This window comes from Streptomyces sichuanensis, assembly GCF_020328095.1.
GTDB lineage: Bacteria > Actinomycetota > Actinomycetes > Streptomycetales > Streptomycetaceae > Streptomyces > Streptomyces cinnamoneus.
Genome location: NZ_JAIXMK010000001.1, coordinates 57672 through 114071, shown reverse-complemented (window position 1 = coordinate 114071; position 56400 = coordinate 57672). Strand labels below are relative to the sequence as shown.

Below are 56400 nucleotides of genomic sequence, written 5' to 3'. Positions count from 1 at the left end.
GAAGAAGGACTCGAAACGGTTGTAGACGATCTTCACGGGGCGGCGGGTGCGCAGGGCGAGCAGGCAGGCGTGGGCCTGCATCGACAGGTCCTCGCGGCCACCGAAGGCGCCGCCGACGCCGGAGAGCGTCATGCGCACCTTGTCCTCGGGCAGGCCGAGGACCGGGGCGATCTGGCGGAGGTCGGCGTGGAGCCACTGCGTGGCGATGTAGAGGTCGACGCCGCCGTCCTCGGCGGGGACGGCGAGGCCGGACTCGGGGCCGAGGAACGCCTGGTCCTGCATGCCCACTTCGTACTCGCCGGTGACGATCACGTCCGCGCGGGCCCGGGCGGCGGTGACGTCGCCACGGACGACGGGCTGGCGGTGGACGACGTTGGGGTGCGGGACGTGGGCCGCGTGGGGGTCGGTGCGGCCCGGATGGAGCACGGGGGCGCCGGGTGCCGTGGCCGTCCTCTCGTCGGTGACGACGGGCAGGTGCTCGTAGTCGACCACGATCTTCGCGGCGGCGCGGCGGGCGGTCTCGGGGTGGTCGGCGGCGACGAGGGCCACCGGCTCGCCGTGGTGGCGCACGACGCCGTCGGCGAGGACCGGGGTGTCCTGGATCTCCAGCCCGTAGCGGGTCGCGGCGGGCAGGTCGTCGTGGGTCATGACGGCGTGCACGCCCGCCGTGGCGAGGGCCGCGGAGACGTCGACGGAGCGGATGCGGGCGTGGGCGTGGGGGCTGCGCAGGGTGAAGCCCCAGAGCATGTCCTCGTGCCACAGGTCGGAGGCGTAGGCGAACTCGCCGGTCACCTTGAGGGTGCCGTCGGGCCGGAGGGTGGAGGCGCCGATGCCGCCCTGCGTGCCGCTGTGCTGGGTGAGACCGGTGGGTGTGCGCGTCACGTCGTTCACGGGCGGGCCGCCTCTCCCCCGCGGGCCGTCTCCGCGCCGCGGGCCGCGGCGAGGCGGACGGCGTCGAGGATCTTCTCGTAGCCGCTGCACCGGCACAGGTTGCCCGAAAGGGCTTCGCGGATGTCGGCGTCGGAGGGGTCGGGGTGGCGCTCCAGCAGGTCGTCGGTGGCCACGAGCAGGCCGGGGGTGCAGAAGCCGCACTGGACGGCTCCCGCGTCGACGAACGCCTGCTGCACGGGCGAGAGGCGGCCCCCGGGGACGCCGGAGCGCTCCGCGAGCCCCTCGACGGTGACCACCTCGCGGCCCTCGGCCTGGCCCGCGGCCACCAGGCAGGCGCAGACCGGGACGCCGTCGAGGCGGACCGTGCAGGAGCCGCACTCGCCCTGCTCGCAGGCGTTCTTGGAGCCGGGCAGGCCGAGGCGCTCGCGCAGCACGTACAGCAGGCTCTCGCCCTCCCAGACGTCGTCGGCCTCGTGGACGCGGCCGTTGACGGTGAAGGTCACGCGCACGCCGCTCCCCTCCCTTCGTTCCGGCGGTAGGCGTCCCAGACCCAGCCGAGCGTGCGGCGGGCCATGACGCCGACCGCCCTCCTGCGGTAGGCGGCGCTGCCGCGCACGTCGTCGATGGGGTTGCAGGCTCCGGCCGCCAGCTCGGCGAACTCCCCCACGACGGTGGGGTCGAGGGGGCCGCGGGTGTCCCAGAGGCGGCTCTCGTCCAGTGCGGCGGCGAGGAACTCCTCGGCGGCGCGGGCGCGTACGGGCGTGGGGGCGGCGGAACCGATGCCGGTGCGCACCGTGCGGCCGGCGGGGTGCAGGGCGATGCCGAGGGCGCACACGGCGATGACCATGGCGTTGCGGGTGCCGACCTTGGAGAACTGCTGCGGGCCGGTGGCCTTGCGGATGCGCACGGCCCGGATCAGTTCGTCGGGCGCGAGGGCGTTGCGCTTGACGCCCGTGTAGAACTCCTCGACCGGTATGAGGCGGGTGCCGCGCACCGATTCCGCCTCGACCTCCGCGCCCGCGGCCAGCAGGGCGGGGTGGCTGTCGCCGGCCGGGGAGGCGGCGCCGAGGTTGCCGCCGACGCTGCCGCGGTTGCGGATCTGCGGGGAGCCGACGGTGCGGGCGGCGAGGGCGAGGCCGGGCAGCTCGCCGCCCAGGTGGTCGATGATGCGGGTGTAGGGGACGGCGGCGCCGAGCCGGACGTCGGGCCCGTCCGCGTCCCAGGTGTGGAGTTCGCCGATGCGCTGGAGGTCGAGCAGGTGCTCCGGCCGGCGGTGGTCGAAGTTGATCTCGACCATCACGTCCGTGCCGCCCGCGAGGGGCACGGCCGAGGGGTGCTCGGCCTTGGCGGCCAGAGCCTCCGCCCAGCTGGCGGGGCGCAGGAAGTCCATGGAAGGTCTCTTCTCAGGGGGGCTGCGGCGGGGTCGTCATGGCGGTTCCGATGCCGTTCCGGGGGGCGTGGGCCCAGTACAGCGACGCCCGGAGGCGGCGGTGCAGTCACCGAAAACATGAAGCGGTTGGCTGGCCAGTGCCCCTGTCTTGTAGATTCGAACGAAAGACGGGGTTCCGGAACCTCACGGCATTCCACTGGTTACAAGAAGACAGATCGGCGGCGACGACGATGCGGCTGCGCGCACTGCTGGAGACCGATGCGCTGGGCCTGCGGCTGCTCGGTGGCGAGGACGAGCTGGACCGCACCGTGCGCGGCGTGATGACCACCGACCTGCGCGACCCCAGCCGCTACCTCTCCGGTGGCGAGCTGGTGCTCACCGGCCTGGCCTGGCGGCGGGAGCCGGAGGACTCCGAGCGGTTCGTCCGCATCCTCACGGCGGCGGGCGTGGCCGGGCTGGCGGCGGGCGAGGCGGAGATCGCCTCGACGCCCGACGACCTGATCGAGGCGTGCGCCCGGCACCGGATGCCGCTGTTCTCGGTGAACGAGAAGGTCTCCTTCGCGTCCATCACCGAGCACGTCGTGCGGCAGGTCTCCAGCGAGCGGGCCGGGGACCTGGCGGCCGTCGTCGACCGGCACCGCCGGCTGATGACGGGCGGCCCGGCGGGCGGCGGCCCCGAGGTCGTCCTCGACCTGCTGGGCTCCGACCTCGACCTGCGCGCCTGGGTGCTGTCCCCCACGGGCCGGCAGATCGCCGGCTCCTCGCTGGCCGACGCGGGCCCGGGGCTGCCCGCCGCGGTCGGCGCCGGCCTCGCGGGCGAGCACCTGGCCGCCTCGCGCTCGGGCCGCCGCGGCCCGCACCGGGTGACGGCCGCCGGCAGCACGTACTCCCTCTTCCCCGTCCGCAGCAGCGGCCGCGCCGCGTCCGCGCGGGACGTGCGCGAGACGGTGCTGTCGGACTGGCTGCTGGCCGTCGAGGCGGACGCCGGGGACTGGCCGGAGGAGCGGCTCGACCTGCTGCACGGCGTCACTCAGCTGATCGCCGTGGAGCGCGACCGCCGCGACGCGGCCCGCACGGTGCGGCGCCGCCTCGCCCAGGAGGTCCTGGAGCTGGTCCAGGCGGGCGCCGCGCCCGCCGAGATCGCGGCCCGGCTGCGGGTGGCCGCGCCGGTGCTGCTGCCCGGCCTGGGCACCGCCCCGCACTGGCAGGTCGTCGTGGCCCGCGTGGAGTGGGAGGGCGGCGACATCCCCGGCGGGCCGGTGGCGCAGGCGCTGCTGGAGGAGGTGCTGGTCGACCCGGACGCGGCCGGCCCCGAGCCCTCCGACCGGATCGCCGTCGCCCATACGGGCGACGAGGCGGTGGCGCTCGTGCCGCTGCCGGCCGTGCCCGCGGAGGCGGAGGCCGCCCCGGCCGCGCCCGGCCTGCACGCCGACGCCCTGCTGGCGGCCGTCCGCGACCCGCTGGCCCGGGGCCTCGCCGACGACGGGCGCCTGACCTTCGGCGTCAGCGCCGCCGTCCACTCGGCGGAGGGCCTGCGCGGCGCCCTGGAGGAGGCGCGGCACGCCCGTCGTGTGGCCGCCGCCCGCCCGGGCCGCGTCTGCGCGGCCGGCCACCAGGAGCTGGCCTCGCACGTCCTGCTGCTGCCGTTCGTCCCCGACGACGTCCGGCGGGCCTTCACCGCCCGGCTGCTGGACCCGCTGCGCGACTACGACCGCCGCCACCGCGCCGAGCTGATCCCGACGCTGGAGGCGTTCCTGGACTGCGACGGCTCCTGGACCCGCTGCGCGACACGGCTGCACCTGCACGTGAACACCCTGCGGTACCGCGTGGGGCGCATCGAGCAGCTGACGGGGCGCGACCTGTCCCGGCTGGAGGACAAGCTCGACTTCTTCCTTGCCCTGCGCATGAGTTGAGGGGCCGGGCCGGGTGACGGTCCGCTCGGCGGACGAGCGGATCATCACCCGTGGAGCGGTGCGCTCTTCGGTACGCTGCGCCCACCAGCAGGAGTCACGGGCCGCACGGTGGCCACCCCTTTCCCACACGGACGGTCCGGCCCCGGGCCATGGGTCCCGCGTTTGTGAATTGGTTCACACCTGACCCTTGGCCGCGCCCGTGTCCTCGTGCTGTGATCGGAGCAGGCTTCCAGCTCGACGGCGCGCTTGGGGAGGGCACTGTGGCGGACACCGCCATGCGGAATGCAGGGTTGCCGGAGCCATCAGGACCACAGGGGAGCGGACAGGGCCCGCTCGGGGGCGATCCGCTCGACCGGGACGTGTGGCGGCTGCGTTCCCGGGCCTGCTGGGACGACGCCGCCGCGCTGCTCGCCCCGCGCGCCGCGGCCGAGCCGGGCCCGGCCCTGCGCCGGACGGCGGTGCTGGTCGAACGCTGCATGTTCACCGGCGACGGCTGGGGCGCGGCCGAGGACTCGCTGCGGGCGGCGGAGGCGCTGGCCACGGACGACGAGGAGCGCGGCGCGGCCGCCTGCGAACGGGGTCACCTCGCGTACGCGTCCACTCTTTTGGGCGTACGGGACCGGGCCGACGAGGCGCGGGCCGCCCTGGGGCGCGCGGCCGCCCTGCTCACCCCGCGCTCGCCGACGCGGCCGCTGCTGGACTTCCGGCGGGGCCTGATCGCCCAGCACCTCTCCGACAACCCCTCCGACGCCACCGCCGCCTTCCAGCGCGCCCACGCGGGCGCCGCCGCGCACGGACACCGGCTGCTGCTCTCCTTCACCTGGCGCCACGTCGCGGCGATGGCCGAGCACGACGGCAAGCTCGCCGAGGCCCGGTACGGGTTCGCGGAGTCGCTGCGCATCCGGGAGGAGCTGGGTTACCTGGTCGGCATCGCGCCGGCCCTGGCGTCGCTCGCCGCGGTGGTGGGCGAGGAGGCGGAGGCCGTGCGTCTGCGCGCGGAGGCGGCCCGCCTGGTCCGTCTGCTGGGCGGCGTGCCGGGGTGGCTGGCGGAGCGGCTCGGCCTGGGCGTCCGGGGCCAGGTGGCCGGGGCCTGACCGGCGGCTCTACGCCGGTCCCGCGCAGTGCCGGGTGGCCACCGCCTCGACGGCCGGCAGGTCCTGCGCCGCCAGGGCGTCCAGCAGCGTCAGGTGCTCGGCCGCGTCGGCCAGGAGGCATCCGGCGTGCGGCGCGGCCCACTGCGCGCGCCGGTGGAGGTCGTCCACGACGAGCATCAGCTGGCGGTTGCCGGAGAGCTCGAAGACCGCCCGGTGGAACGCCCGGTCCAGCTCCGCGTAGGAGGCCCGGTCGCCGCCGGCCGCCGCCACGGCGGCCCGTTCGGCCAGCGGGCGCAGCTCGCCCCAGCGCGCCGCCGGGACGGTGCGGGCCAGCCGCAGCAGGGCGGGCACCTCCAGGAGGACGCGGACCTCGGCGAGCTCGGTCAGGTCGCGCGGGGTCCGGCTGGTGACGCGGAAGCCGCGGTTGGGAACGACCTCGACCGCGCCTTCGAGGGCCAGCTGCTGCATGGCCTCCCGCACGGGCGTGGCCGAGACCCCGAACCGCTCGCCGAGCGCCGGGCCGGAGTAGACCTCGCCCGGTACGAGCTCGCCGCTCACCAGCGCCCTGCGCAGCGCGTCGAGCACCTGGCCGCGCACGGAGTACCGCTGCGGCGTCCGGCGCAGGTGCTGGCTCTCGTCGTGGGTGTGCTCGCCCCGCGCGGACGGCGCGGCCTGCGCGGGCACGGCGGCGCCCGGCCCGGGTGCCGTGCCGTGGGGTCTGCCCTGCTCCATGGGGGTCCTCCTGGTGTCCATTCGGAACCATAGGCGGCCTATCCGCCAGTTCAAACCCCGGGCAGGGCGAATTAGGCAAGCCTTACCTATTAACGATCTCGCTGCGGCGACCCCTGCGCACCCGCCACCCCGGCCACCCCTCCCCCGCCCGGGCCATGACGACCGCATCACCCGGCTGTCAGCCGAGCGAAACACCTAAGCCACTCGATCGAGTGAATTGAATAGAACTCAACTCGCCTGGCGCTGGGGGACGTTCGAAATGCTTCGTAGCTCTCCGTATATCCTTGCCGTCCATTCGCGGAAAGTTGCTGCGAAACCCCTTGGCGTCCGGTCCGACTCCGTCAGGATGGCGCGCGAATCCGTACTGCACGCAAGGGACGCAAGATGAGAGTGACCGACATACCGCTGAATTGGGTGCTCCCCAGTGCCGTGGCACTCATCGGGGCAGTGGTGGCGGTGACGGTGTACGCGCGCGGCCGGCAATCCGGCTCGGAGGACACGGCGACCGGCACGGACTCCTGGGAGCGCAACGAGGAGCGCAGACGCCGCAAGGAAGCCATCTACGGCAGCGCCTCCTACGTACTTCTCTTCTGCTGCGCCGCGGTCGCCGCGGCCCTGTCCTTCCACGGCCTGGTCGGCTTCGGCCAGCAGAACCTGGGGCTCACGGACGGCTGGGAGTACCTGGTGCCCTTCGGCCTCGACGGGGCCGCGATGTTCTGTTCGGTGCTGGCGGTGCGCGAGGCGAGCCACGGCGACGCCGCGCTCGGCTCCCGGCTGCTGGTGTGGACGTTCGCGGGCGCCGCGGCCTGGTTCAACTGGGTCCACGCGCCCCGGGGGATGGACCACGCGGGGGCCCCGCAGTTCTTCGCCGGCATGTCGCTGTCGGCGGCGGTGCTCTTCGACCGGGCGCTCAAGCAGACGCGCCGGGCCGCCCTGCGCGAGCAGGGGCTGGTGCCCCGCCCACTGCCGCAGATCCGGATAGTGCGCTGGCTGCGTGCGCCGCGCGAGACCTTCGGCGCCTGGTCGCTCATGCTCCTGGAGGGCGTGCGCACCCTGGACGAGGCCGTCGAGGAGGTCCGCGAGGACAAGCGCCAGCAGGCGCAGCACCGGCTGCGCCGCCGCGAGGCGGGCAAGCTGGAGCGGGCCCGGATCAAGGCGTACAACCGGCAGCACCGCGTCTGGGGCCGCAACCGCGGCGGCCGGCAGGTCGAGGTGAGCGGACCGGCCATGCCGGCGGTCCAGCAGCCCGCCCAGATCGGCTCGCAAGCGGGGCCGGAACCCTCCATAGTCGAGCAGGGGCAGCTTCCGGTACGCTCCCGCCCGCTGCAGGCGGTGGGCAAGCCAGACCCCATCGACCTCACCGCCGAGGACGACACCCAGGCCATCCCGCGGCTCGACTCGCTGGAGGCCAAACTCGCCCAGATCGAGCGTCAGTTCGGCTGACGGTCACGGAGCCCTGAACCCGTCGTACGCGACCGGTTCAGGGCTCCTGCGCGTCCAGCTCGAACCACACGGCCTTGCCGACGCCGTGGGCGCGCACGCCCCAGCAGTCGGCCAGGGTGTGGACGAGCAGCAGGCCGCGTCCGGACGTGGCGGCCGCCTCGGGACGGCCGGCGGGCGCCGCGCCGTCGTCCCGGTCGCTCGCGACGGGGGACGGGCGCAGCGTGGGGGGCCGGGAGAGGAAGTCCCGCACCTCCACGCGCAGCCGCCCCGTGACAGGCGCGGCGGCGCCGCCGGTGAGCCGGGCCGTGACCACGGCCCCGCCGTCGGTGTGCACCAGGGCGTTGGTGACCAGCTCGCTCGCCAGGAGCACGGCGGTGTCGGCCCGCCCGGGAGCGCCCCATGACCCGAGCAGTGCGCGCAGGCCCGCGCGTACGTCCGCGACGGCCGTCAGCTCCCCGCGCCGGAGCCGTCTCTCCCAGGAACGGCCCGCGGCCGGGGAATCGGCTTCCCCCGCCCCCTCCTGCATCGTGCTCTCCGCGGACCCTCCCCTGCCCTCGCGCCGTTCCGCGCCCGCCCAGTGTGCAGTCCGCCGTTTCATCCCTCGCCGCCCCGACCCCTCCCCGGCGCCCCGGCATCGAACAGGCTCACGGCACATGCATGCCCCCTGCCCGGCGATTCGACGCCTGTTGACGTATCAACATGGTTATATGACCGGCATGGGCGCACCTCTTGTGCGGTTCCCGAAAAGGTGTCAGGCCGACGGGGCCGAACCGTGGACACCCGGCCGTGAGGACCGATTGTCAGTGCCCTCTGCGAGACTCGCCGCATGACCGAGATCCCTGCGGAGAACTACGCCCCGGCCTGGGCCGGCGACACCCGTCCCGCCCTGCCCACCACCGGCGGCGAGCGCGAGGTCCTGACGGCCTTCCTCGACTGGCACCGCGAGACGTTCGCCCTCAAATGCTCGGGCGTTCCGCTGGAGCGCCTGTCCGACAAGGGCGTTGCACCCTCCGGACTGAGCCTGCACGGGCTCGTCCGGCACCTCGCGGCGGTGGAACGCTGGTGGTTCCGCCTGCAGTTCGCGGGCGAGGACGTGCCGGAGCTGTACTACACCGACGACGATCCCGACCAGGACTTCGGGCGGCTGGACGGTGACCCCGCCGAGGCCCTCGCCGTCTGGCGGGCGGAGTGCGAGCGGGCGCGCGAGATCGTCGCCGCCACCGCCTCGCTGGACGACACCGGCCGGGTCTTCGCCACCGGGGAGCCGATCTCCCTGCGGGTGGTGCTGGTCAAGCTCATAGCCGAGTACGCGCGGCACAACGGCCACGCCGACCTGCTGCGCGAGCGCATCGACGGCGCCACCGGGTACTGACCGCGGGCCGGTCCGGCCGGCTGCCCGGCGGGGCGGCCGGGTCAGACCTCCCAGACGGTGCAGGCGCTGCGGTCGTCCGCGTACCCCTTCACCCGCAGCTGGACGTCGGCGAGGTACTCCGCCAGCCCCGGCGGCTCCTCCCGCGACCACCGCTCCGCGAGCCGGACGCCGAGCTCCGGCTCGCCGCGCACCGGGTCGGCGAGGCCCGCCGTGCACAGCAGCAGGGCGTCGCCGGGGCGGGCGATCGACGCCCGGAAGCGGAAGGGCTCGCTGGGCACGTCGGCGGGGTCGATGACGGGTGTGGTCCCCGGCGTGGGGATGCCGAGGTCGACGGTGATGCGGTCGCCGGGGCCGTAGCCCGCCACGGGCTCCCCCGTGGGGTCGGGCTCGCGCGGCTCGGGGTCCAGGTCCTGCCAGGCGCCCTGGCGCAGCCGGAAGAGCCCGCCCGCGCCGACGCCGAAGAAGACGCGGGTGCGGCAGCGGACGTCGGCGGGCAGCAGCAGGCAGCGCAGCCCCGCGGTGTACTCGGCGGGGGGCAGGCCCAGTTCGGCCGCGCGGGCGCGCAGCCGCCCGTAGGTGCGGTCGGTGAGCCGGTGCAGTCCGGACTTCAGCTCGTCACGGCGGCCGGCGTGCATGTCCTCGGCCAGCCGGGCGTGGCTGCGGCCCACGGCGCCGCCGATCCACGCACAGATCTCGCGGGCCGCGCGGTGGGCGCTCTCCGCGGCGCGGACGCCGCTGGCGAGGGCGACCAGCAGCAGGGCGTCCTCGCCGGTGCCGAAGCGGGCGGTGAGCAGGGCGTCCCGGCGGGGTTCGCCGCGGTAGCGGGCGGAGTCGCCGCGCAGCGAGACGGCCCGCAGGACCATGGCGCCGTAGCGGGCGCCGTCCAGCACGGTGTCGGGCACGAGGTCCTCCAGCCCGCCGGGGTCGGCGGGCGGCCAGGCGGTCGGCTCGGCCTCGTAGGTGGGCGGCCGCCGGCCGACGAAGTCGACCGCACGCAGCGTGCCGTTCCGCCGCGCGGGCGAGGGGCCGGGGGCGGATCCCGTCGGGGGCACCTCGGACATCTCACCGGCGGCCAGGGGGCCGGTCGCCTCGGAGACGTCGGTGAACTCCGCGAGCCCGGTGAAGTCCACGAGGTCAGTGAAGTCGGTGACATCCGTGACGTCGCGGACCTCCTCGACGCCACCGTCCGGCCGGGCGGCCGCGCCGCCCGGCACGCCCGTCCGGCCCGTCAGGCCGGTGCCGGCCGGGGATCCGGGCACCTCCCGGGCCTCGCGGACGTCGGGCGGCGCGGGCGGGCCGACGCGGGTGCGCGGGTCGGGGGGCGGCGGGCTCTCGGGCCTGCGCTCCGGGCCGACGGGCGGGCGCAGTCCGGGTGCGGCACCGGGCGGCGGGGGCTGGGCGCCGTCGGGCTCCGCGGGGACGGGCAGGGATCCGCCCGCGGGCGCGACCCAGCGCTTGGTCTGCCGCGGCACCCCGCGCGAGAGGGCGGGCGAGAGGCCCGACGGAGAGGCGGTCGGCGGGCCGGGCAGCACGCACGGGTCGGGCCGCCCGGGCGGCTCGGCGGCTCTCGGCCGCCTCGGCTCCGGCCTCGACCGCGGCTCCGGGCCGACGACCGCCGAGGCGGAGGAGAACCTCTCGTCCAGGCTGTCGCCGCCGGTGGCGGCTCCCGCGTCGGGTTCACTCCTGCCGTACAACTCGCGCCACCAGGCGTCCTCTTGTTCGGCGTACTGGTCCCCCTGCTGACTCATGCCCTTATTGTCCACACTGCGGGGCATACGGGAAGAGTGCACGGCGAACACCACCCCAGGGATGATGTCCGCAGGCGCAACGCGGTTGCGGGGACGGGGAGGGGAGTCGCGCGTGCTGGGTTCCATGGGTGTGGAGGCCATCCGGCAGACGGCACACGGGGAAAGACGGGTGGAGCGGCCCGCCGGGGAGAGCCCGGTGGAGGTGGTGACGGGTGCCGATGCGGTCGCCCGGCGGCTGTTGCGGCTGCGACTGAGCGCGGCGGAAGAAGTGTGCGCCATGTTGACGGGCGGGCCCGGGGTGTTGACGCGCGGGCCGTGGAGCGCCGCCCCCGACAAGGGGGGCGCGGTGCGGCACCGCACCGTCGTCGAGCGCCTCGGCCGGCCCGGGCCGGCCGCCGGGGCCCGGTCGGACGGCGGCGTCGGGCTGATACGGGTGGTCGAACGCATACCCGCCGAACTGGTCATGGCCGACCGCAGGGTGGCGTTGCTGCCCCTGGCCTCCGCCGACGGGTGCGCCGCCCTCGTCGTGCACTCCGGCCGGCTGCTGGACCGCCTGGTCGACCTGTTCGAGGACGTCTGGCACGAGGGACGTCCGCCCGGGCCCGTGCCCGCCGCCGTGGACGGGCCCGACGCCACCGACCTGGACGTGCTGACCCTGCTGCTGGCGGGGCTGACGGACGCGAGCGTCGCCAAGCAGCTCGGTCTGGGCCTGCGGACCGTGCAGCGCCGCGTCAAGCGGCTGATGGAGCTCGCCGGGGTGACCACCCGGCTGCAACTGGGCTGGCACGCCGCCGAGCGCGGCTGGACCACCACCCGGCGCTGACGCGCCGCCCCGTGCCGCACGGTGCGGCATGCGGGGCGAGCGCAGGTCACACCGGGACGTTCTCCAGGGCGAGCAGCAGTCGCTTGCGCTCCAGGCCGCCCGCGTATCCGGTGAGGGAGCCGTCCGCGCCGATCACGCGGTGGCAGGGCCGCAGCACGAGCAGCGGGTTGGCGCCGACCGCGCCGCCCACCGCGCGCACGGCCGCCCGCGGGGCGCCGATACGGGCGGCCAGCGCGCCGTAGCTGGTGGTGGCGCCGTAGGGCACGGCGTCCAGGGCGTCCCAGACCCTGCGGCGGAACTCCGTGCCCTGGACCGCGTAGGCGAGGGAGAAATCCGACCGCTCCCCCGCGAAGTAGGCGGCGAGCTGCCGTGCGGCCTCGGCGAACGCGGCGGGCTCGCGCCGCCAGTCCGGCTGCACGGCCGGGGCGTTGCGCTGGCCGGGCACGGACAGGGAGGCGATGGCCGTGCCGCCGGGCGCGTCCGCCGAGGGGAGGCCGGTGAGGAGCAGCCGTCCGAGGGGGCTGTCGGTCTCGGTGTAGAGCATGTCAGATGTCCTTCGGGGTGTCCGGCGCGTGGCCGGGGGCGTTCCACAGGTGGTGCAGGGCGTACGAGCGCCAGGGCCGCCAGGACTCGGCGTCCGCGGGGCCCGCGCCCAGGGCCGCGAGGCCGTGGCGGACGCCGGCGTCGCCCGGCAGGAAGACGTCGGGGTCGCCGAGCGCGCGCATGCGGATGTAGCCGGCCGTCCACGGGCCGATGCCGCGCAGGGCGAGCAGGGCGTGCTCGGCGTGTTCGCGGTCGGCGCCCGCGTCGAGGCGCACGCGGCCGTCGGCCAGGGCGGCGGCGACGGTGCGCAGGGCGGTGCGGCGGCTGTCCGGCATGCCCAGTTCGGTGAGGGCGGCGTCGGCCAGCGTGCCGGGGTCGGGGAAGAGGTGGGTCAGCGTGCCGTCGGGTGCGGGCAGAGGCTTTCCGTAGGCCGCCACCAGGGTGCCGGCCAGCCGTGCGGCGGCGGCCACCGACACCTGCTGGCCGAGCACGGCCCGCAGGGCGAGCTCGTCGCCGTCCACCGCTCCCGGGGAGCGCAGCCCGGGCCGGGCTGCGACCAGCGGCCGCAGCCGGGGGTCGGTGCCCAGGCGCTCGGTGACGGCGTACGGGTCGGCGTCGAGGTCGAAGAGGCGGCGGACGCGCTGGACGGCGGTCGACAGGTCGCGGGGGTCGGTGAGGTGGAGCCGGCAGTCGAGCCAGTCGCCGCGGTGGGTGCGGCCGGGCTCGTGGACCTCGGCGACGCCCGTGCCGTACGGGAGCCGCAGGGTGCGGCGGTAGCGGCGGGAGCCGGGGCTGCCGAGCACCTCCTCGACGCCGTCGACGGCCCGGCGCTGGAGGAAGCCGAAGATCTCGCGTGCGGCGAACGGGCCGCGGTGGGCGAGCCGCAGGGGGATGCCGCCGGGCGTGCCGGGGCGGCGGTGGGCGGGGCGGGCCCGCAGCTCGCTGGGGGTGCGGGCGTAGACCTCGCGGACGGTGTCGTTGAACTGGCGCACGCTGGCGAAGCCCGCCGCGAAGGCGATCTCCGTGACGGGGAGGTCGGTGGTCTGCAGCAGCACCCGTGCGGTGTGGGCGCGCTGGGCCCGGGCGAGGGCGACGGGGCCCGCGCCCAGTTCCTCGGTGAGCCGGCGGTGCACCTGCCGGGCGCTGTAGCCGAGGCGGGTGGCGAGGCCCACGACGCCTTCGCGGTCGACGACGCCGTCGCCGATCAGCCGCATCGCGCGGCCGGCCAGGTCCGCCCGTACGTTCCACTCCGCCGAGCCGGGGGCCGCGTCGGGCCGGCAGCGGCGGCAGGCCCGGAAGCCGGCGCCCTGGGCGGCGGCCGCCGAGGGGTAGAAGCGCACGTTGGCGCGCTTGGGGGTCAGGGCGGGGCAGCTCGGCCGGCAGTAGATGCCGGTGGTCTTCACGGCGAAGTAGAACTCTCCGTCGAAGCGCGCGTCCCGGCTGCTCACCGCCTCGTAGCGGGGGTCGTCGAGCTGTCTCGCGAGGTCCGTCATGTCCTCCAGTCTGCGGTACCCGCGGGCCCCGGACTGGCGGGAATCGGACATGGCCCTCGGCGGGCCGGACGGCGGCCGCCGCCGGTGCGGACGGTCAGTGCAGGCCGTTCCTCTTGCGGGCCGCGTACTCCCGGCCCTCGGCCTGCTTCAGCTTCCAGTCGCGGCGCATCGCCGCCCGCATGCGGGCGTCGGTGCGGGCCGCGATGTGCGCGTTCTCCCGGAGCAGCTTGCGGTAGCTGTCCAGACGGCGCTGCGGCAGCTCGCCGGCGTCGACCGCGGCGAGGACCGCGCAGCCCGGCTCCGACGCGTGGCCGCAGTCGTGGAAGCGGCAGTCCGCCGCCAGCGCGTCGATCTCGGAGAACGCCCGGGCCACGCCGCTCTCGGCGTCCCACAGCCCCACCCCGCGCAGCCCCGGGGTGTCGATGAGGACGCCGCCGCCGGCCAGCGGCAGCAGGTTGCGCGTGGTGGTGGTGTGCCGGCCCTTGCCGTCGCGGTCGCGGGTGGCGTGGACGTCCTGGAGCTGCTCGCCGACGAGGGCGTTGGCGAGCGTGGACTTCCCCGCGCCCGACTGGCCGAGCAGGACGGAGGTGCCGCCGGCCAGGACGGCGGCGAGGACGTCGACGCCCTCGCCGGTCTCCGCGCTGACGGCCAGCACCTGGACGCCCGGGGCGGCCGCCTCGGTGTCGGCGATCAGGTGGCCCAGGACGTCGGGGCCGGGGACGAGGTCGGCCTTGGTGAGGACGACGAGCGGCTCGGCGCCGCTCTCCCAGGCCAGCGTGAGGAACCGCTCGATGCGGCCGAGGTCGAGCTCCACGGCCAGCGAGACGGCGACGACGGCGTGGTCGACGTTGGCCGCGAGGATCTGTCCCTCGGACCGCTTGGAGGACGTGGAGCGCACGAAGGCGGTGCGGCGGGGCAGCAGTGCCCGTACGTAGGCCCCGGTGGGTGCGGGGTCGACGGCGGCCCAGTCTCCGGTGCACATGATGGCGAGCGGGTCGCCGGTGGTGACGAGGGAGGTGTCGGCCAGAACGGACCGGATGCCGTCGCCGTCGGGGACGACGAGGTCGCAGCGGCCGCGGTCGACGCGGACGATCCGCCCGGGGAGGAGCCCCTGGGCGGCGTGGGGGGCGAAGCTGTCAGCGAAGCCCGCGTCCCAGCCGTAGGCGGAGAGGGGGTGCGCAGCAGTGAGCTCGGACAAGACGGTGGTCCTTCAGGAGGGAGGTGGGATGGATCTGCTGAGTGCGGGTGGATCCCGTCGCCGTGACAGTCATCACGTACTCACCTCCTGAGGAGCTCTTCGTTCTTGCGTGGTGATCGTAGGGGCCGGGGGTGCCGTGGCGCGAAGGGTTTTTCCGCGGCGGGTTTTCCGCGACGGGATGGCCCCCGGTCGTCAGTCCCTCCGGTGCTTGGCGTGCTTCGGCTGGTGCTCGGGCTTCTGGATGCGGGAGCGGACGTCGTCGTGGGGGAGGAACTGGGCCCAGCGCTCGGGGAACTCCGAGGGGGGCTCGCGGTCCTGCCCGACGCTGCCGTCGTCGGGTTCGTCGAAGGGGTCGTCCTCCAGCTCGTGCACCAGGGCCATGGCGGCGCGTTCGGCGGCCGCCTGGGCGGCGGCGGCCTCCCGCTGGCGGTCGACCTCGGCCCGGGCCGCGGCGGTGGCGACGGACGGCCACACGCGGTCCAGGGCCGCGTTGACCGCGGCGCCGACCAGCACCGCGAAGGCCGAGACGCCGATCCACAGCAGGACGGCGACGGGGGCGGCGAGCGAGCCGTAGATGGTGACGCCCTCGACCGTGTGCGTCAGGTACAGGCGCAGCAGGAAGCTGCCGAGCACCCACATCGCGAGGGCGACGAGCGCTCCGGGGATGTCCTCCTCCCACGGCGAACGCACCGGCACGGACACGTGGTAGAGCGTGGTGAGGAAGGCGATCGACAGGATGATGACGACGGGCCAGTACAGGAAGCGCACGAGGTCCGCGCTCCAGGGCACGACGTCGACCACCGCCTCGGGCCCGGCCACCATCAGCGGCAGGGCCACGGCGCCGACGACGAGTGCGGCGACGTAGAGGAGGAACGCCAGCAGGCGGGTCTTGACGATGCCGCGCTTGCCCTCCAGCCCGTACATGATCGTGATGGTGTCGACGAAGACGTTGACGGCGCGGGAGCCGGACCACAGGGCGAGGGCGAAGCCGACCGAGATGACGTCGGGGCGGCCGAGCTTGATGACCTCGCGCACCAGTGGCTGGGCGATCTCCTGGGTGCCCCGGTCGGACAGGACGGCCGCGGAGGCGGTGAGGATGTTCTGCTGGATGCTGCCGATGGTGTCCATGTCGGCCCAGTCGTCCAGGTAGCGGAGCAGACCGAGGAGGCCGAGCAGCAGGGGCGGCAGGGACAGCAGGGTGAAGAAGGCGGCTTCCGCGGCGAGTCCGGTGACGCGGTACTCCATGCAGGAGTTGACGGTGTCCTTCAGGAGCAGCCACGCCATCCTGCGTTTGGAGACATTTCGGTACAGAGCCCTTGCCCTGTGAAGGCGGCCGACCTGCCGGCCCGAAGGTTCTTTTGCTGCCTGCACGCCCTAACCGTATCGGCCGCGGGCGGGTCGCTTCATCCCGCGGCCCCGGCGGCCGGGGGCACGGGAGGCGCTGGTGGGAGGCCGCGGAGGGTGGTGCTGCGCCGACTCGGCACCACCCTCCGGCCGCTCACCGTCACCTTCCGCCCGGCGGGGGTGCGTTCGCAATGGTTGCAAGGCGTTGCAATATCGCCGATGCCCCGGCGCGCGACCGCCCCCGACGGGCACCATTGCTGCGTGGAGCGCATACCAATCGACGCGGGGCTGCTTCCCGCCATCCGGGAGGCGGCCCTCGCCGGCTCGACGCCCCCGGCGCGGCCGCGGACGGTGATCGGGGAGTCCTGGCACCGGGTGCGGCGGCACGGCGTGGACCCGGAGCAGGGCCGGCCGGTGCCGCTGATCTCGCCCGAGGAGGTGGAGCACCGGCGCCACTCCTCGCCGCTGGCCGAGCTGCTGCCGCAGCTGCGCGGGGGCCTGCGGGACGCGGCCGACGCGGTGCGGCACCTGATCGCGGTGACGGACGCGGACGGGCGGGTGCTGTGGCGGGAGGGCGCCCAGGGGGTGCGCCGGAGCGCCGACCGGCTGGGCTTCGAGGTGGGGGCCTCCTGGACGGAGGAGCTGGTGGGCACCAACGGCATCGGGCTCGCGCTGGTGGAGCGGCGGCCGGTGCAGGTGCACTCCGCGGAGCACTTCGTGCGCTCGCACCACGCCTGGACGTGTGCGGCGGCGCCGTTGCACGACCCGCGCGACGGGCGGCTGCTGGGGGTGCTGAACGTGAGCGGGCCCGCGCCCGCGTTCAATCCGGCGACGCTGGCGCTGGTGACCGCCGTCGCCAAGGTGGCGGAGGCGGAGCTGCGCGCCCGGCACTGGGAGTCCGTGGACCGTTTGCGGGCGGTGGCGGCGCCGATGCTGGCGCGGCTGCCCGGGCGGGCCCTGGCCGTGGACCGGGACGGCTGGACGGCGGCGGTGACGGGGATGGCCCCGGTGAGCCGGGTGGTGCTCCCGCGCGACGTGCGGCCCGGCCCGGTCTGGCTGCCGTCGCTGGGGCCGTGCACGCTGGAGCCGCTGCCGGACGGCTGGCTGGTGCGCGTCGAGGAGGGCCGGCCCGGGGACGCGCCGGGCCGGCTGGTGCTGGACCTGCGCCGGGCCCGCGGCTGGACGGTGGCCGTCTCGGGGGCGGCCGGCGAGTGGTCGCACGAGCTCAGTCCGCGCCACGCGGAGCTGCTGTACGTCCTGGCCCGGCACCCGGCGGGGCGCACGGCCGCGGAGCTGGCGGCCGATCTGTTCGGCGACCCCACGCGGACGGTGACGGTGCGCGCGGAGCTGTCGCGGATCCGGCGCACGCTGGCCGGGGTGCTCGGTCACCGCCCGTACCGTTTCGCGGAGGGCCTGGAGGTGCTGCTGCTGGTCCCGCCGCACCCGGGGGACCTGCTGCCCGGGTCGTCGGCGCCGGCGGTGCTGGCCGCACGGCGGGGCCTGCCCGTCGGACGGGGCGGGGAGCCGTGATTGGCTTCCGGCCATGAGCAACAGTGCGACGACGACCGTGACGACCTGGTCGCTGGAACAGACTTCGCCGGCCGACCTCGTGCCCGCCCGTATTCCGGACGCATCGTCCGGGATCCGGATCGAACGGGCCGAGGTGCCCTCGCCCGAGTTCAGCCGCTTCCTCTACACGGCCGTGGGCGGGGACGTGACCTGGACCGACCGGCTGCCGTGGCCGTACGAGCGGTGGCGGGCGCACCTGGAGCGGCCGGGCGTCGAGACGTGGGTGGCGTACGAGCACGGGACGCCGGCCGGGTACGTCGAACTGGAGGCGCAGCCCGAGGGGGCCGTGGAGATCGTGTACTTCGGGCTGATCCCGCAGTTCCGGGGGCGCCGCATCGGCGGGCACCTGCTGTCGTACGGCACCGCGCGGGCCTGGGACCTGGCCGGACGGTGGCCGGAGCTGGAGCCGACGAAGCGGGTGTGGCTGCACACCTGCAGCAAGGACGGGCCGCACGCGATGGCCAACTACGAGCGGCGCGGCTTCCGGCTGTTCGACACCCGCACCGAGGAGGAGCCCGACACCCCGCCGCCCGGCCCCTGGCCCGGCGCCCACCCTGCGTGAATCCTGCGGGAACCCCGCGCGCGGTCCCGTCGGCCGGCCCGCACACCCTCACGAGCCGTCCCATGAACTGGGACGGCTCGTCTCGCCATACGGACGACAGTGGACTGGCCGAAGAGCGCCGTGCCACGCTTCCCCCATGTCCCGTGCTGGAATCCTCTTGGTGAGTCGGCGTCACGTCGATCTCTGCCGCATGTCCAGCGCCATCTGTCCGGCGGGCTGACAGTCACAGCACCACCGCCGTTCCCGCTCGTCGCCGCCGTTGCCGACGAGCGTCTTGCCGCACCCGTTTCCCATGCCTCCGCGCCCCTCCCCGACCGACGCATGCGGACTTTTAAGGACATTTCCCCATGGCTGACTCCGCTCCCCCCTCCCCTGTCGCGCCACCCCGGCGCAAGACCGGCCGCCATCGTGGCGAGGGCCAGTGGGCCGTCGGCCACTTCACCCCCCTCAACGCCAACGAGCAGGTCAAGAGGGACGACGACGGTCTCAATGTGCGGACACGTATTGAGACGATCTATTCGAAGGCCGGCTTCCACTCGATCGACCCGAGCGATCTGCGCGGCCGCATGCGCTGGTGGGGCCTGTACACCCAGCGCAGGCCCGGCATCGACGGCGGGAAGACCGCGATCCTGGCGCCGGAGGAGCTGGACGACGAGTTCTTCATGCTGCGGGTGCGCGTCGACGGCGGCCGGCTGACCACCGGGCAACTGCGCGTCATCGGCGAGGTGTCCGAGGAGTTCGCGCGCGGCACCGCCGACCTCACCGACCGGCAGAACATCCAGTACCACTGGATCCGGATCGAGGACGTGCCCGAGATCTGGCGGCGGCTGGAGGCCGTGGGCCTGTCCACCACCGAGGCGTGCGGCGACACGCCCCGGGTCATCCTCGGCTCGCCGGTCGCCGGGATCGCCGAGGACGAGATCCTCGACGGCACCCCGGCCATCGAGGAGATCCAGCGCCGCTTCATCGGCAACCCGGACTTCTCCAACCTGCCCCGCAAGTTCAAGTCGGCCGTCTCCGGCTCCCCGTCGCTGGACGTGGCGCACGAGATCAACGACGTCGCCTTCGTCGGCGTGCACCACCCCGAGCACGGGCCGGGCTTCGACCTGTGGGTGGGCGGCGGCCTGTCCACCAACCCCAGGATCGGGGTCCGGCTGGGCGCCTGGGTGCCGCTCGCGGACGTCGCGGACGTCTACGGCGGCGTCATCGGCATCTTCCGCGACTACGGCTACCGGCGGCTGCGCAACCGCGCCCGGCTGAAGTTCCTCGTCGCCGACTGGGGCCCGGAAAGGTTCCGGCAGGTTTTGGAGGACGAGTACCTCGGCCGCCCGCTCGCCGACGGCCCCGCCCCCGCGCAGCCCGTCGAGCGGTGGCGCGACCACGTCGGCGTGCACCGGCAGAAGGACGGCCGCTTCTACGTCGGCTTCGCCCCGCGCGTCGGCCGCGTCGACGGCGCCACCCTCACCAAGATCGCCGCACTGGCCGAGGAACACGGCTCGGGCCGGCTGCGCACCACCGCCGAGCAGAAGATGATCGTGCTGGACGTGCCGGAGGAGCAGGTCCCCTCCCTGGTGGCGGGCCTGGAGGCACTGGACCTGCGGGTCGGCCCCTCGCCCTTCCGGCGCGGCACGATGGCCTGCACGGGCATCGAGTTCTGCAAGCTCGCGATCGTGGAGACCAAGGCGCGCGGCGCCTCGCTCATCGACGAACTGGAGCGCCGCCTCCCGGACTTCGACGAGCCGCTGACCATCAACGTCAACGGCTGCCCCAACGCCTGCGCCCGCATCCAGGTCGCGGACATCGGCCTCAAGGGCCAGCTGGTGACGGACGATGCGACGGGTCGTCAGGTCGAGGGCTTCCAGGTGCACCTGGGCGGTGCGCTGGGCCTGGAGGCCGGGTTCGGCCGCAAGGTGCGCGGCCTGAAGGTCACGGCGGCCGGGCTGCCCGACTACGTGGAGCGGGTGCTGCGCCGCTACCAGCAGCAGCGCACGGACGGCGAGCGGTTCGCCCAGTGGGTGACCCGGGCCGACGAGGAGGACCTCGCGTGAGCGCCGCACCTCTGCGCCGCGCGGGCGGAGAAGCGAACGGGGGAGACAAGGTGAGCGACGCACGCGCGGCCACCGGACCGCAGACGACGACGCGCGCCGCACCTCTGCGCCGCGCGGGCGGAGAAGCGAACGGGGGAGAACAGTGAGTGAGCGAGCCGCACCCTTCCACTGCCCTTACTGCGGCGACGAGGACCTGCGGCCCGGCGAGCAGGGTCACGGGGCCTGGGAGTGCGGTGCCTGCAACCGGGCGTTCAAGCTGTCGTTCCTCGGGCTCCTGGCCCGCGGGATCGCCACGGGAGGTACCCATGACGGGGCTTGAGCGGCTCGCCCAGCGGGCCGGGCGCGAGCTGGAGGACGCCCCCGCGCTGGAGGTCCTGCGCTGGGCGGTGGACACCTTCGGGGAGCGGTTCTGCGTCACCTCCTCCATGGAGGACGCGGTCGTGGCGCACCTGGCGGCGCGCGTCCGCCCCGGCGTCGACGTGGTCTTCCTCGACACCGGCTACCACTTCCCGGAGACCATCGGCACCCGGGACGCGGTCGAGGCGGTGATGGACGTCCGCGTCCTCACGCTCACGCCGCGGCTGAGCGTCGCCGAGCAGAACGCCGTCCACGGCCCCGCCCTGCACGACCGCGACCCGGACCTGTGCTGCGCGCTGCGCAAGGTCCGGCCGCTGGAGGAGGGGCTGGCGTCCTACGACGCCTGGGCCACGGGACTGCGCCGCGACGAGTCGCCGGCCCGGGCGGGTACGCCCGTCGTGGGCTGGGACGCGCGGCGCCGGAAGGTGAAGGTCTCCCCCATCGCCCGCTGGACGCAGGCCGACGTGGAGGCGTACGTCACCGAGCACCATGTGCTCACCAACCCCCTGCTGACGGACGGTTACGCCTCCATCGGCTGCGCGCCGTGCACGCGCCGCGTGGCGGACGGCGAGGACGCGCGGGCCGGCCGCTGGGCGGGCTGGGGCAAGACCGAGTGCGGACTGCACGGATGACACGGGAGAGGAACATGAGCGTGGGTGCCACCGTGTGGCTCACCGGCCTGCCGAGCGCGGGCAAGACGACGATCGCCCGGGCGCTCGCGGCGCGGCTGCGCGACGAGGGCCGGCGGGTGGAGGTGCTCGACGGCGACGAGATACGGGAGTTCCTCTCCGCGGGGCTCGGCTTCTCCCGCGAGGACCGGGACGTGAACGTGCGGCGCATCGGGTTCGTCGCCCAGCTGCTGGCCTCGCACGGGGTGACCGTGCTCGTTCCGGTCATCGCGCCCTACGCGGACGCGCGGGAGGAGGTGCGCAAGCGGCATCAGGCGCAGGGCACCGGCTATGCGGAGGTGCACGTGGCCACGCCGGTGGACGTGTGCTCCGCACGGGACGTCAAGGGCCTGTACGCGCGGCAGGCGGCCGGTGAGCTGGCCGGGCTGACGGGGGTGGACGACCCCTACGAGGTGCCGGCCGACCCCGATCTGCGGATCGCGGCGCACGAGCAGGGCGTCGGGGAGTCGGTGGCGGCGCTGTACGCCCTCCTGGGAGAGAAGGGGCTGGTGCGGCCGTGAGTGAGGCGAGCGACAACCCGTACGTGCTGTCCCACCTGGACGCGCTGGAGTCGGAGGCGGTGCACGTCTTCCGGGAGGTGGCCGGCGAGTTCGAGCGGCCGGTGATCCTCTTCTCCGGAGGCAAGGACTCCATCGTCATGCTGCACCTGGCGCTGAAGGCGTTCACCCCGGCGGCCGTGCCCTTCGCGCTGCTGCACGTGGACACCGGGCACAACTTCCCGGAGGTCATCGCCTACCGCGACCGGACGGTCGCCGGGCACGGCCTGCGCCTGCACGTCGCCTCGGTGCAGGACTTCATCGACCGCGGCGAGCTGCGCGAGCGCCCCGACGGCACGCGCAACCCCCTGCAGACCGTGCCGCTGCTGGACGCCATCGAGCGCCACCGCTTCGACGCGGTCTTCGGCGGCGGGCGGCGGGACGAGGAGAAGGCGCGCGCCAAGGAGCGGGTGTTCTCGCTGCGGGACGAGTTCGGCGGCTGGGACCCGCGGCGGCAGCGCCCGGAGCTGTGGCAGTTGTACAACGGCCGCCACTCCCCCGGCGAGCACGTGCGCGTCTTCCCGCTGTCGAACTGGACCGAGCTGGACGTGTGGCAGTACATCGCCCGCGAGAAGATCGAGCTGCCCGCGATCTACTACGCGCACGAGCGCGAGGTCTTCGCCCGCGACGGCATGTGGCTCGCCCCGGGCGACTGGGGCGGTCCCCGGGAAGGGGAGCGGCTGGAGAGACGGCTGGTGCGCTACCGCACGGTCGGAGACATGTCCTGCACCGGTGCCGTGGAGTCCGCCGCGGCGAGCACGGAGGCCGTCATCGCCGAGATCGCCGCGTCCCGGCTGACCGAGCGGGGCGCGACCAGGGCCGACGACAAGCTGTCGGAGGCCGCGATGGAGGACCGCAAGCGCGAGGGGTACTTCTAGCCATGACCCGTACCATCCCCGACACGTCCGCGACGTCGCTGCTGCGCTTCGCGACCGCCGGCTCCGTCGACGACGGCAAGTCCACGCTCGTCGGACGGCTGTTGCACGACGCGAAGTCGGTGCTGGCCGACCAGCTGGAGGCCGTCGAGCACGCCTCCCGCAGCCGCGGCCACGACGCACCCGACCTGGCCCTGCTGACCGACGGGCTGCGCGCCGAGCGCGAGCAGGGCATCACCATCGACGTCGCCTACCGCTACTTCGCCACCCCCCGCAGACGCTTCATCCTGGCGGACACGCCGGGCCACGTGGAGTACACCCGCAACATGGTCACGGGCGCCTCCACCGCCGAACTGGCCGTGGTGCTCGTCGACGCCCGCAACGGCGTCGTCGAGCAGACCCGCCGCCACGCCGCGGTCGCCGCGCTGCTGCGCGTGCCGCACGTGGTGCTGGCGGTCAACAAGATGGACCTCGTCGGCTACGCGGAGTCCGTCTTCGCCCCGATCGCCGAGGAGTTCGCCGCGTACGCCGCCTCGCTCGGGGTGCCGGAGGTCACCGCGATCCCCGTCTCGGCGCTGGCCGGCGACAACGTGGTCACCCCGTCCGCCCACATGGACTGGTACGGCGGCCCGACCGTGCTGGAGCACCTGGAGTCCGTGCCCGTCGTCGCCGACCCCACGGCGTCCCCGGCGCGCTTCCCCGTCCAGTACGTCATCCGCCCGCGGACCGCGGCCCACCCGGACTACCGCGGTTACGCCGGTCAGCTCGCCGCCGGCGTGCTGCGCGTCGGCGAGAGCGTGACCGTGCTGCCGTCGGGCCGGACGAGCACGGTCGCCGGCATCGACGCGCTCGGCACGAGCGTGGACGTGGCCTGGGCGCCGCAGTCGGTGACGGTGCGGCTCGCCGACGACGTGGACGTCTCGCGCGGCGACCTCATCGCGCCCACCGCCGGGGCGCCCGCGCCGGTGCGGGACGTCGAGGCGACGGTCTGCCACGTGGCCGACCGCCCGCTGCGCGTCGGCGACCGGGTGCTGCTCAAGCACACCACCCGCACGGTCAAGGCGCTGGTGAAGGCGGTGCCGTCCCGGCTGGCGCTGGACGGCTCCCCGGCGATCTCCCAGCACCCCTACCCGGGCGAGCTGGCCGCCAACGACATCGGGCGGGTGGTGCTGCGGACCGCCGAGCCGCTGGCCCTCGACGCCTACGCCGACTCCCGGCGCACCGGCTCGTTCCTGCTGATCGACCCGGCCGACGGGACGACGCTGACGGCGGGCATGGCGGGCCCGGCCTTCGCCGCGGACACCCCGCTCGCGACGGCCGGCGACGAGGACTGGGACCTGTGACCGGGGCCGGGACCGGGAGCGGCCGGGACGCGTTCTCGACCTTCGACAAGGAGGGCGGCCGCATCGGCAGCGGTGCCCTCGGCAGCGGCCAGGGCGGGGTCGGCCGATGTGCGGGCGCGGGCGCACGCCCGTGACACCGCCGCTCCCCCGTCCCCTGTGAACCGCCGGGCGTGCCGTCGCCGTACGCACCGGCCCGCGGAGAGGAACCCCCCTCATGTCTGCTGCCGCTCGTCCAGTACACCGCCGCGCCCTCGCGGCCGCGGCCGTCCTCCCCCTCCTGATCGGCGCCCTCGGAGCCTGCGGGTACGGCTCGGAGAAGAACTCCGGTACGGCCGACGCCGCCGCGAAGGCCCGTGCCGGGAGCAGGAAGCTCTCGGCCGGCACCGTACGGATCGGCTACTTCCCCAACATCACGCACGCCACCCCGCTCGTCGGGGAGCAGGAGGGACTGCTGCAGAAGGAACTGGGCGGCACCGAGCTCCGCACGACGACGTTCAACGCCGGCCCGTCCGAGATCGAGGCGCTCAACGCGGGCTCGATCGACATCGGCTGGATCGGCCCCTCCCCCGCGGTCAACGGCTATGTGAAGTCCAAGGGCAAGAGCCTGCGGATCGTCTCCGGTTCGGCCTCCGGTGGCGTGAAGCTCGTCGTCGACCCGAAGAAGATCACTTCGCTGGACGACATCAAGGGCAAGCGCATCGCCACGCCGCAGAAGGGCAACACCCAGGACGTGGCCTTCCTGAACTGGATCGCCGAGAAGGGCTGGAAGGTCGATCCGCAGAGCGGCAAGGGCGACGTCTCCGTCGTCCGCACCGACAACAAGGTGACGCCCGACGCCTTCAAGTCCGGCTCCGTGGACGGCGCCTGGGTGCCGGAGCCGACGGCCTCCAAGCTCGTCTCCGAGGGCGGCACGGTGCTGCTGGACGAGAGCACGCTGTGGCCGGACAAGAAGTTCGTCATCACCAACGTGATCGTGTCGCAGAAGTTCCTCGATGCGCACCCCGACGTCGTCGAGGCCGTGCTGCGCGGCTCGGTGCGGACCAACGCCTGGATCGCGGCCCACCCGGACGAGGCCAGGGCGTCGGCCAACGCGGCGCTGAAGAAGCTGTCCGGCAAGGAGCTGCCCGCCGAGGTGCTGGACCCCGCCTGGTCGTCGCTCACGACGACGGACGACCCCCTGGCCACGACGCTGCGGGCCCAGGCGGACCACGCCGTGGCGGCGGGGCTGCTGGAGAAGCCCGACCTGTCGGGGATCTACGACCTGACCCTGCTCAACAAGGTGCTCAAGGCCGAGGGCAAGCCGGCGGTCGACGCCGCGAAGCTCGGCAGGCAGTGACCGTGTACGCCGCAGTAGGGGCGCGCATGCCCGCCCGCACATCAGGAGGTGGCCGGATGACCCCGGCACTGACCACCGCGACCTCCGGCACGGCAGTCGGCGAAGACATACCGGCGGCCGTCCGGATCGACCACGTCCACAAGAGCTACGGCCGCCCCGGCGCGGACCGGCCCGTGCTCGACGACATCACGCTCGACGTCCGGCCGGGCGAGTTCGTGTGCCTGCTCGGCGCCTCCGGCTGCGGCAAGTCCACGCTGCTGAACCTGGTGGCCGGCCTGGACCGGCCGACGGCCGGCGACATCACGGTGCCCGGCGGCCGGCCGGCACTGATGTTCCAGGAGCACGCGCTCTTCCCGTGGCTGACGGCGGGCCGGAACATCGAGCTGGCGCTGCGGCTGCGCGGCGTGCCGCGGGCCGGGCGGCGGGCGGAGGCCGAGCGGCTGCTGGAGCTCGTGCGGCTGGGCGGCGCGTACGGCAAGCGCGTGCACGAGCTGTCGGGTGGCATGCGCCAGCGGGTCGCGCTGGCCCGGGCGCTGGCTCAGGACAGCCGGGTGCTGTTGATGGACGAGCCGTTCGCGGCGCTGGACGCCATCACCCGGGACGTGCTGCACCACGAGCTGACCCGCATCTGGTCGGAGACGAAGCTGTCGGTGCTGTTCGTCACGCACAACGTGCGCGAGGCGGTACGGCTCGGCCAGCGGGTGGTGCTGCTGTCGTCCCGGCCGGGACGGGTGGTGCGGGAGTGGGAGGTCGGCATTCCGCAGCCGCGCCGCATCGAGGACGCGGCGGTGGCCGACCTGTCGGTGGAGATCACGGAAGAGCTGCGCGAGGAGATCCGCCGTCATGGCCGGCACTGACACCACCCCCGTCGCCGGGGGCGACCTCGCGGGCCTGGAGGCCGGGCTCGACGCGCTGGACGCCGTCCAGGTCAAGCGGGCGCCGCTGCGCCAGGTGCTGCTGCAGAAGGTGCTGCCGCCGGTGGCGGCCGTGGTGCTGGTCCTCGTGGTGTGGAAGCTGCTGGTGCTGGCCCGCGTCACCGACGACTACAAGCTGCCCGACCCGTCCGCGGTCGGGGGGAGCCTGCGCCGGCTGTGGCTGGACGGCACGCTGCTGGACATCATCTGGACCAGCGTCTCGCGCGGCCTGCTCGGCTTCCTCGCCGCCCTGGCCATCGGCACCCCGCTCGGGCTGCTGGTCGCCCGGGTGCCCGTCGTCCGGGCGGCGATCGGGCCGATCCTCTCGGGGCTGCAGTCGCTGCCGTCGGTGGCGTGGGTGCCGGCGGCCGTGATCTGGCTGGGCATCACGGACGCGGCGATGTACGCGGTGATCCTGCTGGGCGCGGTGCCGTCCATCGCCAACGGACTGGTGTCGGGGGTCGACCAGGTGCCGCCGCTGTACTTGCGGGCCGGGCGCACAATGGGGGCGACCGGGGTGCGCGGAGCCCGCTTCGTGCTCTTCCCGGCCGCCCTGCCGGGGTACATCGCGGGCCTGAAGCAGGGCTGGGCGTTCTCGTGGCGGTCGCTGATGGCGGCGGAACTCATCGCCTCCTCCCCGGAGCTGGGACTGGGCCTCGGCCAGTACCTGGAGAACGCCCGTACCGACTCCGACATGCCGGGGGTGCTGCTGGGCATCCTGCTCATCCTGTTCGTGGGCATCGCCATCGACCTGATCGTCTTCAGTCCGCTGGAGCGCAGGGTGCTGCGCATGCGCGGGCTGGCGGCGCGGTAGGAGCGGGAGCATGGTTCTGCTGATCGTCGCCCACGGCAGCCGCGATGCACGGCACGCGGCAACGGTCGCCGCGCTGCGCGCCCGCGTCGCGGCCCGGCGGCCCGATCTGCGGGTCGAGGCCGGCTTCCTGGACTTCTGCACCCCGCGCGTGGAGGAGGTGCTGGCCGGCCTGGCGGCGGAGGGCGTACGGAACGTGGTGGCCGTCCCGCTGCTGCTGACCCGCGCCTTCCACGCCACGTCCGACATCCCGGCCGTGCTCGCGGGCGCCGCGTCCGACCTGCCGGGCCTGACGGTGCGCCAGGCCGGGGTCCTCGGCCCGTCCGCGCTGCTGACGACCGCGCTGGAGCGGCGGCTGTACGAGGCCGGGGTGCGCCCCGGCGACCGGGGCTCGACCGGGGTCGTCCTGGCCTCGGCGGGCTCCTCCGACCCGGAGGCGAACGCGGTGATCGCAGACATCGCGCGGGAGTGGCGGCACACCGGCTGGTGCGCCGTGCGGCCCGCGTTCGCCTCCGCTTCCCCGCCGCGCACCGAGGACGCGGTGCGCGCGCTGCGCGCGGAGGGCGTGCGCCGGGTGGCGGTGGCCCGCTACGCCCTGGCCCCGGGGCGGCTTCCGGACCGCATCGCCGAAGGGGCGCGCGCGGCGGGCGCGGAGGTGCTGACGGAGGTGCTGGGGGCGGCACCGGAGGTGGTGTCGCTGCTGGTGCGGCGGTACGAACAGGCGACGGAAGCGGCCGCGGCCTAGGGCGCGTCCGCAAGGTCCCGCCCGGCCCGCGACGCTCCCCCGGCCACCGCCGGGAGGTGCCCCGGGCACGGAACCCCGCGGGCCGGGCGCCGGGCGGGGCGGCCGCCGTGCCCCGTGGGGGTTGGGCGCGGCGGCCGTTGGCACGGGACCGTACCAGGGGTCACCGGATGGGCCGAAGCTCCGCCTCGATGAGGTCGGCCGCGTAGGGGGTGCCGCCCTCCGCCGCCAGCCCGGCCCGCAGGGCCGCCGACCGCTCGGCGACGGCGGGGTCCCCGACCAGCGCGAGCACCGCCTCGCGCAGGGCGGCGGCCGACGCCTCCTCCATCGGCAGGTGGCGGGCGACGCCCAGCTCCTGGAGCAGCGCGGCGTTGCCGAACTGGTCGACGGCCTGGGGCACCGCGACCATCGGCACCCCGCACGCCAGGCCCTCCTGGCAGCTGCCCATCCCGGCGTGGGTGACGAAGGCGTCGGCCTGCTGAAGGACCGACAGCTGCGGGACCCAGCGGCTCACCTCGACGGTGGCCGGGACCGGGCCGAGTTCGGCGAGGTCGACGTGCCGGCCGATCTGCAGCAGGACGTGCCAGCCCGGCAGGTCGCCGAAGGCGGCGATGCACTCGCGGTAGAAGCCGGGCTGCGTGGTGAAGGTGGAGCCGAGGGAGACCAGCAGGACCCGTTCGGCGTCGGCGGGGCGCTGCCAGGTGCCCTGGTCGCCGCGGTCGCCCTGGCAGGGGCCGGTGAAGGTGGTGACGGTCTCGTCCACCCGGTCGGCGTGCGGCTGCATGGCCCGCGGGATGAGGGCGAGACAGCGGTCCGGGCGGCCGACGAAGTCGTCGGGGTGGAGGGTCATGCCGTTCTCCGCCAGCCAGGCGGTGAAACGGTCGTAGTAGGCGATGCCGCGCGGGGTGCGCCGCATCTCGTCGAGCATCGGCGCCGCGACCTCCTCCTCGTAGCCGTCCCAGGCGACCAGGCAGGGCGACAGCTGCACGCACGGCACGCCCCAGCGGTGGGCGAGGACGCGGGCCGGGTAGGCGGTGATGTCGTACAGGACGAGGTCCGGCTCGTCGCCCTCGTAGGCCGCCGCGAGCTGCGGCAGGACGTGCACGGCGTCGTCGAAGAACAGCTCGAAGTGGTCGATCGGCTCGGTGCCCCAGGCGCCGGGGTCCTCGGCGGTGGGCAGCGTCGACGCGTAGACGCGCGGCTCGGCACCGGTGGCGGCCACCAGCTCCGCGAACGCCTCGGGGATCGCATAGGTGACGCGGTGGCCCCGGGCGACGAGCTCGCGGACGACGTCGAGGCTCGGGTTGACGTGGCCGGGGGCGGCGATGCTGAACATGGCGATGTGCGCGGGCCGCTGGACGGCGGAGGAAGTCATGCCGGCACCGTAGACGAGACGGCACGTATCGTTCAATCTCTTTTCCGGGGTTCCGCCCGTGGCTCGGCCGCGCCCGCCGCGGCCCCGATGCCGGCCGTCCCGCCACGGGGAGGGACACTTGCGGTGGCCGGCACCCAGCGCCGGCTTCGGTACGGCGGGCACGGAAGGTACGACGTGGTGGACGCGAAGGTCACACAACCGTTCACGGAGCAGCGGGCGCGCGAGCTCCTCGCCGCGGCGGGGACGCCGCTGCCCGCGGCGGAGGCCGAGCTGCTCTCGCTCGGCGAGAACGCGGTCTTCGCCGCCGGCGGCCTCGTCGCCAAGGTGGGCCGGGACGCGTCGCTGCACGAGCGCGCCGCGCGCGAGCTGCGCATCGCCGCCTGGCTCGCGGAGTGCGGCGTTCCCGCCGTACGGGCCGCCGAGGCCGCGGTGCAGGACGCCGACGGCCACCCGGTGACGCTCTGGCACCGGCTTCCCGAGGCCGTGCGGCGCCCCGCCGCGCCCGCCGACCTGGCCGGGCTGCTGCGCCTGGTCCACGCCCTGCCGGAGCCGGACTTCGCGCTGCCGCGGCGCGAACTGCTCTCCGGCGTCGAGCGGTGGCTGCGGCTGGCCGGGGACGCGATCGACCCGGCCGACGCCGACTACCTGCGCGAGCGCCGCGACGGCTTCGCGGCCGCGGCCGCCGCGCTGACCCCCCACCTGACGCCGGGCCCCGTCCACGGCGACGCGCTGCCGCGCAACGTGCACATCGGGCCGGACGGTCCCGTCCTCCTCGACCTGGAGACCTTCGCCACGGACCTGCGGGAGCACGACCTGGTGGTCATGACCCTCAGCCGGGACCGGTACGGACTGAACCCGGACGTCTACCACGACTTCGTGCACGCCTACGGGTGGGACGTGCGGGAATGGGAGGGCTGCGCCGTGCTGCGCGGGGCCCGGGAGACGGCGAGCTGCGCCTGGGTGGCGCAGCACGCCCCGGGGAACCCCGCGGCCCGGGCGGAGTTCGACCGCCGGGTGGCGTCCCTGCGGGACGGCGACCCGACGGTGCGGTGGAACCCGTTCTGAGCCTTCCGGGCCGGCCCCGCGCCGGGGTGTTCAGCAGGGGCCGGCGGCCGGGAAGCTGCTCCGGGGGCCGTCGAAGGTGGCGTCGACGCGGGTCACCTGGCCCTGGGTGAACAGGAACATCGCCGGGTCGTCGACGTAGTCCATGTAGTTCATGAACATGTCGCCGTTCGGGCCGTTGCCGCAGGAGACGTGGGGGAAGGCCGGCTCGCCGAAGTTGGGGCCGCCCTGGTTGGGGGTGTCGGCGACGAAGTCGCTGCCGCTGCAGCCCGTTCCGTCGTCGCCCCAGATGTGGAAGAGGTTGAGCCAGTGGCCCACCTCGTGGGTGGCGGTGCGCCCGAGGTGGAACGGCGGCGTCGCGGTGCCGGACGTGCCGAACGCGGAGTGCAGGATGACCACGCCGTCCGTGGCGGGCGGCCCGCCGGGGAACTGCGCGTAGCCGAGCAGCGAATCGCCCAGCCGGCAGACCCAGACGTTGAGGTAGCGGTCGGCGGGCCAGGCGTCGTGGCCGCCCTGGGCCGTGAACTTCACCGAGTCGTCGGCGGGGAACGCCGTCACCTGCGTCTGTGTGCGGGTGATGCCCGTGGTGGGCTGCCCGGTGGGGTCCACCGAGGCCAGGCGGAACTCCACCCGGGCGTCGGCCGCCAGCGGCTTCCAGACGGCGGGCACCTGGGCCACGTCCGCGTTGCGCTTGCGGAAGTCCTGGTTGAGCACGTTGATCTGGCTGGCGATCTGGGCGCTGCCGATGTTCTGCTCAGCAGTGTGGTAGACGACGTGGACGACGACGGGAAGGCAGGTCACGCCCGTGCGGGCGGCCCGCTGCGCTCCCCGTTCATAGGCGAACGCGCGGTTCTCGACGGCCGCGCGGGCGGCGGCGTACGCGGGGACCGTGCCGAGCAGCCGGCGGTGGACGTCCATGGTGGCGCAGAGCCTGCGCCCTGGCGGCCGGGATGCGGATCCGGTGGTCTGGGTGTCGGGCATGCTGCGCCCTCCTGGAATCGCCGTGGGACACGGCCGGGTGGGGAACGCGGGCCCGGTACGGATTACCGTAGACCCGCACAGCCCAGACATCTAGGGACATCACGCGACCTGCAGTAAGTGCAAGGCGTGATTCCGCATTTGGGTAAACCCCGGTGATTCCGGGTGATTTCGGAGGTGTACGAGGCCATGGACGCCGTGGACGACCCACAGGAAGAGCCCCCCGCCGCCCTCTTCCGGCGCTGGGTGCACGCGCACGAGGAGGACCACGACGACGTGAGCGTGTACCGGCCCACCGGCTACGCCTTCCCGCCCGCCCGGGGGCGCAGCGGCGTGGAGTTCCGTACGGACGGCACGTTCGTCGACCATCCGATCGGGCGGGGTGACGCGCCGGCCTCGGTGCCGGGGTTCTGGCACGCGGAGGACGAACGGCGGATCACCCTGTCCTTCCCGGGGACGGGACGTCCGGAGCGCGTCGTGGAGATCGTCGCCTGCGACGCGGAGGTGCTCCGGCTGCGGCAGCCGGGCTGAGCCCCGTCGGGGGCACGGCCCGGCGCGGGCACGCCCGCGGCCCGCGTGCCGCCCGCACCACCAGCCGGCGCCCCGGCCTCACCGCCGGGTGAAGGCGTCGGCATGCGTCGCGGGCCCGGCCGGACGCGGCCCGCGGTACGGCCCGCCGCGCCGGGCGCCGCCTCAGCGCACCGGCCAGGTGCCGTCCACCACCGCGTCCTCCTGCCCCTGGCGGCGCAGCCACTTCTGGTAGCCCTCGGCCCATTCGCCGTACCAGCGGACCTGGTCGCGGTGGAGCTCCCAGAGGCCGGTCTCCGCTATGCCCGGGTGGCGCAGGGCGATGGCCCGGGCGACGCGCACCGCACCCAGTGCGTCCGCGCCCGCCTCGTGCGCCCCGTCGAGCACGACTCCGTACTCCCGGCAGACCGCCTCCAGCGTGCGCCGGCCCTTGCGGTAGCGGTCCACCGCCCGGTCGATCGTGTACGGGTCGATCACCGGGCCGGTCCGGGCGCCGGACAGCCGCTCGGAGAGCGGGGCCAGGCCGTGCCGGCGCAGCTCGGCCGCCAGCAGGCTGAGGTCGAAGGCCTTATCCACGCACGACCGTGTCTCACGATCTCCGCCGTCGTTGATTGACCAGGAGGTGCGATCAGATGGAGATCTTCTTCACCGACCCGGAAGCGCTGGAAGCGGCCGGGGTAAGTGACGCTCAAAGGACGCTTGAACGACATGGCTTGCACGCCGGCGCGCCGTTCATACTCAGCCACGACGGCAGCTACGACGTGCAGCTCAACCGCTTCCTGTGGTCCCTGCCGACCCTCGGGGTGAGGTCGGTTCACTCCTGGCGCGCGTACGCTCTCGATCTGCTGACCTGGGGGCGGTTCCTCCGCGAACATCGCGGCAAGACCGTGTGGCACGCGGACCGTGACGACGTCACGGCGTTCCACCGAGCCCGGCGTGTCTCTCCCGATCCGACGCAAGTCGTCTCGGCTTCAACCTGGAACCGGGCGGTCGCGGCCTTGGACAAGTTCTACACGTGGGCGGTGGACGAGGCTCTGATCGAACGGACACCGTTCAAGTACTACGAGAGTTCACGCCACTCGCGCTTCGGGCAGCAGGTACGCGTCCGCAACAACCGTGCCGTCGAGAAAGCCGCCAAGCGCAGCAACGTGAAGTTCCTCTCCGTAGACCGCTATGCGGCCTTCCGCGACATCGGCCTACGGGGTCAGCTCCGGACGGGCACCACCGATTCGACCTTCCGAGGCCGTAATGCGGAGCGAAATGCCGTCATGGCGGAACTGCTGGTCACCACTGGCTTGCGCATTGAGGAGGCCGCTTCGCTCTGCTGGCCGGAACTCCCGGACCTGGGCAGCCAGAGAGACGTGAAGAGCGTGCCGTTCGACCTGGCGCCGCCGACCGCCAAACGGGACAAGGGGCGCAGGATCCTCTTGCCCAACCGAGTCCTTCGCGCCGTGGCCGACTACGCGGAGATCGAGCGTTCCCTGATGCTCGACCGCTGGCACGCCCGCGGCTGTCCGCTGCCGGCCGGCGCGGTACTGGGGAGCCAGGCGGACCGACGAGGTGTACGGATACCCATGAAGGACGGACGACTCCGGAAACTCCCCTGGTCACGTGTGCCACCGGCAGTCCGGGCTCGGCTGTACCTCGTGGACGAGCAGGGCCATCCTCTCGGCCCTGCGTGCGTCTGGCTGGGCCAGGACGCTCGTCCTGTGACCCTGTCGGCTTGGGAGTCGGTCTTCGTGCGGGCCTCGGAGAGATGCCGTACGTACGGGATCGACGTCGCCGCCACACCTCACGTCCTCAGACATACCTTCGCCGTGCATCTGCTGTCTGCGCTGATTCAGGAACAGATCGGCTCGGTGGAGAAAGACGAGATGAGCAGCGGCGTGTACCGACGCGTCATCGGCGACCCACTGGATCACCTGCGCCGTCTGTTGGGACACTCCTCGATCACCACGACATACATCTACCTCGACTGCACCGACCAGGCCCAGGCTCTGATCGACGGCGCAGTGGATGCCTGGACATCCGAGGTCGTTGACACAGCGAATCATGTGTCACAGGAAATCCACGGCGACTCAGCTCAGACGCAGGTAGCGGCCCCATGGTAGGCCGGGGGCGGCGTAGGGCCCGATTGAGCGCGCCGGCGCTCCAACCCGTGGACCCAACTACAGCCGTGCTCGGACTGCTGAGAATCAATGTCACTTTCCCGGACAACCGGACAGCTGTCGTGGACTGGACCCGGGAGCCACAGCAGCGGGTATTGGGGGCGCTGGGAGCCGAGTTGGCGGCTTCGTGCGCCGTGGGACAGGGAACAGGTTCACCACATACGCTCCGCAATCGCTCACGCTCTTGCCTGCTCTGGGCGCGCTGGCTCGACTCCACTGAAGCTGTGGAGCTGCGTGTAAGCAATCTCCTTCCGCGTCACCTCGACGGATTCGAGAGCCACCTTCGAGAGAGTCATCCGGAGTCCTCCCGGACGCCCTACGCCCGAATCGCTGACCTCGTGTGGATCTTGCGCCGACTCGGCGAGAAGGAACACGGACTGTCCCCGTCCATGCTCCGGCGACTCTCCTACACATCTGCTGGTCCGGTCGGGTCGTACTACCCTCGCGACGCCTACTCGCCTCAAATCGTCAACCAATTACGCGCTGCCGCGCGAGCCGACGTCGACGATGCAGTCCGACGACTGACGCTGCGAGGGCCCGCCCTTCTGGCCCAGGGACAGGATCCGCGAACAGCAGGCTGGGACTCGGATGCCAACGTGCTGTGGGAAATCCGCAACCGTAACGGGCAGTTCACCAGGAAGATGCTGGCGCAGGTGGTCGGTGATCGACTGGCGAACGCGCACACTCCCGGCAGTCTTGCGCCTCTGCTGTACCCGACCAGCCGAGACGTATTCGCCCTGCTCTTGTTGTTCTGTCTGGAGAGCGGGATGGAGCTGGAGGCAGCCAGAGAGCTGACTTCCGACTGCCTAAAGAATCCGAATCGCGGCTACGTACAGATCGAGTACCTCAAGCGCCGGCGACACGGGCAGGAGTGGAACGCGATCCGGGTGCGGGACGGCTCTCCCAACTCACCGGGCGGGCTGATTCGGTTGGCACTACGCCTTACGTCGTCAGTCAGAGAAGCAACCGGCGCTCCCGCACTGTGGCAATTTCGGACAAAGGACGGCCCTCTGTCCGCAGAACTCAGTGCTGGCGCAGCGAGTCAAATGGCCCGGAGCTTTGTCTCACTGCATCAGCTGACTGATGAAGGACGCCCCATCGACCTCCGCCTGTCCCGGCTCCGCAAGACGTACAAGGCAGCCGTGTACCAGACGACCGGCGGGAAGATGTCGGCGTTCGTCCAGGGCCATTCCCCTGACATCGCCGCCGCACACTACGCAGATATTCCCTCACTACGCGACCTCCACGAGCAAGCCGTGGCAGATGGCCTGCAAGACGCACTCGATGACGCCCAGTCCCCCACGATCCTGACGCCGGAAGAGGAAGAGCGCCTAAGTCAACAACCTGAGGGCGGAGTTGACATATTGGGAATTCCTGCTGCACAGGTATCACCGCTCCTGTCCGGTGAATCCGACCTGTGGTTGTCAGCCTGCCGCAGATTCTTCGACTCGCCTTTCGGCATCAAGGGAAAGCCTTGTCCTGTCTCCTTCTTTGCCTGCCTAGGGTGCAGTAATGCCGTGATCACCAGACGGAAACTCCCCGCCATCCTGGCCTTCCTCAACCACATCGAGTCTGAACGCGTCAAGACACCTTCAGCAGAGTGGGCAGCACGCTTCGGCAAGGCTCACCAGCAGATTCTGCAATTGATCATCCCAAAGTTCAGTCAGGGCGACGTCTTGGACGCCAGGGCAATTGCCGAGTCGTCCGAGCCTCTGCTCTTCCTACCTCACAACCTGTTGGGAGGCCACTGATGCCCGCGCAGCCGCAACCACTTGGTCACGCCGCCAGCCGCCCTGCCGACACGACGCCTGTTCTGTCCGGACGTCCCTTGGCCTCACCATCCCTCATGCCACGTTTCGGAGACCGCGTCTGGAATCTCGCGGTCGCCGGGCACGCGGGGAACCGATACGCCAGCGAGTTCTTCATCGACTTCAAGTCACTCAGCGATGCCACACGGCGCGAGGCGGCGCGCGAGTTCCTCTTCTGGAGACTCAACACCCGCCCGGTTCGTGGTCGCCCTCCTTCCATTTCGACAGTGGCGGCGGAGTGGTGGAATCTACGGTGCTTTCTCCGATTCCTCGACGCCGAACACGGCCGGATTCGCCTGGACGCTGTTACGCAGCCAGTGCTCGATTCCTACCTGATTCACTGCCGCGGCGAAGAATTGATGCAGAGCAGTCTGCGCCATCGACTTCAGGTCATCCCACGCCTGCACCTTGCAGCAGAGGCCATGCCGACCGACTCATTGGAGATCAATCCGTGGAACGGCCGCCCTCTCACACGCATCATCGGCGGCCCTACAGCCAGCAAGCACGAGAACCAAACTCCCCGTATCCCGCCTCAGGTCATCGCTCCACTGGTACAGGCCGCCCTGTTCTATATCCGTACCGCCGCACCAGACATCATCAAAGCGCGCGCCGAGCTGATGGAACTGCAGGCCTCCGTCAGTGACATCCACGGACTATCCCTCACCCGGCTGGACCAATACCTCCACAGTCTTGCAGCCAGTGGGCGAGGCGTCCCAGTACTGGACGGCGCCGGCCTCCAACCGCACCTGGCTGGTTCACCCGCCTACACGTACATCATGCAGAAGTCCGGAGCAGGGCGAGGTTACGCTAGCGGATCCTACGCCGACCGCATCGCCAGGGCGCTTGGACGGCTCGGGCCCGAGCCCGGAGGCATGGATGCACCTATCGCTCCGCATCCACAGACTGGGCGTCCCTGGCGGGACAGGTTCAGTCCTCCCGCAGTCCCTCACGAGGAACGGCGCCTACGAGCCGCCTGCTACGTCCTCATCGCCTACCTGTCCGGCATGCGCGACTCCGAAGTCAAGGAACTCCGGGACGGCTGCCACTTCACCGAGCGGAGCACAGACGATGTCGTCCTCCGGCACAAGGTGCGGTCCCAGCTCATCAAGGGTGGACGGGGAGCACCCGAGAGCTGGGTCATCATCGAGCCCGTCGCGCAAGCCATCGAAGTCCTGGAATGCCTGCCCCACCGTGATCTACTGTTCTGCCGACCGGTAACAGGCCGTCCGCACTCAACGGTCTCCGCCAACCGCATGAATGACAATCTCAACGAGTTTCTGGCTCACTGCGCAGAAATCGGCTATCCAGTACCTGATGTCGACGGCGAGCCGTGGAATCTCACAACTCGCCAGTTCCGCAGGACCGTAGCCTGGCACATCGCGCACCGTCCGTTCGGAACTGTGGCCGGGATGATTCAGTACAAGCATCTCTCCGTGGCCATGTTCGAGGGGTACGCGGGTACTTCCTCCTCCGGCTTCCGCGCTGAGGTGGCTGCCGAGGAGGCGCTGGCCCGCTTGGCCGACATTGTGGAGCGCTACGAGGATTTCAAAGCAGGCGTACGCTCGACCTCCCCAGGTGGGTTACGGACCGACAACGAGTTCACACGCGTACAGCAAGAGCTCCAGGACTTCCCTGGCAAGGTGGTCGATGAGCGGCGCCTACACGCCATGCTGAAAGCTTCTGCGCGCACCCTGCACATCGGGACACTCAACGACTGCTACTACCAGACCGAGACCGCCCTGTGCCGTGCGCCGAGCGGTGAGGACCGGCCTCTTCTCAACAGTTGCCGTCCCGATCGCTGCGCGAACTCGACCATCACACCCCGGCATCGCAGTGGGTGGGAAGCGGCACGCGAAGACACCGAGCATGCACTGGCCTTCGTGGGACTATCTGATCTGCAGCGAACAGCCCTGCGAGGGCACCTCGGGGACATCACCAAAGTGATCAAGAGTATTGACTATGCCAACGACTGACCCAACCAAGACAGCCCTCCGAGCTGCCTCCGAGCGCCTACTCCGCGGAGAGCCCACCCATAGCGACGGTTCCCTGACCATCACCTCTCTCGCCGCCGAAGCCGGCGTCAGCAGGGCAACCGTCTACCGGCACCCTCATGTTCTGACGGAGTTCCGAAACCTCGTAGCCGCTCGAGAGGATTCAGCCGCACCCACAGCCTCCCTCCGGCAGGAAATCCAGTCTCTGAAGGCAGCAGATCACCGACGCCGTCAAGAGCATGCACGCGAAGTACGGGAGCTACGCTCCTCGATCAACGTCCTCGCACAGCAGGTTCAGCTCCTCACACTGGAGAACCGGAGGCTCACCCGAGAAGGCGAAGAGCACAGGAGCGTTGTCCGAATCGATCGTCACTGATCTGGTTGCAAGCAGGCGCGGCGCCAGCCTTCAGCCTCCATATGGCTGGCCCAATCTCGAAACTTCTGCAGGCCACGAAGAGCCTGCAGAATTTCGACATCTGTCTCTACGACGGAATAATACCGGTTCGCAATACGCCTGTTGAAGCGATCCGTAGTTCAACTGCAAGGAGAATTAAGACTGGGAGTCACCCTTGGCGCGATATCTACTGATGACATAACATCTACGCAGGGTGTTCAACCACATGGCTAGTTGCCATCAAGGAAACGACTATGCCGCTCCCAGGCAACCCTGCGAAACGTCTCACGGAGGTTCTCTCCCGTGGTGCCGAGCGTCTTCACCGTGTGACAATTAGGGCATAGAGCAATCATAGACTCAGGCAGATCTGCACCACCTTTGGCGTGGTCATCGACATGGTCGACTTCCAGCAGATATCCTCCCACATGCGTACGATCCTCTGTGTAACGGGGGTTGAGGCAGTACGGATTCTCGCATTCGCCACCGCTGCGCTCAAGAACCGCCTGCTTGGCTGCAGCGGACCGAGACAGTCGAATCCCGGAAACCGATCGAGGCTTGTGGCTACGACCTTCTTCAACTGCCCGCCGAGCGCGGTCGTTCAACTCCTTGTAGCGCGATGGTGCAGCCATACGACGCAGTACGTCCACTATGGCACGGCAGCGATCCAGTGCTTCTGCTTTCGGCGCGGGGTCCGGTGGGAGGACATAGTGTCCGGCATCCTGGTCCCAATCACCGCGGAACTCCGCGTAGCGCAACTGCGCACATTCCCATGTGGACCGTTCGAGGGTCCTGATGATGTTGAGATGATCGAGACCGATCCATCCGTCAGGGAATCCGCCCCCGATTGCAGCCTGCTCAAAGCTCCCAAACAGCGCTGCGTAGACGTGACTTCGCCCGTAGGCGACCACACGTCGACCCTTGAGCAGTCCTTCGATCTCGGGGCGGATCTGCTCAAACACAGGGGCTTCTGAGAGCTGGTCCCGCGCGATCCGGAGGGCAGCAAGATCTCGCTCCGGCAGCTCACTCCACTCGGGATTGATGACCTGGTGCCACAACTTCTCGCCAGCCGCATCAGTAATCGCAACCTCGCACACGGTCATGCTCGTGTAAGGATCGTCAGTCTCCCGAGGCGGTATCCCAATCGTGCCAGCTGTCAGGAGAATTGTTTTAGGGTCAGACAGCACTTCTGCCGCCCAATTTTCCGCTGACCTGCGGTCAGCTGTGATCTGGTCCGCACTCTGTGGCGCAGCCTGTGCCACAGCCTGCCGGCTAAGAAAGAGAGGGCTGGAACGGTGGACAGTCCAGCTTTCAAACCTGGCTTGCCGACTGCCATCCGCTATCCGGACACGGGCCGGCTCACCGAGTAGGTAACCGTCTGGCCGCAGAAGGTTGACAGGGCGTCTCCCCTCAGCCACAAGTTGCTGCAAGGTGCGCAAGTTATACGGTGGCGCAGGCCACAGATTTGGGAGCCGGTCTCGTTCTTCGTGCCAGTTCACCGAGAGGGGACTCGCATACAGAGGGGCACCAAAGCTGACTGGAACACCGCCGCACACCACATGATGAGTCACATTTGGTACGTGACTCTTGAGGTAAGACGCACTGTCTGCGTTCCCCTGAGCAACTGCTACAGGCTCCTTCGACGAGGATGGTTCGATTGCACTTGGCTGCCGCGACCGTCGCACACTCTTCATGAGAGCAGCAACTGCCTCTGCAGCATCCCGTTCAGCCCTTCGGCTGACCTCCTCGGGCACCGCTCGGTCGTTGTACACGACGAGGTGACCACCAGTGAGTTGAGTTCTCGGCCACCAGCCGAGGCGGCGACCCGCCTCTCGGGCAGCTCGCCGGACATCCTTGAGTTCGCCCAGCTCCTCAAGTTCGTGACTGTGGATGATCAGCTGCCCGTAATAGCCCCGGTATTCCGGGTTCATCTCGGCGGCCATCCTGACCTCCAGGCGGTTGACCAGATCTTCGTATATCCCCTGTGACCGCTCGTCCCTCACAGACATATGGACTAGCTCCCTATCTCTGGTGCCTTCTGCGACAAGCACATAACTGACTGCAGAAGGCCCTGCACCTCTCGGGTGCCAGGGCCTTGAGCTCCTACTTCGCTGTTCCCCGCCCCGGGACAGAACCGGGCTGTCAGCAGCCGCTAGGAGTTCAACAGGGGGCACCCGGACGCCTGACCTTCAAGGTCTGGTGGACTTCAGCGAACACCGGGGTTGCCAATGAAACTACCTGGCAAGCGACTTCTCGCCCTGCATGACAGTCCACCGCTGCTTGCGGTAGCTGTCTCCCTGTCATCGGTATGGAATAACTGGCCAAGCCGACTCGACTATCGCCTCGGGATTCGAAGTACGCCGAAGGTAGCTCTGCAATGACGCCGCTTGTTCCGCTGCCGCGCGGACCTGGAGTTCATGGAGATCCGCCAGCGCAACGGACCCTATGGATGAGTGCCAGGCGCCCATCCGCCGCGCGGCACGAGCTGCGGCCACAGCATCCGCGACGGCATTGTGAGCGTCGTCGAGAGTGACCCCATAGTGCTCGCAGAGGGCCTGAAGAGTCCTTCGTCCCTTCCTGTACGGGTCAGCATGCTTGTCCAGAACCAAGGGGTCGATGACCCGCACGGGCCTCTCCCTCAACCGCTCGCCCAACAGCTCGATGCCGTACCGCTGGCACTCGCGGTCCAGCAACGACAGGTCATAGCGTGCATTCATCACGACAAGCGGAGTTCCCGAACACAGCTCCAGAGCGAGGGCCTCCGTGATCTCTTTGATGGCAGGGCCAGCTTGCGTTCCATGAGCGCGGGCCTGGTTCGTGGAGATACCGTGGATCGCCTCAGCCTGAGGCGGAATAGCCACTCCTGGGTCCAGGAGCCACGTCCGCTCCTTCGAGACCTGGCCATCCGAGTCGATCGCTACCACTGCGGCGGTGACAACACGGTCAGACTCGATGTCGGTCCCTGTGGTCTCCAGGTCGAAGGCCACCATCGGCCCGGTGATCCAGCTCATCGCAGCGCTCCGCCCATTCGCACCCCATGAGACAAGTGAGACGCGGCTGGCGTGCGTGGATAAAAGGCCGCGTTGTAGGCCACCACCGGCACGCCCACGGACCAGTGGCCGGCCAGCACCGCGGCTATCTCCTCCACGACCTCGGCCGCGGGCCGCCCCCGGGCGGCGGCCCGTTCGCTGGTGATGCCGTGAATGGCCGCCGCCTCGGCCGGGATCGGGATACCGGGGTCCGCCAGCCAGTGCCGGCTGGCGACCACCTCCGCGCCCTTGCTCTCCACGATCGCGGCCGTGACGATCCTGGACTCGGCCGGGTCGGTGCCCGTCGTCTCCAGGTCGAAGCCGATCAGCAGCTCCTCGTGCCAGCCCATGGCGGTTCCCCCTTCGGTGGTGCTTCCCCCGTCTGGTTCCCCAGCGTCGCACAGCCCACTGACAACGCCTCGGCTGCGCACCCGTCAGGAGACGGACCGGGAGTCGGCCCAGACCCCCTCGAACTCCTCGCGGTAGGTCTCGAAGAGACCGCCGGTGTCGTCCGCGGGGCGGCCCTCGCGCAGGACGTCCCGGCTGCCGCCCCGCAGCACCAGCACCGGTGACTCCATGCCGCGCGCCTTGCGCAGGTAGGACTGGACGACGGCCAGCCCGTCCGGGCCGTCGCCGTTGACGAGGTAGGCGGTGAAGCGCGGCGTCTCGTCGAAGACGCGGATCTCGAAGGCGGCGGTGTCGCGCAGCCGGTCGCGCACCCGCCGCATGTGCATGATGTTCATCTCCACGGACCGGCTCATCTCGCCCTTCTTGATCCCCAGTTCCCGCTCGCGGCGGCGCACCGCGCTGCTGGCCGGGTTGAGGAAGAGCAGCCGGGCGCGGCAGCCGGACTCCGCCAGCCGCACCAGGCGGCGGCCGGAGTAGTTCTGCACGAGCAGGTTCAGCCCTATGCCGACCGCGTCGAGGCGGCGGGCGCTGCCGAAGAGGTCCTCCACGGGCAGCTGGCGCTGCAGGCGGACCCGGTCGGGGTGGACGCCGACGACGTCGGCGTAGCGGTCGCCGACCAGGTCCTCGACGGCGTCGACGGGCAGCCGGTCGGCGGAGGGGGTGCCTCCGCCGCCGAGGATCTCCAGCAGGCGGGCGGAGGCCCGCTCGGCCTGGGCGAGGACGGCCCGGGAGAGGGCGCGGTTGCGGGAGACGACGTTGCGGGCCACCTCCAGCTCGTCCAGTGCCAGTTCGAGCTCGCGCCGGTCGTCGAGGTAGGGCTCGAAGCACGGCCAGTGCTGGACGAGCAGTTCGCGCAGCTGCGGCAGGGTGAGGAAGCTGAGGACGTTGTCGTCGGCGGGGTCGAGCAGGTAGCCCTTGCGGCGGCTGACCTCGCGGACGGCCACGGCGCGCTGCACCCACTCCTGGCCGGCGGGGCCGGCGGCGGCCACGACCCACTCCTCCTCGCCGTGCACGGGCTCGTAGACGGGCCGCAGCACGGCGGCCACGACGACCCGCAGCCGCTGTTCGACGAGGTTCAGCCAGATGTACGCCCGCCCGGCCCGGCGGGCGCGGGTGCGCACCTCGCTCCAGGCACCGGCGTCCCAGTCCAGTTCCGCCCCGATCTCCCTCGGGCGGGTCAGGGACACCACGCCCGGTGGTGTGTCGGTCGAGCCGTCTCCCTCGGGGATTCCGTCCCCGGGGGGCAGCTCCAGCCCGCCCGAGCTCACCACTGCACCGCCTTCCGCCCCCGTCCAACGATCAAGGCAGACTACTGTGCGGGCGGGAGGCGGTGCACGCGCCTCCGCAGCCCCTTCCGGACAACTCGCGGCGTTCACGTGGCCGTTGTCCGACGGCCCGGGCGGCGGGAGTGAGCTGATTCATAGCCGGAAGAGTGGTGATCACCCGCTTGGCGGAGCCCGGGCGGCCCGGTGGCGGCTTCCCGCTGGGGTTTTGGGGAAGATCTGCGGAAAGGGCCGCCCGGGGTGGAACACTGGCGGTCATGCAGGTCTGGCCGGGTCAGGCGTATCCCCTCGGCGCCACGTACGACGGCGCCGGGACCAATTTCGCGGTCTTCTCCGAGGCCGCCGAGCGGATCGAGTTGTGCCTGTTGCACGACGACGGTTCGGAGACGGCGGTGGAGCTGCGCGAGAGCGACGCGTTCGTGCGCCACGCCTACCTCCCCGGCATCATGCCGGGCCAGCGGTACGGCTTCCGGGCGCACGGCCCGTACGAGCCGGCCCGGGGGCAGCGCTGCAACTCGGCCAAATTGCTGCTCGACCCCTACGCGAAGGCGGTGAGCGGGGCGGTCGACTGGGGGGAGGCCGTCTACGGCTACCGCTTCGGGCGGCCGGAGAAGCGCAATGACATGGACTCCGCCCCGCACATGATGACTTCGGTGGTGGTCAATCCGTACTTCGACTGGGGCGACGACCGGCCGCCGCGCACGGACTACCACCGCACGGTCATCTACGAGGCCCACGTCAAGGGCCTGACGATGCTGCACCCGGCGCTGCCGGAGGAGGTGCGCGGCACGTACGCCGCGCTCGCGCACCCGGCGGTCATCGAGCACCTCACGGAGCTGGGGGTCACCGCGATCGAGCTGATGCCGGTGCATCAGTTCGTCAACGACCACCGGCTGGTGGACGCGGGGCTGGCCAACTACTGGGGGTACAACACCATCGGCTTCTTCGCCCCGCACAACGCCTACGCCTCGTGGGGCGACCGGGGGCAGCAGGTGCTGGAGTTCAAGTCGGCGGTGCGGGCACTGCACGCGGCGGGCATCGAGGTGATCCTCGATGTGGTGTACAACCACACGGCCGAGGGCAATCACCTGGGGCCCACGCTCTCCTTCCGGGGGCTGGACAACGCCTCGTACTACCGGCTGACGGACGATCCGCGCTACTACATGGACACCACCGGCACCGGCAATTCCCTGTTGATGCGTAGCCCGCACGTGCTGCAGCTCATCATGGACTCGCTGCGCTACTGGGTGGGCGAGATGCGGGTGGACGGCTTCCGCTTCGATCTGGCGGCGACGCTGGCCCGGCAGTTCCACGAGGTGGACCGGCTGTCGTCCTTCTTCGACCTGGTGCAGCAGGATCCGGTGGTCAGCCAGGTGAAGCTGATCGCCGAGCCGTGGGACGTGGGCGAGGGCGGCTACCAGGTCGGCAATTTCCCTCCGCTGTGGACCGAGTGGAACGGGAAATTCCGCGATACGGTGCGGGACCTCTGGCGCGGCGAACCGGCCACCCTGGCCGAGTTCGGCTCGCGCCTGACCGGCTCGTCCGACCTCTACCAGGGCGACGGCAGGCGCCCGCTGGCGTCCGTCAACTTCGTCACCTGTCACGACGGCTTCACCCTGCACGACCTGGTCGCGTACAACGACAAGCACAACGAGGCCAACGGCGAGAACAACCAGGACGGCGAGGGCCACAACCGCTCGTGGAACTGCGGGGCCGAGGGCGAGAGCGACGACCCGGACGTGCTGGAGCTGCGCGAGCGGCAGATGCGCAACTTCATGGCCACCCTGCTGGTGTCGCAGGGCGTGCCGATGCTCAGCCACGGCGACGAATTCGCCCGCACCCAGCACGGCAACAACAACGCCTACTGCCAGGACAGCGAGCTGTCCTGGGTGCACTGGCCGTGCCCGGGCGAGGAGTCCTCGGAGCGGGCGCAGCGGATGCTGCGCTTCACCCGCTCGCTGGTCTGGCTCCGCCGCGACCACCCCGTCTTCCGGCGCCGCCGCTTCTTCCACGGCCGCCCGGTGCAGGGCACCCACGACGACCTGTCCGACATCGCCTGGTTCACCCCGGAAGGGGAGGAGATGCAGCAGAGCGACTGGCAGGCGGCCCACGCCCGTTCGCTGACCGTCTTCCTCAACGGCGGGGCCATCTCCGAGCCGGGGCCGCGCGGCGAGCCGATCGTCGACGACTCCTTCCTGCTGATGTTCAACGCCCACGACCGGCCGCTCGACTTCGTCGTGCCCATGAACCACGGCAGGCAGTGGCAGGTGATCGTCGACACCGCCCGCCCCGAGGGCGCCGCTCCCGGCGGCCCGAAGGTGGCGGCCGGGGAGCGGATGACGCTCGCCGACCGCAGCCTGACGGTCCTCCAGCGGCCCGCATAGCGCGGCCGGGACGGAGCGGGGTGCGGCATCCGGGCGCGTTGTGTGGGTACGCATGTTCCCGTGAAGCGCGACATCTGCTCCCCGCCGACCGCCACCTACCGGCTCCAGCTCCAGCCCGCCTTCCCCTTCGCGGCGGCCGAGCGGGCCGTGCCGCACCTCGCCTCCCTCGGCGTCTCCCACCTGCACCTCTCCCCCGTGCTGGAGGCCGTGCCCGGCTCCACCCACGGCTACGACGTCGTCGACCACACGGCCGTGCGCGCCGAGCTGGGCGGCGAGGAGGGCCTGCGGGCGCTCTCCCGCACCGCCCGCGCCCACGGCCTGGGCCTCGTCCTCGACATCGTGCCCAACCACATGGCCGTGCCCGCGCCCGAGCACCTCAACGGGCCGCTGTGGCAGGTGCTGCGCGACGGCCCGGCCTCCCCCTGTGCCCGCTGGTTCGACATCGACTGGTCCGAGCACGGCGGCAAGGTCCTGCTGCCGGTGCTCGCCGGCCGGCTCGGCACCGAGCTGTCGCGCTTCCGCACGGGCGACGGCCCCGGCGGCGGAACCGTGCTGCACTACGGCGACCACGTCCTGCCCGTCCGTCCGGGCACCGAACGGCTGCCGCTGCCCGAGCTGCTGGACGCCCAGTGGTACCGCCCCGCCTGGTGGCGGCTCGCCCGCACCGAGCTGAACTACCGGCGCTTCTTCACCATCGCCGAGCTCATCGCCGTGCGCGTCGAGGACCCCGAGGTCTTCGCCGCCACCCACGGCAAGGTGCTGCAGCTGCTGCACGAGGACGTCGTCGACGGGCTGCGCGTCGACCACCCCGACGGCCTCGCGGACCCGCCCGGCTACCTGCGCCGGCTGCACGAGGCCACCGGCGGCCGCTGGACGGTCGTCGAGAAGATCCTCAGCGGGGACGAGCGGCTGCCCGCCGGCTGGCCCGTCGCCGGCACCACCGGCTACGACGCCCTGCGCGACCTCGACGGCCTCTTCACCGACCCCGACGGGGCCGCCGCGCTCACCGCCGCCTACCGCGCCTTCACCGGTGCACCGGCCGACCGGGGCGGCGACTGGCCCGCGACCCTGCGCCGAGCCGCCTACCGGGTGGTCACCCACGAACTGGCCACGGAGGTCGGGCGGCTGGTACGCACCGCCGCCCGGCTGTGCGAGGCCGCCCACCCGCTGCGCGACCACGCCCCCTGGGCCCTGCGCACCGCCCTGTGCGAGATCCTCGTCCGGCTGCCGGTCTACCGCCCCTACGCCGCGCCCGGCCGCCCCGTCGCCCCCTCGGACGCGGCGCTGCTGGACGAGGCCGCCCAGGGCGCCCGCACCGCCTTCGCCGTCCCCGAGGAGGCCGAAGCCGTCGAGCTCGTCCGGGACGCGGCCCTCGGGCGGCTCGGGGACGGCCCGGACCATCGGGACTTCTGCGCCCGCTTCGCCCAGACCGCATCCGCGCTGCGCGCCAAGTCGGTGGAGGACACCGCCTTCTACCGCTACGCGCCGCTGCTCTCGGCCACCGAGGTCGGCGCCGTCCCGGACCGGCCGGCGCTGTCCCCGGCCGACTTCCACGCCCGCTGCGCCCGCCGGCAGCGCCGCTGGCCCGCCGGCGGCACCGTGCTCTCCACCCATGACACCAAGCGCAGCGCCGACGCCCGGGCGCGGATCGCGGCGCTGAGCGAGTACCCCGGGCGGTGGGCGGAGCTGATGGACCGGCTGTGGGCCGAGGTCCCCGGACCCGATCCGCACGTGGCGTGGGTGGCCTGGCAGAACGCCGTCGGGCTCGGCGCCCCGGACGCCGGGCGGCTCGTACCCGCCGTCCTCAAGGCCGCGCGGGAGGCGGCGCTGCTCACGACATGGACGGAGCCGGATGCGGCGTACGAGGCGGCGGTGGAGGCGTTCATCACCACCGGCCCCTGCGCGGCGGTGGGCTCGGAGGCGCTGGCCGCGTTCGCGGAGGAGACGGGGGAGGCGATACGGGCCAACACGCTCGGGGCGACGCTGCTGCATTTGACGATGCCGGGGGTGCCGGATGTGTACATGGGTACGGAGAGGGTCTACCGGGCACTCGTCGACCCGGACAACCGCCGGGTCCTCCCGGGGGCCAGGGAGGCGACGTACGACGGCCTCTCCTGCGAGAAGCTGCGGCTGACGCGGGCGGCGCTGTGGCTGCGGCGCGAGCATCCGGAGTGGTTCGGGGAGGGGGCTTCGTACGTACCGCTGTACGCGGCCGGGGCGCGCGCCGGGCACGTCGTGGCTTTCGCCCGCGGCGGCGAGGTGGTCGCCGTGGCGACCCGGCTGGCGGGGCGGCTGGCGCAAGCGGACGGCTGGCGCGGAACGGTGCTGGAGCTGCCCGGTGACCACGTGTGGCGGGACCTGCTGGGGGACGGGGAGTGGCAGGGGCGGGTGGCCCTGGCCGAGCTGCTGCGCGAGGGGCCCGTGGCGCTGCTGGTGCGGGAGGCGGTGGGCCGTCCATGAGGCGGCATACCCCATGGACGACCGCGTGACGCTATGCGGCCGTGACCGCGGCCGCGCCGTCCGCCTTGCCCGCTCCCCAGTCGTTGCCGGCCATTCCGCCGGTGAACGTGTCCAGTCGTGCGGTGCCCGTCAGGTGGCCAGCCAGCTGGGCCTGGGTCAGTGTGGGCCGCTTCTGCAGCATGAGTGCGCACATCCCGGTCAGGTGCGGCGCGGCCATGCTCGTACCGGACATGGGCTGGTACTGGGTCGTCCCCGCGGCCCCCACGAGTGCCGAAGTGATGGCCTGGCCGGGCGCGGCGAGCGTCGGCGCGGCACGGCCGTCGCGGGTCGGGCCCCGGCTGGAGAAGGTGGAGAGGCTGCCCACCCCCGCGCCCTTGGTGATGTAGGACGCCGCAGTGATGACCTTCTTGCTGGTGCCCGGTACGGAGATGGTGACCGCGTCGTCGCGGTGCGGGCCGATGAACTGGGGAACGGCCTGGCCCCTCTCCACCCAGCCGTGCCAGCGGCCCTCCTCGCCCACGGTCCGGGCGGTGAGCGTCAGGCTCCAGGTCCCGGGCCGGATCGCGGTCTGGCTGCCCCGGGTCAGCTGCACGGAGATCTGGTTGTCACCGTTCTGGGGGCTGTGGACGATCGAGTCGACGAATGCCTTATTGCCTCCGGGGAGATCCAAATCGGTGGTGGTGCCAGGTGCGACGTCCGCGCTCGCCGTGCCACCGGGGGGAGTGATACGCAGGTCGAAGCGGTCAGCGCTGGAGTACCAGATGTCCAGCGTGTCGGGCGTGCTGTCGTTTGGGGGCACCACGAACTGCACGACATCGCTGCCTCCTTCCGCCACCTTGCCCGTCGCGTGGACGCCGGCGTTCGCCGCGTTGCCCGCAGACTTCACCAGCGCGCGTCCGGGGGCGTTGAGCAGATTGTCGATTCCGCGTTCGAGCGGGCTGGAACCGTCGTGCGGGCCCAGGTTGTCGCCCTGGCTGATGTTGATGACCGCGGGCCGCCCGAGAGTCGCGGCGACCCGGAAGACATAGTCGACTGCCGCGAGCGTGCTCAGAGAATCACCCATGGCCGCGGTTGTCACCTGGTTGGCCACGACGACCAGCTCGGCCTCGGGTGCGACGCCCACGAAGGTGAACGCGGGCTCGCCGTTACCGGCCGACGATCCGTCACCGGCGGCAATGCCCGCCACATGGGTGCCGTGGCCCACTTCGTCGTCCATGTGCCGCACGACGCTCAGCGGGTTCGGGGAGAGCAGCGCGGAGTCGACCTCGGAACGCTGGTACTCGACGCCGAAACCGAACGACGCCGGTGAGGACTCGCCGACTTGCGGAGTGAGGTTCTGGTCCCAGATACGAAGAATGCGGGTTTTCCCGGTCGGGTCCCGGAAGCAGCCATGCCGCCAGTCGACGCCGCTGTCGATCACCCCCACGATCACTCCGGCCCCACGGAACGGCGGCGGTCCGGCGTGCACCGTGTCGACTCTGGCCTCCGGCAGGGAGGCGTCCAGCTCGGGCAGGGTGGGGCGGGACGCCTCGACGTAGTCGACGGCCTCCAGGTTGTCGAGCTCCGCGAGCCGGTCGAGTTCTATCTCGCCGCCGACGACGTCCCCGGCCCGGGTGAGCACCGTCAATCCGGCGTCATGGAACTTGCCCAGGTCGTCGTTACCGTGCCCGTCGGCGAGCCGCAAGAGGACGCGCACACGCGGTACCTCCACGCCTTCGACCGTGAGCGCGAAACGGCCGGTGGACTCCAGGCCCACCAGCTCCGCCGGGCCTTCCTCGGCCCGGGACGTCAGGAATTTCAACCGTGAGTCGAGCATGAGCGGTCTTCTCTCTGGCGGGACCGCCGGCCTTCACGGTGGAGGACGAGCGGTCACTTGTCCTGTGTCCGGATGCCCGTCTCGGGGTGGAGTGGCTCGGACAGTTCGACGTAGTCGACACAGTCCAGCTCGGTGAGGCGTCCGAGATCGCCGGGTGCGAGATTCGCGCCCACCACGTCGCCCGCGACCACAAGCACCCGCGCGCCAGCATCGGCGATCTGCTGGCGCTGCTCTTCGCTGGGCTCCTCCTTCATCCGGATGAGCACCCTGAGAGGAGCCGGGCCGGCCGCCTCGCCGACGGCATCGGCGGTCAGCAGTGCACGCCGTGCGGCGGAACCCAGCTTGTCAGCGCGCATGTTCCCCACCTGACTCCGTGAGCGGCGACCGCGTTCGCCGCTTCGCCATACTTCCACCGTAGGCAGGGTGAGGACCTCCCGCCATTCAGCCACCGGACCCGCGCGCGGCCGCGCCGACCAGGTCGGAGACGCGGACGAACGCGTAGCCCTTGGCCCGCAGCTCCGGGACGATCCGCCGGACCGCCTCCTCCGTCGTCGGCGCCGCGCTGCGCGTGCAGTGCATCACGACGACCGAACCGGGCTTGACCTGCGAGATCACCTGCGCCGCGACGGGGGCCGCCTGCTGGGCGAACGCGTCGCCGCTGACGACGTCCCACTGCACGGCCGTCACCTTCGCCGGGCCGATCTCCCGCAGCACCGCGTCGTCGTGGCAGCCGCCGGGGAAGCGGAAGTAGGGCACGATCCGCTCGGCCCCGGCGCGCCGGAAGGCCGTGAACGCGCGCTCCACCTCGGCCCTGGCCTCGCCGCGCGGGACGGCCGGCAGCTTGTAGCAGGGCGTGGCGAAGGCGTGGTGGCTGTAGGAGTGGTTGGCGAGTTCGAAGAGGGGGTCCGTGCCGATGGATCTGGCCTGGTCCGGGTACTGCTCAGCCCATCTTCCGGTCATGAAGACGGTGGCGGGGACCTTCAGCCGGCGCAGGGTCTCGATCAGCGCGGGGTTGTCGAAGTGCTCGCCCCGTGCGGCGCGGGGGCCCTGATCGGACGTCATGTCGGCGTCGAAGGTGAGGGCGACCTTCTTGCCGCCGTCGCGCCGGCCGTGCGAGAAGAGGGGGGCGGCGCCGCCGGGGCCGGGCGGCAGGGTGGGGGCGGAGGTTACGGAGATTGCGGAGGGGGTGGCGGCGGCCGGGGCGGATGCCTTGGGGCTCACCGGGGCGGTGCGGTTGGGCTCGGCCGTTCCATTGCCGCCGCAGGCGGTCAGGGTGCAGCAGAGGAGGGCCGCCACGGCGAGCGCGGCGCGCGGGGGTCGGGGCATGGGCCGATTCTTCCCCCGGCCCCGCCCCTTCCCGAAACCGGGGCTCCGCCCCGGCCCCGGTCCTCGGTCTCCCCCGGCTACCGCTGGGAGGTGCCCCCGGACGCGCTGGATGTCAGCCCGTCCGGCGCTTGAGGACACCGCGCGAAGCGCGGTCGGGGGCCCGGGGGCCTGCCCCCGGTTCCGGGAAGGGGCGGGGTGGGGTGGGGGAATCGCCCCCTACGCCTCGGTCAGGGACTTCGCGTCGCGCGCCAGCGCGGTGAGGCGGGAGATGGCCCGGAAGTACTTCTTGCGGTAGCCGCCGTTCAGCATGTCCTCGCTGAACAGCTCGTCGAACGGGCGTCCCGACGCCAGCACCGGCACCTCGCGGTCGTAGAGCCGGTCGGCGAGCACCACCAGGCGCAGGGCCGTCGACTGGTCCGGCACCGGCTCGACGCCGGTCAGGCAGACCGCGCGGATCCCGTCGCACATGGCGCCGTAGCGGCTGGGGTGGACCTTCGAGAGGTGGTCGAGGAGGTCGGGGAAGGCGTCGTAGGAGGCGCCGTCCGTGGCGTGGGCCACGCGCTTGACGGTGTCGTCGTCGTGGGGGGCGGGCGCCTGCGGCAGGCCGCGGTGGCGGTAGTCCTCGCCGTCGATGCGCAGCGGGCGGAAGTGCGCGGACAGGCCCTGGATCTCGCGCAGGAAGTCGGCGGCGGCGAAGCGGCCCTCGCCGAGCTTGCCGGGCAGGGTGTTGGACGTGGCGGCGAGGGCGACGCCCGCGTCGACGAGCTTGCCCAGGAGCGTGGAGACGAGCACGGTGTCGCCCGGGTCGTCGAGTTCGAACTCGTCGATGCACAGGAGCCTGTGGCCGCTGAGGGTCTGCACGGTCTGCTGGAAGCCGAGGGCGCCGACGAGGTTGGTCAGCTCCACGAACGTGCCGAACGCCTTCTGCTCGGGCGCCGCGGCGGTGGCGTGCCAGAGGGAGGCCAGCAGGTGGGTCTTGCCGACGCCGTAGCCGCCGTCGAGGTACACACCGCGGGGGCCGGCGGGGGCCGCGGGCTTCGCCTCGCGGCGGAACCAGCGCTTGCGACCGCCGCTCTCCGCGGCGCCGCCGAGCCCCGCGGCGAAGCCGCTGAGGACGGTGACGGCCTCGGCCTGGCTGGGCTGGTTCGGGTCGGGTATGTAGTTGTCGAACCGCACCGAGCCGAACCGCGGCGGCGGCACCATCTCGGCGACCAGACGGTCGGCCGGGACGTGCGGGGCGCGGGAGGTCAGCGCGACGGGCTGCCCGGCCAGGTCACGACCGGCTGCGGGACGGTCGGCGGCGGGGCCTGCTGCGCTTGCGGGGGATGCGGTGGAGGACGACACAGCTGTCCAGCGTAGCCCCGGGAAGGGGAGGAGAAGGCCGCGCGCGGGGCGACCCGTGTCACACTGCGGCCTATGCGACGCCTGTTCCCCTCCCCGCTGGGCCCCTCCGACCTCGACGACCGCGAATGGGGGCTGGACGAGCTCGCCGACCTCTACGCCTACCCCGCCGACGTGCCCGCCGGCGGCGCGTGGCTGCGGGCCAACATGGTCTCCTCGCTGGACGGCGCCGCCCACCACGAGGGACGCTCGCAGCCGCTGTCGTCCGCCGCCGACATGCGGATCTTCGGCACCCTGCGGGGGCTCGCCGACGCGGTGGTGGTGGGCGCCGAGACCGTGCGGCAGGAGGGGTACCGGCCCGCGCGGGCGCGCGAGGCGTTCGCGGCGCGGCGGGCGGCGCTGGGCCAGGGGCCCGCGCCCGTCATAGCGGTGGTGAGCGCCGGCCTCGACCTGGACTTCTCCCTCCCCCTCTTCGTCTCGCCGCTCGTACCCACCGTCGTGCTGACGGGTGCGGACGCGCCGGCGGAGCGGGTGGCCGCGGCCCGGGCCGCGGGCGCCGAGGTGATCGTGGCGGGCGAGGGGCCGGGCGTGGAGCCCGCGCGGGTGCCGCAGGTGCTGGCCGAGCGCGGGCTCACCCGCCTGCTCACCGAGGGCGGGCCCCGGCTGCTGGGACAGTTCGCCTCGGCCCGGGTGCTGGACGAGATGTGCCTGTCGCTGGCTCCGGTGGTGGCCACGGGCACGGCGCCGCGCATCATGGCGGGCCCGCCGCTGGCGGTGCCGGAACGCTTCGCCCTCGGCTCCGTGCTGGAGGACGGCGGGTTCCTCTTCACCCGCTACCGAAGGATCTGACAATCGGCGGAATTTGCCGTTCCGGTTTGCTTCCGGTGGGCAGAATTGAGTCAGACGCTCCCCCGCGGGCACAGGATCAAAACAGGCGGGCTCACGGGGAGCACGCGCAGGATGGTTTCTGTTGGGCCCGGCTGGGCCACGTAGGAGAAGGGCCCTCACGTGTTCACGAGCGTATTGATGATCGAGCAGCCGCTGTCCGCCGCGGACGTCGATTTCGTCACGACCCTGCACGACGACGACCTGTCCTTCGTGGTCCTCATGCGGCCCCGCGGCGACGAGGACCGGCTGCTGCGCGCCATCGACGACGTGGCCCTCGGTGAGCTGGAGCAGGCCGTCCACGAGGCCGACGAGCCCGAGGGCGAGGCGGCCCTGCGGCCCGCCGCCCTCGCGCTGGAGCACTCCCTGCAGAGCCTGCGCTCGGCGGGCTGCGAGGCCGTCGGCCAGATCATCGACAAGCACCCGCTGGACCTGCTGCGCTCCGTCGTCGAGCAGACCCGCGCCGACGAGGTGATCGTGCTGACCGCCCCGCACCTGGTCGAGGAGTTCTTCCACCGCGACTGGGCCTCGCGCGCCCGCCACAAGGTCGGCGTGCCCGTCCTGAAGCTCTACGCCCACAACGACGTGGAGGAGACGCCGGACGAGGAGGAGTGAGCCGGGCCGGCGCCCAGCCGGCCGTCGCGCATCTCCAGCACCCGGTCCGCCCGGCCGAGCAGCGTCCGGTCGTGCGTGACCAGCACCGTCGCCGTCCGGTGCCGCCGGGTGACCTCTGCCAGCAGCTCCACGACCCGCTCGCCGCGCTCGTGGTCCAGGGCCGACGTCGGCTCGTCCACCAGGAGCACCGACGGGCCGCCGGACAGCGCCCGGGCGATGTTCACGCGCTGCCGCTCGCCGCCCGAGAGCCGGTGGGGGCGGCGGCCCCGCTGCGCGGCGTCCAGCCCGACCGACTCCAGCAGCCCGGCGGCGTCCGCCCGCGCGGCCCGCGCCCACGGCCCGAACGGCGTGCGGAAGCGCCCCCGCCGGCCGCCCCGCAGGTGCGCCACCGCCATCAGCTGTTCCTCGGCCGTCAGCGACGGCAGCAGGTTCGGCTGCTGGAAGACGATGCCAATCCGATCGCGGCGCAGCGCCGTGCGTTCCTTCACGGTCGTTCCCGAGGTGTCCCGTCCGGCCACGACCACGCGCCCCGCGTCCGGGCTCAGCAGCGTCGCGGCCACCGCCAGCAGGGTCGACTTGCCGGACCCGGACGGGCCGACGACGGCCACGAGCTCGCCCGCGGCCACGGACAGGGACACCCCGTCCAGGGCGGTGAGCCGCCGGCCGCCGTCCGGATAGGTGAGGGTGACGTCCTCCAGCGACAGTGCGGGCGGGGTGGCCGGGGAGGGTGCGGTGGTCATCGGGAGGCTCCCAGTGCGGTCAGCGGGTCGACGGAGGTGATGCGGCGTACGGCGAGGGCGGAGCCGGCCAGTCCCAGCAGCACCATCGCCCCCACCGGTGCGGCCACCGCGGCCGCGCTCAGTTCGAAGGGCACCGCCGTCGCGGCGGGCACCCCGGCCAGCACGCCGGCCGCGGCGCCCGCGGCGGTCCCGGCGGCCAGCACGAGGGCGGCCTGCCCGAGGGCGTCGCGCAGCAGGTAGGCGCTGCTCGCCCCCACCGCCCTGAGCACCGCCGCGTCGGGGCGCCGCTGCACCGTCCACACGACGAAGAAGGCCCCGACCACCAGGGCGCCCACCACGACCAGGAAGCCCTGGACGAGCCGGAGGGTGCCGTGCTCCGCGGCGTAGCCGTCGATGCCGTCCAGCGCCGCGCCGAGGCCCACGGCCCTCGTCGTGCGCGCGGCGGCGCCCGGCGGGCTGCCGCCGCCGGTCACGGCGAGCACGGTCGGCTGCGGCTGGCGGGTCACCTCGCGCCAGGTGGCGAGCGTCGTCCACACGGCGGGGGCGTGGGCGTGGCTGCGGTCGGCGGTGATGCCGGAGACGGTGAGCTCGCGGTTGCCCAGGGTGATCCGGTCGCCGGGGCGCAGCCCGTTCTCGCGGGCCGTGCGCTGTCCGACGGCGGCCTGGCCGTCCCCGGGCACGCTGCCCGTCCGGGGCACGGGCAGCAGTTCCGCGGAGGCGCCGAGGACACTCACGGGGAGGGCGTGGTCGCCGGCCGCGAGGCGCGTCATCGCCACGCCCAGCGGCCGGGCGGACCGCACCCCCGGTGCCCGGCGCCACGCGTCGGCCTGCCGCTCGTCGACGGCGCTCTGGGAGAAGGACACCCTCGGCTCGCCCCCGGCCGCGGCCCCGAAGACGATCCGGTCCGCCGGCAGCCCGGCGACGGCCGACGTCGCCTCCCGGGCCAGGCCGGCGGTCAGGCCGTGGAGGAAGACCACCAGCAGGGTGAGGAGCGCGACGACGGTGCCCATGAGGGCGAACCGCCCCCGGGCGAAGCGGATGTCACGGAGCGCGACGAACACGGGGAACCCTTCCGGGGCTCGGGCAACGACCCCTCCACGGTCTCCCGCGCGGGCCCGCCCGCCATCGGGGCGAGGAACGGTTGCGGGCTCGTCCCTGCGGTGCACCCGGAAATCCATCGAACGGTTGATGGCCACGGCGGCGAGGGGCGCGCCCGGGGGCCCGTAGGCTCGACGGATGAGCCGACCGTCCCCCGCCGCCACCCCGGCGGGCGCCCCTGCGCACGGTCCGCTGCGGCCGGGAGCCTCGCTCGCCGACGTGCGGGCCGGCTTCGACGTGCCCTCGCTGCGGCTGGTGCGGCTCGCGCTGCACGGCGCGTTCTTCGCCCTGCTGCTCGTCGCCCTCGGCCCCGCGCTCCTCGGCGACGGCTCCCCGGCCGTGCTGCCGCCCGCCTGCGCGCTCGCCGTCGTCTACGGGGCCGGGCTCGTCCGGCGCGGCCGGCGGCCCGGCGTCTCCCTGGCCGCCGTGACCGCGCTCTGGCTCCTCCTGCTGGCGCTGGACCACGGCTTCAGCTACCTCGCCTTCCCGCTGTTCTTCCACTTCCTGCGCGCCCTGCCCGTGCGCTGGGCGCACGCCGCCGTCGCCGCCGCCACCGCGGCGGTCGTGGCCGCGCAGGCGGCCGCACCCGGCGGGCTCACCGTCGCCAAGGTGATCGGGCCGGCGGCCGGGGCCGCGGCGGCGCTCCTGACCGGGTACGGCTACGCCGCGCTGTCCCAGGAGAGCCGCCGACGCCAGCGGCTCATCGACGACCTGGTGCGCACCCGGGACGAGCTCGCCGCCGCCCAGCGCGAGGCGGGCCGCCTCGCGGAGCGGCAGCGGCTGGCCCGGGAGATCCACGACACCCTCGCCCAGGGCCTGTCCAGCATCGTGCTGCTGGCCCGGGCCGCCGAGACCGCCGCGCCGGCGACGGTGCCGGAGCGGGTGCGCGAGATCGGCCGCACCGCTTCGGACAACCTGGCCGAGGCGCGGCGGTTCGTCCACGCCCTC

Annotated in this window: 52 protein-coding genes and 1 pseudogene (2 of these 53 running past the window's edge); 30 read left to right on the top strand and 23 right to left on the bottom strand. The window is 72.6% G+C overall.

What is annotated here, in order from left to right; genetic code table 11:
* The 3 genes in view from pucD to LE181_RS00475 are tightly spaced (each overlapping or abutting the next) and all read right to left on the bottom strand, a layout consistent with a single transcriptional unit that may run on beyond the window.
* Positions 1-891 carry the start of a xanthine dehydrogenase subunit D gene (gene pucD, locus LE181_RS00485; RefSeq protein ID WP_225658847.1) on the bottom strand. It extends 1494 nt beyond the left edge of the window, so only the first 891 of its 2385 coding nucleotides appear in the window; the start codon lies at positions 889-891; the stop codon falls past the left edge of the window.
* A complete protein-coding gene (locus LE181_RS00480) occupies positions 888-1400 on the bottom strand; it encodes a (2Fe-2S)-binding protein (RefSeq protein WP_225658846.1) in 513 nt (170 codons plus the stop codon). The genes pucD and LE181_RS00480 overlap by 4 nt, the downstream gene beginning before the upstream one ends.
* On the bottom strand, positions 1391-2281 hold the full coding sequence (locus tag LE181_RS00475; protein WP_225658845.1) for an FAD binding domain-containing protein: 891 nt from the start codon (positions 2279-2281) through the stop codon (positions 1391-1393). Before LE181_RS00475 ends, LE181_RS00480 begins: the two co-directional genes overlap by 10 nt.
* A gap of 230 nt (positions 2282-2511) precedes the next feature.
* Between LE181_RS00475 and LE181_RS00470 the strand changes: the two genes are divergently transcribed.
* Both LE181_RS00470 and LE181_RS00465 read left to right on the top strand, forming a co-directional pair.
* Complete coding sequence (locus LE181_RS00470; protein ID WP_225658844.1) at positions 2512-4194, top strand: PucR family transcriptional regulator; 1683 nt, start codon at positions 2512-2514, stop codon at positions 4192-4194.
* Positions 4195-4469: 275 nt separating this feature from the next.
* On the top strand, positions 4470-5288 hold the full coding sequence (locus LE181_RS00465; RefSeq protein WP_263868238.1) for a hypothetical protein: 819 nt from the start codon (positions 4470-4472) through the stop codon (positions 5286-5288).
* A gap of 9 nt (positions 5289-5297) precedes the next feature.
* Here LE181_RS00465 and LE181_RS00460 read toward each other — a convergent pair whose 3' ends face one another.
* Positions 5298-6020 carry a GntR family transcriptional regulator gene (locus LE181_RS00460; protein ID WP_225658842.1) on the bottom strand — a complete coding sequence of 241 codons (723 nt, stop codon included), beginning with the start codon at positions 6018-6020 and terminating at the stop codon, positions 5298-5300.
* Between the two features lie 384 nt (positions 6021-6404).
* On the opposite strand from LE181_RS00460, the gene LE181_RS00455 reads away from it, so the two are divergent.
* Positions 6405-7463 (top strand): DUF2637 domain-containing protein, encoded by a 1059-nt coding sequence (locus LE181_RS00455; RefSeq protein ID WP_225658841.1) that lies wholly within the window; start codon positions 6405-6407, stop codon positions 7461-7463.
* Positions 7464-7500: 37 nt separating this feature from the next.
* Here LE181_RS00455 and LE181_RS00450 read toward each other — a convergent pair whose 3' ends face one another.
* Positions 7501-7989 (bottom strand): ATP-binding protein, encoded by a 489-nt coding sequence (locus tag LE181_RS00450; RefSeq protein ID WP_225658840.1) that lies wholly within the window; start codon positions 7987-7989, stop codon positions 7501-7503.
* Positions 7990-8289: 300 nt separating this feature from the next.
* On the opposite strand from LE181_RS00450, the gene LE181_RS00445 reads away from it, so the two are divergent.
* Positions 8290-8835, top strand: coding sequence for a DinB family protein (locus tag LE181_RS00445; RefSeq protein ID WP_225658839.1), 546 nt, complete (start codon positions 8290-8292; stop codon positions 8833-8835).
* A 41-nt stretch (positions 8836-8876) separates the two neighbouring features.
* Here the strand turns inward: LE181_RS00445 and LE181_RS00440 are convergent, their stop codons facing one another.
* Positions 8877-10583, bottom strand: coding sequence for a protein phosphatase 2C domain-containing protein (locus LE181_RS00440; RefSeq protein WP_225658838.1), 1707 nt, complete (start codon positions 10581-10583; stop codon positions 8877-8879).
* Between the two features lie 112 nt (positions 10584-10695).
* Between LE181_RS00440 and LE181_RS00435 the strand changes: the two genes are divergently transcribed.
* A complete protein-coding gene (locus LE181_RS00435; RefSeq protein WP_225658837.1) occupies positions 10696-11406 on the top strand; it encodes a winged helix-turn-helix transcriptional regulator in 711 nt (236 codons plus the stop codon).
* 46 nt (positions 11407-11452) lie between these two features.
* On the opposite strand, the gene LE181_RS00430 is transcribed toward LE181_RS00435, so the two are convergent.
* The 4 genes from LE181_RS00430 to LE181_RS00415 form a co-directional block, all read right to left on the bottom strand.
* A complete protein-coding gene (locus LE181_RS00430; RefSeq protein ID WP_225658836.1) occupies positions 11453-11950 on the bottom strand; it encodes a methylated-DNA--[protein]-cysteine S-methyltransferase in 498 nt (165 codons plus the stop codon).
* A 1-nt stretch (position 11951) separates the two neighbouring features.
* Positions 11952-13442 carry a DNA-3-methyladenine glycosylase 2 family protein gene (locus LE181_RS00425; protein ID WP_225658835.1) on the bottom strand — a complete coding sequence of 497 codons (1491 nt, stop codon included), beginning with the start codon at positions 13440-13442 and terminating at the stop codon, positions 11952-11954.
* A gap of 94 nt (positions 13443-13536) precedes the next feature.
* Positions 13537-14640: a ribosome small subunit-dependent GTPase A gene (gene rsgA, locus LE181_RS00420; RefSeq protein ID WP_225658834.1), complete on the bottom strand. Its 1104-nt coding sequence runs from the start codon at positions 14638-14640 to the stop codon at positions 13537-13539.
* A 192-nt stretch (positions 14641-14832) separates the two neighbouring features.
* Complete coding sequence (locus tag LE181_RS00415) at positions 14833-16011, bottom strand: YihY/virulence factor BrkB family protein (RefSeq protein WP_225658833.1); 1179 nt, start codon at positions 16009-16011, stop codon at positions 14833-14835.
* Between the two features lie 234 nt (positions 16012-16245).
* Between LE181_RS00415 and LE181_RS00410 the strand changes: the two genes are divergently transcribed.
* The 14 genes from LE181_RS00410 (at position 16246) to LE181_RS00350 (ending at position 27769) form a co-directional block, all read left to right on the top strand.
* Positions 16246-17514, top strand: coding sequence for a helix-turn-helix domain-containing protein (locus LE181_RS00410; RefSeq protein ID WP_225658832.1), 1269 nt, complete (start codon positions 16246-16248; stop codon positions 17512-17514).
* 13 nt (positions 17515-17527) lie between these two features.
* Positions 17528-18115, top strand: coding sequence for a GNAT family N-acetyltransferase (locus LE181_RS00405; RefSeq protein ID WP_225658831.1), 588 nt, complete (start codon positions 17528-17530; stop codon positions 18113-18115).
* Between the two features lie 136 nt (positions 18116-18251).
* Entirely contained in the window at positions 18252-18335 is an 84-nt protein-coding gene (locus LE181_RS32555) for a putative leader peptide (RefSeq protein ID WP_340563645.1), read from the top strand.
* Positions 18336-18462: 127 nt separating this feature from the next.
* Complete coding sequence (locus tag LE181_RS00400; RefSeq protein ID WP_225658830.1) at positions 18463-20163, top strand: nitrite/sulfite reductase; 1701 nt, start codon at positions 18463-18465, stop codon at positions 20161-20163.
* A 142-nt stretch (positions 20164-20305) separates the two neighbouring features.
* Positions 20306-20482: a hypothetical protein gene (locus LE181_RS00395; protein WP_225658829.1), complete on the top strand. Its 177-nt coding sequence runs from the start codon at positions 20306-20308 to the stop codon at positions 20480-20482.
* The gene (locus LE181_RS00390; RefSeq protein WP_225658828.1) at positions 20469-21152 is read left to right on the top strand and encodes a phosphoadenylyl-sulfate reductase; all 684 of its coding nucleotides are present in this window, start codon (positions 20469-20471) and stop codon (positions 21150-21152) included. Before LE181_RS00395 ends, LE181_RS00390 begins: the two co-directional genes overlap by 14 nt.
* Positions 21149-21709 (top strand): adenylyl-sulfate kinase, encoded by a 561-nt coding sequence (gene cysC, locus LE181_RS00385; protein ID WP_225658827.1) that lies wholly within the window; start codon positions 21149-21151, stop codon positions 21707-21709. Before LE181_RS00390 ends, cysC begins: the two co-directional genes overlap by 4 nt.
* Complete coding sequence (gene cysD / locus LE181_RS00380) at positions 21706-22623, top strand: sulfate adenylyltransferase subunit CysD (RefSeq protein WP_225658826.1); 918 nt, start codon at positions 21706-21708, stop codon at positions 22621-22623. Before cysC ends, cysD begins: the two co-directional genes overlap by 4 nt.
* Before the next feature lie 2 nt (positions 22624-22625).
* Positions 22626-23963, top strand: coding sequence for a sulfate adenylyltransferase subunit 1 (locus LE181_RS00375; protein ID WP_225658825.1), 1338 nt, complete (start codon positions 22626-22628; stop codon positions 23961-23963).
* The gene (locus LE181_RS00370) at positions 23960-24097 is read left to right on the top strand and encodes a hypothetical protein (RefSeq protein ID WP_225658824.1); all 138 of its coding nucleotides are present in this window, start codon (positions 23960-23962) and stop codon (positions 24095-24097) included. The genes LE181_RS00375 and LE181_RS00370 overlap by 4 nt, the downstream gene beginning before the upstream one ends.
* Before the next feature lie 80 nt (positions 24098-24177).
* Positions 24178-25299 (top strand): aliphatic sulfonate ABC transporter substrate-binding protein, encoded by a 1122-nt coding sequence (locus LE181_RS00365; RefSeq protein WP_225658823.1) that lies wholly within the window; start codon positions 24178-24180, stop codon positions 25297-25299.
* A gap of 56 nt (positions 25300-25355) precedes the next feature.
* Positions 25356-26156 (top strand): ABC transporter ATP-binding protein, encoded by an 801-nt coding sequence (locus LE181_RS00360; protein WP_225658822.1) that lies wholly within the window; start codon positions 25356-25358, stop codon positions 26154-26156.
* Entirely contained in the window at positions 26143-27027 is an 885-nt protein-coding gene (locus tag LE181_RS00355; protein ID WP_225658821.1) for an ABC transporter permease, read from the top strand. Before LE181_RS00360 ends, LE181_RS00355 begins: the two co-directional genes overlap by 14 nt.
* A 10-nt stretch (positions 27028-27037) precedes the next feature.
* Positions 27038-27769, top strand: coding sequence for a sirohydrochlorin chelatase (locus LE181_RS00350; RefSeq protein ID WP_225658820.1), 732 nt, complete (start codon positions 27038-27040; stop codon positions 27767-27769).
* A gap of 160 nt (positions 27770-27929) precedes the next feature.
* Here the strand turns inward: LE181_RS00350 and LE181_RS00345 are convergent, their stop codons facing one another.
* Positions 27930-29141, bottom strand: a complete 1212-nt coding sequence (locus LE181_RS00345) for a macrolide family glycosyltransferase (protein WP_225658819.1) — start codon at positions 29139-29141, stop codon at positions 27930-27932.
* Between the two features lie 177 nt (positions 29142-29318).
* Between LE181_RS00345 and LE181_RS00340 the strand changes: the two genes are divergently transcribed.
* Positions 29319-30206, top strand: coding sequence for a phosphotransferase enzyme family protein (locus LE181_RS00340; RefSeq protein ID WP_225658968.1), 888 nt, complete (start codon positions 29319-29321; stop codon positions 30204-30206).
* A 30-nt stretch (positions 30207-30236) separates the two neighbouring features.
* On the opposite strand, the gene LE181_RS00335 is transcribed toward LE181_RS00340, so the two are convergent.
* The gene (locus LE181_RS00335; RefSeq protein WP_225658818.1) at positions 30237-31184 is read right to left on the bottom strand and encodes a zinc metalloprotease; all 948 of its coding nucleotides are present in this window, start codon (positions 31182-31184) and stop codon (positions 30237-30239) included.
* 162 nt (positions 31185-31346) lie between these two features.
* On the opposite strand from LE181_RS00335, the gene LE181_RS00330 reads away from it, so the two are divergent.
* Positions 31347-31712 (top strand): hypothetical protein, encoded by a 366-nt coding sequence (locus tag LE181_RS00330; protein ID WP_225658817.1) that lies wholly within the window; start codon positions 31347-31349, stop codon positions 31710-31712.
* Between the two features lie 162 nt (positions 31713-31874).
* Here LE181_RS00330 and LE181_RS00325 read toward each other — a convergent pair.
* Positions 31875-32276, bottom strand: a pseudogene (locus tag LE181_RS00325) (3'-5' exonuclease family protein); the annotation flags it as partial.
* 65 nt (positions 32277-32341) lie between these two features.
* On the opposite strand from LE181_RS00325, the gene LE181_RS00320 reads away from it, so the two are divergent.
* The 3 genes from LE181_RS00320 to LE181_RS00310 all read left to right on the top strand — a co-directional run bounded on the left by LE181_RS00320 (position 32342) and on the right by LE181_RS00310 (position 37658).
* Positions 32342-33820 carry a tyrosine-type recombinase/integrase gene (locus LE181_RS00320; protein WP_225658816.1) on the top strand — a complete coding sequence of 493 codons (1479 nt, stop codon included), beginning with the start codon at positions 32342-32344 and terminating at the stop codon, positions 33818-33820.
* Between the two features lie 653 nt (positions 33821-34473).
* A complete protein-coding gene (locus tag LE181_RS00315; RefSeq protein ID WP_225658815.1) occupies positions 34474-35628 on the top strand; it encodes a hypothetical protein in 1155 nt (384 codons plus the stop codon).
* Positions 35628-37658 (top strand): site-specific integrase, encoded by a 2031-nt coding sequence (locus LE181_RS00310; RefSeq protein WP_225658814.1) that lies wholly within the window; start codon positions 35628-35630, stop codon positions 37656-37658. Before LE181_RS00315 ends, LE181_RS00310 begins: the two co-directional genes overlap by 1 nt.
* Positions 37659-38300: 642 nt before the next feature.
* Here LE181_RS00310 and LE181_RS00305 read toward each other — a convergent pair.
* Positions 38301-39170 (bottom strand): HNH endonuclease, encoded by an 870-nt coding sequence (locus LE181_RS00305; RefSeq protein ID WP_225658813.1) that lies wholly within the window; start codon positions 39168-39170, stop codon positions 38301-38303.
* Positions 39171-39845: 675 nt separating this feature from the next.
* Here LE181_RS00305 and LE181_RS00300 point away from each other — a divergent pair.
* Positions 39846-40055, top strand: coding sequence for a hypothetical protein (locus LE181_RS00300; RefSeq protein ID WP_225658812.1), 210 nt, complete (start codon positions 39846-39848; stop codon positions 40053-40055).
* Positions 40056-40367: 312 nt separating this feature from the next.
* Here the strand turns inward: LE181_RS00300 and LE181_RS00295 are convergent, their stop codons facing one another.
* The 3 genes from LE181_RS00295 to LE181_RS00285 all read right to left on the bottom strand — a co-directional run bounded on the left by LE181_RS00295 (position 40368) and on the right by LE181_RS00285 (position 42772).
* Positions 40368-41078: an exonuclease domain-containing protein gene (locus tag LE181_RS00295; RefSeq protein WP_225658811.1), complete on the bottom strand. Its 711-nt coding sequence runs from the start codon at positions 41076-41078 to the stop codon at positions 40368-40370.
* The gene (locus LE181_RS00290; RefSeq protein WP_372458204.1) at positions 41075-41446 is read right to left on the bottom strand and encodes an exonuclease domain-containing protein; all 372 of its coding nucleotides are present in this window, start codon (positions 41444-41446) and stop codon (positions 41075-41077) included. The genes LE181_RS00295 and LE181_RS00290 overlap by 4 nt, the downstream gene beginning before the upstream one ends.
* An 84-nt stretch (positions 41447-41530) precedes the next feature.
* On the bottom strand, positions 41531-42772 hold the full coding sequence (locus LE181_RS00285; RefSeq protein ID WP_225658967.1) for a DUF5919 domain-containing protein: 1242 nt from the start codon (positions 42770-42772) through the stop codon (positions 41531-41533).
* A gap of 272 nt (positions 42773-43044) precedes the next feature.
* Between LE181_RS00285 and glgX the strand changes: the two genes are divergently transcribed.
* A complete protein-coding gene (glgX, locus tag LE181_RS00280) occupies positions 43045-45171 on the top strand; it encodes a glycogen debranching protein GlgX (RefSeq protein ID WP_225658810.1) in 2127 nt (708 codons plus the stop codon).
* Positions 45172-45231: 60 nt separating this feature from the next.
* Positions 45232-47631: a malto-oligosyltrehalose synthase gene (treY, locus tag LE181_RS00275; RefSeq protein WP_225658809.1), complete on the top strand. Its 2400-nt coding sequence runs from the start codon at positions 45232-45234 to the stop codon at positions 47629-47631.
* 31 nt (positions 47632-47662) lie between these two features.
* Here treY and LE181_RS00270 read toward each other — a convergent pair whose 3' ends face one another.
* The 4 genes from LE181_RS00270 to zapE all read right to left on the bottom strand — a co-directional run bounded on the left by LE181_RS00270 (position 47663) and on the right by zapE (position 52045).
* Positions 47663-49447, bottom strand: a complete 1785-nt coding sequence (locus tag LE181_RS00270; protein ID WP_225658808.1) for a S8 family peptidase — start codon at positions 49445-49447, stop codon at positions 47663-47665.
* Positions 49448-49500: 53 nt separating this feature from the next.
* The gene (locus tag LE181_RS00265) at positions 49501-49803 is read right to left on the bottom strand and encodes a hypothetical protein (RefSeq protein WP_225658807.1); all 303 of its coding nucleotides are present in this window, start codon (positions 49801-49803) and stop codon (positions 49501-49503) included.
* 85 nt (positions 49804-49888) lie between these two features.
* On the bottom strand, positions 49889-50773 hold the full coding sequence (locus LE181_RS00260) for a polysaccharide deacetylase family protein (protein ID WP_225658806.1): 885 nt from the start codon (positions 50771-50773) through the stop codon (positions 49889-49891).
* 216 nt (positions 50774-50989) lie between these two features.
* On the bottom strand, positions 50990-52045 hold the full coding sequence (gene zapE, locus LE181_RS00255; protein ID WP_225658966.1) for a cell division protein ZapE: 1056 nt from the start codon (positions 52043-52045) through the stop codon (positions 50990-50992).
* Positions 52046-52189: 144 nt separating this feature from the next.
* On the opposite strand from zapE, the gene LE181_RS00250 reads away from it, so the two are divergent.
* Together LE181_RS00250 and LE181_RS00245 are read left to right on the top strand one after the other, a co-directional pair.
* Positions 52190-52963 (top strand): pyrimidine reductase family protein, encoded by a 774-nt coding sequence (locus tag LE181_RS00250; RefSeq protein ID WP_225658805.1) that lies wholly within the window; start codon positions 52190-52192, stop codon positions 52961-52963.
* A gap of 159 nt (positions 52964-53122) precedes the next feature.
* Positions 53123-53614 carry an indole-3-glycerol phosphate synthase gene (locus LE181_RS00245; protein WP_225658804.1) on the top strand — a complete coding sequence of 164 codons (492 nt, stop codon included), beginning with the start codon at positions 53123-53125 and terminating at the stop codon, positions 53612-53614.
* Here the strand turns inward: LE181_RS00245 and LE181_RS00240 are convergent.
* Together LE181_RS00240 and LE181_RS00235 are read right to left on the bottom strand one after the other, a co-directional pair.
* Complete coding sequence (locus LE181_RS00240) at positions 53569-54354, bottom strand: ABC transporter ATP-binding protein (protein WP_225658803.1); 786 nt, start codon at positions 54352-54354, stop codon at positions 53569-53571. The two genes, LE181_RS00245 and LE181_RS00240, sit on opposite strands and share 46 nt — an antisense overlap.
* Entirely contained in the window at positions 54351-55415 is a 1065-nt protein-coding gene (locus LE181_RS00235; RefSeq protein ID WP_225658802.1) for an ABC transporter permease, read from the bottom strand. Before LE181_RS00235 ends, LE181_RS00240 begins: the two co-directional genes overlap by 4 nt.
* A gap of 175 nt (positions 55416-55590) precedes the next feature.
* Here LE181_RS00235 and LE181_RS00230 point away from each other — a divergent pair, with 175 nt between their 5' ends.
* On the top strand, positions 55591-56400 hold the 5' portion of the coding sequence (locus tag LE181_RS00230; protein WP_225658801.1) for a sensor histidine kinase. 597 nt of this gene lie beyond the right edge of the window; only the first 810 of its 1407 coding nucleotides appear in the window; its start codon is at positions 55591-55593; its stop codon lies off the right edge, out of view.

Excerpts from the sequence above, each read along its gene's own strand:
- LE181_RS00355 (WP_225658821.1), top strand. The coding sequence starts at position 26,143 with ATGGCCGGCACTGACACCACCCCCGTCGCCGGGGGCGACCTCGCGGGC.
- LE181_RS00295 (WP_225658811.1), bottom strand. The coding sequence starts at position 41,078 with ATGAGCTGGATCACCGGGCCGATGGTGGCCTTCGACCTGGAGACCACA.
- LE181_RS00310 (WP_225658814.1), top strand. The coding sequence starts at position 35,628 with ATGCCCGCGCAGCCGCAACCACTTGGTCACGCCGCCAGCCGCCCTGCC.
- LE181_RS00400 (WP_225658830.1), top strand. The coding sequence starts at position 18,463 with ATGGCTGACTCCGCTCCCCCCTCCCCTGTCGCGCCACCCCGGCGCAAG.
- LE181_RS00350 (WP_225658820.1), top strand. The coding sequence starts at position 27,038 with ATGGTTCTGCTGATCGTCGCCCACGGCAGCCGCGATGCACGGCACGCG.
- LE181_RS00345 (WP_225658819.1), bottom strand. The coding sequence starts at position 29,141 with ATGACTTCCTCCGCCGTCCAGCGGCCCGCGCACATCGCCATGTTCAGC.
- LE181_RS00375 (WP_225658825.1), top strand. The coding sequence starts at position 22,626 with ATGACCCGTACCATCCCCGACACGTCCGCGACGTCGCTGCTGCGCTTC.
- glgX (WP_225658810.1), top strand. The coding sequence starts at position 43,045 with ATGCAGGTCTGGCCGGGTCAGGCGTATCCCCTCGGCGCCACGTACGAC.
- LE181_RS00365 (WP_225658823.1), top strand. The coding sequence starts at position 24,178 with ATGTCTGCTGCCGCTCGTCCAGTACACCGCCGCGCCCTCGCGGCCGCG.
- LE181_RS00265 (WP_225658807.1), bottom strand. The coding sequence starts at position 49,803 with ATGCGCGCTGACAAGCTGGGTTCCGCCGCACGGCGTGCACTGCTGACC.
- LE181_RS00250 (WP_225658805.1), top strand. The coding sequence starts at position 52,190 with ATGCGACGCCTGTTCCCCTCCCCGCTGGGCCCCTCCGACCTCGACGAC.
- LE181_RS00320 (WP_225658816.1), top strand. The coding sequence starts at position 32,342 with ATGGAGATCTTCTTCACCGACCCGGAAGCGCTGGAAGCGGCCGGGGTA.
- LE181_RS00390 (WP_225658828.1), top strand. The coding sequence starts at position 20,469 with ATGACGGGGCTTGAGCGGCTCGCCCAGCGGGCCGGGCGCGAGCTGGAG.
- LE181_RS00445 (WP_225658839.1), top strand. The coding sequence starts at position 8,290 with ATGACCGAGATCCCTGCGGAGAACTACGCCCCGGCCTGGGCCGGCGAC.
- LE181_RS00430 (WP_225658836.1), bottom strand. The coding sequence starts at position 11,950 with ATGCTCTACACCGAGACCGACAGCCCCCTCGGACGGCTGCTCCTCACC.
- LE181_RS00405 (WP_225658831.1), top strand. The coding sequence starts at position 17,528 with ATGAGCAACAGTGCGACGACGACCGTGACGACCTGGTCGCTGGAACAG.
- LE181_RS00455 (WP_225658841.1), top strand. The coding sequence starts at position 6,405 with ATGAGAGTGACCGACATACCGCTGAATTGGGTGCTCCCCAGTGCCGTG.
- LE181_RS32555 (WP_340563645.1), top strand. The coding sequence starts at position 18,252 with ATGTCCCGTGCTGGAATCCTCTTGGTGAGTCGGCGTCACGTCGATCTC.
- LE181_RS00290 (WP_372458204.1), bottom strand. The coding sequence starts at position 41,446 with ATGGGCTGGCACGAGGAGCTGCTGATCGGCTTCGACCTGGAGACGACG.
- LE181_RS00475 (WP_225658845.1), bottom strand. The coding sequence starts at position 2,281 with ATGGACTTCCTGCGCCCCGCCAGCTGGGCGGAGGCTCTGGCCGCCAAG.
- LE181_RS00470 (WP_225658844.1), top strand. The coding sequence starts at position 2,512 with ATGCGGCTGCGCGCACTGCTGGAGACCGATGCGCTGGGCCTGCGGCTG.
- LE181_RS00450 (WP_225658840.1), bottom strand. The coding sequence starts at position 7,989 with ATGCAGGAGGGGGCGGGGGAAGCCGATTCCCCGGCCGCGGGCCGTTCC.
- LE181_RS00465 (WP_263868238.1), top strand. The coding sequence starts at position 4,470 with ATGCGGAATGCAGGGTTGCCGGAGCCATCAGGACCACAGGGGAGCGGA.
- LE181_RS00270 (WP_225658808.1), bottom strand. The coding sequence starts at position 49,447 with ATGCTCGACTCACGGTTGAAATTCCTGACGTCCCGGGCCGAGGAAGGC.
- LE181_RS00440 (WP_225658838.1), bottom strand. The coding sequence starts at position 10,583 with ATGAGTCAGCAGGGGGACCAGTACGCCGAACAAGAGGACGCCTGGTGG.
- LE181_RS00260 (WP_225658806.1), bottom strand. The coding sequence starts at position 50,773 with ATGCCCCGACCCCCGCGCGCCGCGCTCGCCGTGGCGGCCCTCCTCTGC.
- LE181_RS00240 (WP_225658803.1), bottom strand. The coding sequence starts at position 54,354 with ATGACCACCGCACCCTCCCCGGCCACCCCGCCCGCACTGTCGCTGGAG.
- cysC (WP_225658827.1), top strand. The coding sequence starts at position 21,149 with ATGACACGGGAGAGGAACATGAGCGTGGGTGCCACCGTGTGGCTCACC.
- LE181_RS00360 (WP_225658822.1), top strand. The coding sequence starts at position 25,356 with ATGACCCCGGCACTGACCACCGCGACCTCCGGCACGGCAGTCGGCGAA.
- LE181_RS00460 (WP_225658842.1), bottom strand. The coding sequence starts at position 6,020 with ATGGAGCAGGGCAGACCCCACGGCACGGCACCCGGGCCGGGCGCCGCC.
- LE181_RS00425 (WP_225658835.1), bottom strand. The coding sequence starts at position 13,442 with ATGACGGACCTCGCGAGACAGCTCGACGACCCCCGCTACGAGGCGGTG.
- LE181_RS00335 (WP_225658818.1), bottom strand. The coding sequence starts at position 31,184 with ATGCCCGACACCCAGACCACCGGATCCGCATCCCGGCCGCCAGGGCGC.
- LE181_RS00305 (WP_225658813.1), bottom strand. The coding sequence starts at position 39,170 with ATGACCGTGTGCGAGGTTGCGATTACTGATGCGGCTGGCGAGAAGTTG.